General features: G+C 68.9%; 52 protein-coding genes (1 of these 52 running past the window's edge). 20 read left to right on the top strand and 32 right to left on the bottom strand.

From position 1 onward, the window contains the following. A protein-coding gene (locus ASC58_RS13040) for a heavy metal translocating P-type ATPase (RefSeq protein WP_082553331.1) crosses the window boundary here: on the top strand, positions 1-278 show its end. Its footprint begins 2,116 nt before the window's first position; only the last 278 of its 2,394 coding nucleotides appear in the window; its start codon lies off the left edge, out of view; the stop codon is at positions 276-278. 592 nt (positions 279-870) lie between these two features. Here the strand turns inward: ASC58_RS13040 and ASC58_RS13035 are convergent. Then, positions 871-1,065, bottom strand: coding sequence for a hypothetical protein (locus ASC58_RS13035; RefSeq protein WP_157598500.1), 195 nt, complete (start codon positions 1,063-1,065; stop codon positions 871-873). Between the two features lie 1,136 nt (positions 1,066-2,201). Between ASC58_RS13035 and ASC58_RS13030 the strand changes: the two genes are divergently transcribed. The 3 genes from ASC58_RS13030 to lepB are packed head-to-tail and all read left to right on the top strand — an operon-like array spanning position 2,202 to position 4,845. After that, complete coding sequence (locus ASC58_RS13030; protein WP_056919617.1) at positions 2,202-3,779, top strand: multicopper oxidase family protein; 1,578 nt, start codon at positions 2,202-2,204, stop codon at positions 3,777-3,779. An 8-nt stretch (positions 3,780-3,787) separates the two neighbouring features. Then, on the top strand, positions 3,788-4,351 hold the full coding sequence (locus tag ASC58_RS13025) for a hypothetical protein (RefSeq protein WP_157598499.1): 564 nt from the start codon (positions 3,788-3,790) through the stop codon (positions 4,349-4,351). Next, positions 4,348-4,845, top strand: a complete 498-nt coding sequence (lepB, locus tag ASC58_RS13020; RefSeq protein ID WP_056919615.1) for a signal peptidase I — start codon at positions 4,348-4,350, stop codon at positions 4,843-4,845. The genes ASC58_RS13025 and lepB overlap by 4 nt, the downstream gene beginning before the upstream one ends. 480 nt (positions 4,846-5,325) lie before the next feature. On the opposite strand, the gene ASC58_RS13015 is transcribed toward lepB, so the two are convergent. From ASC58_RS13015 to ASC58_RS13005, 3 genes are all read right to left on the bottom strand, one after another. Further along, complete coding sequence (locus tag ASC58_RS13015; RefSeq protein WP_056919614.1) at positions 5,326-6,087, bottom strand: ZIP family metal transporter; 762 nt, start codon at positions 6,085-6,087, stop codon at positions 5,326-5,328. 375 nt (positions 6,088-6,462) lie between these two features. Beyond that, positions 6,463-7,542 carry a sensor histidine kinase gene (locus tag ASC58_RS13010; protein WP_369796234.1) on the bottom strand — a complete coding sequence of 360 codons (1,080 nt, stop codon included), beginning with the start codon at positions 7,540-7,542 and terminating at the stop codon, positions 6,463-6,465. Between the two features lie 50 nt (positions 7,543-7,592). Further along, a complete protein-coding gene (locus ASC58_RS13005) occupies positions 7,593-8,282 on the bottom strand; it encodes a response regulator transcription factor (protein WP_082553275.1) in 690 nt (229 codons plus the stop codon). 279 nt (positions 8,283-8,561) lie between these two features. Between ASC58_RS13005 and ASC58_RS13000 the strand changes: the two genes are divergently transcribed. From ASC58_RS13000 to lnt, 6 genes are all read left to right on the top strand, one after another. Continuing rightward, on the top strand, positions 8,562-9,206 hold the full coding sequence (locus ASC58_RS13000) for a DUF3105 domain-containing protein (protein WP_056919611.1): 645 nt from the start codon (positions 8,562-8,564) through the stop codon (positions 9,204-9,206). A gap of 65 nt (positions 9,207-9,271) precedes the next feature. Then, positions 9,272-9,976 carry a DUF305 domain-containing protein gene (locus tag ASC58_RS12995; protein ID WP_082553274.1) on the top strand — a complete coding sequence of 235 codons (705 nt, stop codon included), beginning with the start codon at positions 9,272-9,274 and terminating at the stop codon, positions 9,974-9,976. Then, the gene (locus tag ASC58_RS12990) at positions 9,973-10,563 is read left to right on the top strand and encodes a copper resistance protein CopC (protein WP_056919610.1); all 591 of its coding nucleotides are present in this window, start codon (positions 9,973-9,975) and stop codon (positions 10,561-10,563) included. The genes ASC58_RS12995 and ASC58_RS12990 overlap by 4 nt, the downstream gene beginning before the upstream one ends. 26 nt (positions 10,564-10,589) lie before the next feature. Beyond that, on the top strand, positions 10,590-12,683 hold the full coding sequence (locus ASC58_RS12985; protein WP_162246854.1) for a cytochrome c oxidase assembly protein: 2,094 nt from the start codon (positions 10,590-10,592) through the stop codon (positions 12,681-12,683). Continuing rightward, positions 12,676-13,005 (top strand): hypothetical protein, encoded by a 330-nt coding sequence (locus ASC58_RS12980; RefSeq protein WP_056919608.1) that lies wholly within the window; start codon positions 12,676-12,678, stop codon positions 13,003-13,005. The genes ASC58_RS12985 and ASC58_RS12980 overlap by 8 nt, the downstream gene beginning before the upstream one ends. Beyond that, the gene (lnt, locus tag ASC58_RS12975) at positions 13,002-14,552 is read left to right on the top strand and encodes an apolipoprotein N-acyltransferase (protein WP_056919607.1); all 1,551 of its coding nucleotides are present in this window, start codon (positions 13,002-13,004) and stop codon (positions 14,550-14,552) included. Before ASC58_RS12980 ends, lnt begins: the two co-directional genes overlap by 4 nt. A gap of 152 nt (positions 14,553-14,704) precedes the next feature. Here lnt and ccsB read toward each other — a convergent pair whose 3' ends face one another. The 5 genes from ccsB to ASC58_RS12950 form a co-directional block, all read right to left on the bottom strand. After that, complete coding sequence (ccsB, locus tag ASC58_RS12970; protein WP_082553273.1) at positions 14,705-15,709, bottom strand: c-type cytochrome biogenesis protein CcsB; 1,005 nt, start codon at positions 15,707-15,709, stop codon at positions 14,705-14,707. Then, entirely contained in the window at positions 15,706-17,301 is a 1,596-nt protein-coding gene (locus ASC58_RS12965) for a cytochrome c biogenesis protein ResB (RefSeq protein ID WP_235529223.1), read from the bottom strand. Before ASC58_RS12965 ends, ccsB begins: the two co-directional genes overlap by 4 nt. A 127-nt stretch (positions 17,302-17,428) precedes the next feature. Continuing rightward, positions 17,429-18,142 carry a cytochrome c biogenesis CcdA family protein gene (locus tag ASC58_RS12960; protein WP_082553329.1) on the bottom strand — a complete coding sequence of 238 codons (714 nt, stop codon included), beginning with the start codon at positions 18,140-18,142 and terminating at the stop codon, positions 17,429-17,431. Positions 18,143-18,192: 50 nt separating this feature from the next. Continuing rightward, complete coding sequence (locus ASC58_RS12955) at positions 18,193-18,663, bottom strand: TlpA disulfide reductase family protein (RefSeq protein ID WP_235529222.1); 471 nt, start codon at positions 18,661-18,663, stop codon at positions 18,193-18,195. Positions 18,664-18,793: 130 nt separating this feature from the next. Beyond that, positions 18,794-19,255 (bottom strand): M23 family metallopeptidase, encoded by a 462-nt coding sequence (locus tag ASC58_RS12950; RefSeq protein ID WP_056919604.1) that lies wholly within the window; start codon positions 19,253-19,255, stop codon positions 18,794-18,796. A gap of 559 nt (positions 19,256-19,814) precedes the next feature. Between ASC58_RS12950 and ASC58_RS12945 the strand changes: the two genes are divergently transcribed. The 5 genes from ASC58_RS12945 (at position 19,815) to ASC58_RS12925 (ending at position 23,356) form a co-directional block, all read left to right on the top strand. After that, the gene (locus tag ASC58_RS12945) at positions 19,815-20,171 is read left to right on the top strand and encodes a helix-turn-helix transcriptional regulator (protein WP_235529251.1); all 357 of its coding nucleotides are present in this window, start codon (positions 19,815-19,817) and stop codon (positions 20,169-20,171) included. After that, positions 20,168-21,073, top strand: a complete 906-nt coding sequence (locus tag ASC58_RS12940) for a cation diffusion facilitator family transporter (RefSeq protein WP_056919603.1) — start codon at positions 20,168-20,170, stop codon at positions 21,071-21,073. The genes ASC58_RS12945 and ASC58_RS12940 overlap by 4 nt, the downstream gene beginning before the upstream one ends. After that, positions 21,070-21,855 (top strand): cation diffusion facilitator family transporter, encoded by a 786-nt coding sequence (locus ASC58_RS12935; RefSeq protein WP_369796233.1) that lies wholly within the window; start codon positions 21,070-21,072, stop codon positions 21,853-21,855. The genes ASC58_RS12940 and ASC58_RS12935 overlap by 4 nt, the downstream gene beginning before the upstream one ends. Positions 21,856-22,051: 196 nt before the next feature. Further along, positions 22,052-22,708, top strand: coding sequence for a thioredoxin domain-containing protein (locus tag ASC58_RS12930; RefSeq protein ID WP_056919602.1), 657 nt, complete (start codon positions 22,052-22,054; stop codon positions 22,706-22,708). A 3-nt stretch (positions 22,709-22,711) separates the two neighbouring features. Beyond that, positions 22,712-23,356 carry a vitamin K epoxide reductase family protein gene (locus ASC58_RS12925; RefSeq protein ID WP_082553270.1) on the top strand — a complete coding sequence of 215 codons (645 nt, stop codon included), beginning with the start codon at positions 22,712-22,714 and terminating at the stop codon, positions 23,354-23,356. A 307-nt stretch (positions 23,357-23,663) separates the two neighbouring features. Here ASC58_RS12925 and ASC58_RS12920 read toward each other — a convergent pair whose 3' ends face one another. From ASC58_RS12920 to ASC58_RS12890, 7 genes are all read right to left on the bottom strand, one after another. Further along, on the bottom strand, positions 23,664-24,488 hold the full coding sequence (locus ASC58_RS12920; protein WP_056919601.1) for an undecaprenyl-diphosphate phosphatase: 825 nt from the start codon (positions 24,486-24,488) through the stop codon (positions 23,664-23,666). Between the two features lie 52 nt (positions 24,489-24,540). After that, on the bottom strand, positions 24,541-25,059 hold the full coding sequence (locus tag ASC58_RS12915) for a signal peptidase II (RefSeq protein ID WP_056919600.1): 519 nt from the start codon (positions 25,057-25,059) through the stop codon (positions 24,541-24,543). Next, the gene (locus tag ASC58_RS12910) at positions 25,056-27,020 is read right to left on the bottom strand and encodes a cation-translocating P-type ATPase (protein ID WP_056919820.1); all 1,965 of its coding nucleotides are present in this window, start codon (positions 27,018-27,020) and stop codon (positions 25,056-25,058) included. The genes ASC58_RS12915 and ASC58_RS12910 overlap by 4 nt, the downstream gene beginning before the upstream one ends. Continuing rightward, a complete protein-coding gene (locus tag ASC58_RS12905) occupies positions 27,013-27,402 on the bottom strand; it encodes an ArsR/SmtB family transcription factor (RefSeq protein WP_369796232.1) in 390 nt (129 codons plus the stop codon). The genes ASC58_RS12910 and ASC58_RS12905 overlap by 8 nt, the downstream gene beginning before the upstream one ends. Before the next feature lie 261 nt (positions 27,403-27,663). Beyond that, a complete protein-coding gene (locus ASC58_RS12900) occupies positions 27,664-29,211 on the bottom strand; it encodes a twin-arginine translocation signal domain-containing protein (RefSeq protein ID WP_200947826.1) in 1,548 nt (515 codons plus the stop codon). A gap of 291 nt (positions 29,212-29,502) precedes the next feature. Continuing rightward, complete coding sequence (locus ASC58_RS12895) at positions 29,503-30,999, bottom strand: hypothetical protein (RefSeq protein ID WP_056919598.1); 1,497 nt, start codon at positions 30,997-30,999, stop codon at positions 29,503-29,505. Then, positions 30,996-31,346, bottom strand: coding sequence for a hypothetical protein (locus ASC58_RS12890; protein WP_157598498.1), 351 nt, complete (start codon positions 31,344-31,346; stop codon positions 30,996-30,998). Before ASC58_RS12890 ends, ASC58_RS12895 begins: the two co-directional genes overlap by 4 nt. A 235-nt stretch (positions 31,347-31,581) precedes the next feature. Here ASC58_RS12890 and ASC58_RS12885 point away from each other — a divergent pair, with 235 nt between their 5' ends. Further along, the gene (locus tag ASC58_RS12885) at positions 31,582-32,439 is read left to right on the top strand and encodes a hypothetical protein (RefSeq protein WP_157598497.1); all 858 of its coding nucleotides are present in this window, start codon (positions 31,582-31,584) and stop codon (positions 32,437-32,439) included. 83 nt (positions 32,440-32,522) lie between these two features. On the opposite strand, the gene ASC58_RS12880 is transcribed toward ASC58_RS12885, so the two are convergent. Then, positions 32,523-32,906 (bottom strand): hypothetical protein, encoded by a 384-nt coding sequence (locus tag ASC58_RS12880; RefSeq protein ID WP_056919595.1) that lies wholly within the window; start codon positions 32,904-32,906, stop codon positions 32,523-32,525. A 336-nt stretch (positions 32,907-33,242) separates the two neighbouring features. Between ASC58_RS12880 and ASC58_RS12875 the strand changes: the two genes are divergently transcribed. Further along, the gene (locus ASC58_RS12875; RefSeq protein WP_162246852.1) at positions 33,243-34,091 is read left to right on the top strand and encodes a helix-turn-helix domain-containing protein; all 849 of its coding nucleotides are present in this window, start codon (positions 33,243-33,245) and stop codon (positions 34,089-34,091) included. Positions 34,092-34,315: 224 nt separating this feature from the next. Here the strand turns inward: ASC58_RS12875 and ASC58_RS12870 are convergent, their stop codons facing one another. Next, positions 34,316-34,753, bottom strand: coding sequence for a hypothetical protein (locus ASC58_RS12870; RefSeq protein ID WP_056919593.1), 438 nt, complete (start codon positions 34,751-34,753; stop codon positions 34,316-34,318). A 267-nt stretch (positions 34,754-35,020) separates the two neighbouring features. Here ASC58_RS12870 and ASC58_RS12865 point away from each other — a divergent pair, with 267 nt between their 5' ends. Beyond that, on the top strand, positions 35,021-36,616 hold the full coding sequence (locus ASC58_RS12865) for a ParB N-terminal domain-containing protein (protein ID WP_056919592.1): 1,596 nt from the start codon (positions 35,021-35,023) through the stop codon (positions 36,614-36,616). Between the two features lie 186 nt (positions 36,617-36,802). Here the strand turns inward: ASC58_RS12865 and ASC58_RS12860 are convergent, their stop codons facing one another. Both ASC58_RS12860 and ASC58_RS12855 read right to left on the bottom strand, forming a co-directional pair. Beyond that, the gene (locus tag ASC58_RS12860) at positions 36,803-37,303 is read right to left on the bottom strand and encodes a hypothetical protein (RefSeq protein WP_056919591.1); all 501 of its coding nucleotides are present in this window, start codon (positions 37,301-37,303) and stop codon (positions 36,803-36,805) included. A gap of 9 nt (positions 37,304-37,312) precedes the next feature. Then, a complete protein-coding gene (locus ASC58_RS12855; protein ID WP_157598495.1) occupies positions 37,313-37,672 on the bottom strand; it encodes a hypothetical protein in 360 nt (119 codons plus the stop codon). A 234-nt stretch (positions 37,673-37,906) separates the two neighbouring features. On the opposite strand from ASC58_RS12855, the gene mobF reads away from it, so the two are divergent. Continuing rightward, positions 37,907-43,756 carry a MobF family relaxase gene (mobF, locus tag ASC58_RS12850; protein WP_056919589.1) on the top strand — a complete coding sequence of 1,950 codons (5,850 nt, stop codon included), beginning with the start codon at positions 37,907-37,909 and terminating at the stop codon, positions 43,754-43,756. A gap of 163 nt (positions 43,757-43,919) precedes the next feature. Further along, entirely contained in the window at positions 43,920-44,270 is a 351-nt protein-coding gene (locus tag ASC58_RS12845) for a hypothetical protein (RefSeq protein ID WP_157598494.1), read from the top strand. A 179-nt stretch (positions 44,271-44,449) separates the two neighbouring features. On the opposite strand, the gene ASC58_RS12840 is transcribed toward ASC58_RS12845, so the two are convergent. The 12 genes from ASC58_RS12840 to ASC58_RS12785 form a co-directional block, all read right to left on the bottom strand. Next, the gene (locus tag ASC58_RS12840) at positions 44,450-45,097 is read right to left on the bottom strand and encodes a hypothetical protein (RefSeq protein WP_235529221.1); all 648 of its coding nucleotides are present in this window, start codon (positions 45,095-45,097) and stop codon (positions 44,450-44,452) included. A gap of 23 nt (positions 45,098-45,120) precedes the next feature. Next, positions 45,121-46,608, bottom strand: coding sequence for a type IV secretory system conjugative DNA transfer family protein (locus tag ASC58_RS12835; protein ID WP_235529220.1), 1,488 nt, complete (start codon positions 46,606-46,608; stop codon positions 45,121-45,123). A 1-nt stretch (position 46,609) separates the two neighbouring features. After that, positions 46,610-47,008 (bottom strand): hypothetical protein, encoded by a 399-nt coding sequence (locus ASC58_RS12830; protein ID WP_157598493.1) that lies wholly within the window; start codon positions 47,006-47,008, stop codon positions 46,610-46,612. A gap of 152 nt (positions 47,009-47,160) precedes the next feature. Continuing rightward, positions 47,161-48,729 (bottom strand): peptidoglycan DD-metalloendopeptidase family protein, encoded by a 1,569-nt coding sequence (locus ASC58_RS12825; protein ID WP_056919585.1) that lies wholly within the window; start codon positions 48,727-48,729, stop codon positions 47,161-47,163. A gap of 24 nt (positions 48,730-48,753) precedes the next feature. After that, positions 48,754-50,283, bottom strand: coding sequence for an ATP-binding protein (locus ASC58_RS12820; protein WP_056919584.1), 1,530 nt, complete (start codon positions 50,281-50,283; stop codon positions 48,754-48,756). A 3-nt stretch (positions 50,284-50,286) separates the two neighbouring features. Further along, positions 50,287-51,792 carry an SCO6880 family protein gene (locus ASC58_RS12815; protein WP_056919583.1) on the bottom strand — a complete coding sequence of 502 codons (1,506 nt, stop codon included), beginning with the start codon at positions 51,790-51,792 and terminating at the stop codon, positions 50,287-50,289. A gap of 45 nt (positions 51,793-51,837) precedes the next feature. Further along, the gene (locus ASC58_RS12810; RefSeq protein ID WP_056919582.1) at positions 51,838-53,337 is read right to left on the bottom strand and encodes a type IV secretion system protein; all 1,500 of its coding nucleotides are present in this window, start codon (positions 53,335-53,337) and stop codon (positions 51,838-51,840) included. Positions 53,338-53,341: 4 nt separating this feature from the next. Continuing rightward, entirely contained in the window at positions 53,342-54,259 is a 918-nt protein-coding gene (locus ASC58_RS12805) for a hypothetical protein (protein WP_056919581.1), read from the bottom strand. Continuing rightward, on the bottom strand, positions 54,259-54,552 hold the full coding sequence (locus tag ASC58_RS12800) for a hypothetical protein (protein WP_056919580.1): 294 nt from the start codon (positions 54,550-54,552) through the stop codon (positions 54,259-54,261). Before ASC58_RS12800 ends, ASC58_RS12805 begins: the two co-directional genes overlap by 1 nt. Beyond that, positions 54,549-55,424, bottom strand: a complete 876-nt coding sequence (locus tag ASC58_RS12795) for a hypothetical protein (RefSeq protein ID WP_056919579.1) — start codon at positions 55,422-55,424, stop codon at positions 54,549-54,551. Before ASC58_RS12795 ends, ASC58_RS12800 begins: the two co-directional genes overlap by 4 nt. After that, positions 55,421-55,621 (bottom strand): hypothetical protein, encoded by a 201-nt coding sequence (locus ASC58_RS12790; protein WP_157598492.1) that lies wholly within the window; start codon positions 55,619-55,621, stop codon positions 55,421-55,423. Before ASC58_RS12790 ends, ASC58_RS12795 begins: the two co-directional genes overlap by 4 nt. 49 nt (positions 55,622-55,670) lie before the next feature. Further along, positions 55,671-56,465 (bottom strand): hypothetical protein, encoded by a 795-nt coding sequence (locus ASC58_RS12785; RefSeq protein WP_157598491.1) that lies wholly within the window; start codon positions 56,463-56,465, stop codon positions 55,671-55,673. Positions 56,466-57,671 lie beyond the last annotated feature (1,206 nt).

Raw genomic sequence — 57,671 nt, 5'->3', positions numbered from 1 at the left:
CCGACGTAGCCATCGAGAGCGCCGGCGTCACCCTCCTGCGCGGTGACCTCAACGGCATCATCGCCGCGCGCGCCCTGTCCAAGGCCACCATGGGCAACATCCGCCAGAACCTCGTGTTCGCGTTCGTCTACAACGCCGCCGGAATCCCGCTGGCCGCAGGCTTGCTCTACCCGGCATTCGGACTGCTGCTATCACCGATGATCGCCGCGGCGGCAATGGCCCTGTCATCGGTCAGCGTCATCAGCAACGCGCTTCGGCTGCGGAGTCGTCGCCTGTAGGCGGGTATCCGCGTTGTCGTAGGGACTGGTGAGGCCGTGAGCCCTGGCCCGGTCAGCGTCAACGCGTCTGGCAGGAGGAGCAGCTGACCTCATCCGAAGGTGAACGACCGGCGCCTCGCGCTGCGGTGAGAGCGGCGACGGCCGGGTTCTGAATGTGTCAGCGAGTACGACGAACTCGTCCTGGTACTGCCCCTTGGACTCCTCATCGGCCTGGCACTCGGCGCGCTGGGCGGTGACGGATCCATCCTGACCGTCCCCGCCCTGGTGTACCTACTGGATCAGGACCTCAGGGCGCCCGCGACCACCTCGTTGCTCCTCTGAACGTGAACAAATTGCGGCGCAGGCTGCCCGGCGCGGGAGTGGGACATCACCGTCGTCGACCGCGACGACGAGCACCGGCACCAGCCCGGTGACCAGGTCTGACGGTCGGACTTGCCGCCCCGCCGACGCGAAGCCGGCCGAACCGGAGGGCGACAATGACGACGCGTTCGCGCCTCCTGGATGCAGGCTTGAGAGGTGAGATGTTGCACGAGTTGGTGCACGGATGATCGGGAATGGCCGCTAACACCAGTCTGCGCAACCAGTGGCGCGCTTAAGGCACCGTTACGGAGACGCGACGGGTCAGGGTCGTCGGGCCCGCGACCAGCGGACGGTCGGGTCCGGGGTACTCGTAGCGCCCGACGACACCAGCGTCGATGTGCATCGTCACCCAGTAGATTCCGGTCCCGATGGTCCGCGACAGCGGCACGATGACCGTGTCATCGTGCTGCTCGTTGGCTCGAGCCACCAAGCCGATGAGGCTGTCCGGTGTTCCGTTCTTGTCCGTGCGTACAGCCAGCCAACCAGGTGCACCGTCGATCTCAGCGGCACCCACCACGAGTTGCCTGCCGTCACTGACCTGAGGCAGGACCCCAAGGTTTCCTGAGAGATAACCGTTAGGCACTTCGGCCCGGTGTGTCTGGCTGGCCGCCTGGGGCCCCACGACCCCGCCCGCTGTTGCCGGAGGGGTCGAGGCGGGGGTCTTAGATGGCGGGGAGCTCAAGCGCATGGAGGTGGTCGGGCTGGGAGTCGAAGAGCCACCCGTGCTCTTCCGGCCATCCTGAGGTTCATTCACCGGCGAGACTGACAGGCCAAAAGCGACCAAGCCCAAGGCAAGGGTGCCAATAACTGCCACGACGATCTGGCGACTCCGTCGCACGGCCGACGGCGAGAGCGCGCGAGTCGGGTTTGCCGCCGACCGGGTTTCACGCCGGCTCGAACGTCGCTGTTGCCAGACTCGTTTTGACACTTCCCACCGTACTATCAGTCGGCTTGCCTGCGTCGGTCTGACTTCGTGACCTTGCCTGAACGGGAGGAGATTTCGCGCGGCTTGCCGCCAAGGCGTCATTCTTGGGCGTACCGACTCCTCCGAGATGCCCGAGTCGACTCCGACCTCGAGGACTGTCGGGTCAGCAACCGGCGACCGCGACAACGCCCCACTCGAACCCCGGGGGGACTCCTCTGACAGATCGACGACTTCCTAAGTCGCTCGTCCCGTCTGAAGTCAACCGAACTCATGGCAGGCTCCGCGGTGTAACGTCAGAGACGTGCTTGGAGGAGTGCGGAGAGGGCCTGCGATTCGACGTTCTGCGCTGATTTGTTCGTTGTTCGCGCTCGTCTGGATATCCTTGTGGGCGGCATGGTCTGTGACCAGTCACCCTGTTTTACCTCTGATCGCGAGCCTGACGGTCTTCGCCTTCATCGGGTTAATATCCACCGTTCACCTCCAAGACGATCCGGGCGAGTCGGAGTCCGAGGACGAGTGGTCGCCGCGCCCCTAGCCCGGACGACGGCGCGAAGGCGCCGACTGGGCATCAGCAAGGATTTTGCCCGAAGTTTTTCCAAAGGTGGCGACTGGATCCTTGAGCTGTCGAGAGGACAGCCGTGGAACTTTCTCGCAAGGACCTGCTGAAGATGTCGGTGTTGGGTGCGGCTGCCGTTGCCTTGCCCCTGGAACGGTCCGTCGGTGCTGCAACGGTGCTGGCATCCCGCATCGCAGAGAGCAGGCTGCCCCCTCCGTTCACCACTCCCTTCAGCATTCCGCCGGTGATCCAACCGGTCCGGTCGGATGCGACGACCGACTATTACCGGGTCTCGATGGAGCCCACCACCGTTGAGGTGATCCCGGGCCTGCAAACGCAGATGTGGGGCTACAACGGGGTGGTCCCCGGGCCGACGTTTCAGGTTGCTCAGGGGCGTCGGACAGTCGTCAGGCAGATCAACAACCTCCCTTCGGTTCACCCCGTGCTGAACTACACCCCCTGGACCTCCGTGCACCTGCACGGGTCGGCGTCGCTGCCGGAGTTCGACGGCTACGCGAGTGACATCACCAACCCTGGCCAATACAAGGACTACCAGTACCCGAACTATCAACCGGCCAGGACCCTGTGGTACCACGACCACGGTGTCCACCACACGGCGGAGAACGTGTTCATGGGGCTGGCGGGGCAGTACCAGTTGTCGGATGCACTCGATCGCAGCCTGCCAATCCCGCACGGGGAGTTCGACGTGCCCCTGATCGTCAGCGACAAGATGTTCAACAGCGACGGTTCGCTGCTGTTCAGCACCAACGACAACTCGGGCTTCTACGGGGACGTGATCCTCGTGAACGGCAGGCCGTGGCCCGTCATGAAGGTGAAGCGACGCAAGTACCGTTTCAGGATCCTGAACGCGTCCCCCTCCCGGTCCTACAACTGGTCGCTCGACAGCGGCGACTCGATGGCAGTGATCGCGACTGACGCCGGCCTCATGCCGACGCCCCAGTATGTGAAGAGCTTCCGACACGGCGTAGCTGAACGCTACGAGGTCGTGATCGACTTCGCGAAGTACCAACCCGGCCGCCGCGTCGTGCTACGCAACACGAGTCCGAAGAACAACATCAACTTCACGAACACCAACAAGATCATGGCATTCGAGGTCGTGGATGACTCCTTCAGCGAGGCGGACAACTCCGTGCCGTCGAGCCTGAACCCGAACCAGGCCACGATGTTGCTGAAGGAGAGCGACGCCGTCCAGACCCGAACCATGAACTTCGTTCGCGCAAATGGCCAATGGACCATCAACGGCACGACCTGGGAAGACGTTGTCCGAAGTCGCTTCATGAAGGTGTTGGCGAACCCCAGGATCGACGATGTGGAGATCTGGGAACTGCGCAACCCTTCCGGTGGCTGGCACCACCCGGCGCACATCCACTTCATCGACTTCAGAATCCTCAGCCGCAACGGACGCCCACCGCTGCCGCACGAGCTCGGCGCCAAGGACGTGGTGTTCCTAGGCGAGAACGAATCGGTGCGCCTCCTCATCAAGTTCGACGGAGGCCGCGGCAAGTACATGATCCACTGCCACAACCTCGTGCATGAGGATCACGACATGATGTCCCAGTTCGAGATCCGTGACGACGTGACACCAGCACATGACCCCCTGAGCAACCTGGCCAAGTGGCTGCCTGAAGGGGACCTCTAGGAGTCGCCATGACCAACACCGCGGCTCACCTCCGAGCGCCCGAGTTGGCTACGCCACGAACCGACCGGTCCCACCGGGCGGTCGCGTCCGGGTGCGCAGTGCTGGCCGGCACGATCCACGCGCTCGTTGCTCCCGAGCACCTGGAGGCGGCCTGGTACGTCGGCGGATTCTTCGTCAGCGTGGCCGCGGGGCAGCTCGCGTTGGCTCTCGTCCTGGCTCGAGGATGGCCACCGGCACCCCGTACGACATTGTGGGCTGTTGCGGCCAACCTCGTGGTCGTGGCGGTTTATGTCGCAACCCGCACGATCGACCTCACGTTCTTGCCGACGGAAGGTCACGCGAGGGAGCACCTGGCAGTGGTAGGCGGGGTAGGCAACGGAATTCCGATCCTGCCGGGGGCGCACATTGAGCCAGTTGGCCTCTTGGACTTCGTGTGCCTCATGGCTGAGTTGATCTTGGTCGCTGCGTTGGTGGCCACGTTGCCCGGACCGACCCGCCGCGCCGTGACGAATGTGATGCTCGCCCTGGGGGTCATGGCCTTGGTTGCCCGGGGTGCTGGCCTGCTCACGTGACAACCACCGAGGCCTACCCGAGACGGCGCCGGTGGACATCCGCCTTTCCGGTCCTCCTGCTGGTCTCAGTGTGTCTCGCCTTTCTTGTCGCCGAGCCCATGCGCGTGACTTCGCAATCCATGTCTCCCTCATACGAGCGCGGGGACGAGGTGCTCATCGTGAAGATTGGTTTGAGGGCCCGAGCGTTGGAGCACGGCGACGTCGTCGCGTTCCGTGCACCCGGGTCCGGGTCCCTGATGATCAAGCGGGTAGCAGGTGTCGGTGGCGACCAGGTCGGTATTGAAGACGGGGTGCTCACTCTTAACGGCGACCCGGTGAGCGAGGCGTATCTCACGCAGGAGTCCGTCGACGGAACCTACTTCGGGCCGGTGAGGGTGCCGCCAGGTCGCGTATTCGTTCTTGGGGATGCCCGGGCCGGATCGATTGACTCGCGCGCGTTCGGAGCCATCTCCCGGCAAGCCATCGTCGGCCGGGTGCTGTGGAAGCTCTGGTAGGTCGCGCCGAGTCCGAACATGGTGAGGAGTCTCAAGCCTTCGACCGAACCGCCTAGGGTTGATGCAGGCTGCCAACCCGCGAAACGGGTGAAGTCATGGCAGCACCGAGGAAGTATCCGGACGAGTCGTAAGCGTTCAATCCAGTTGGTGATGGACCTAGTCGAGGCCCCTGGTGGGCCAGCATCAATGGCCCACCTCGACGCGTGGGTTGAGCAGCTCGGGATTAACGGAAACATGCTTCGGAGGGGGCCAAGCGGCTCGGGTCTACGCCAGGAAGCAGCCCGGTGTCACGACCGAGGACAAGGCGCGAATCGCTCAGCTGAAACGGATAGTTCGCGAGCTATGGCGGGCGAACGTGAACCTCAAAGTGAGTCCAAGTGAAATCCATCGGTCGAGTACTAACCCCCGCTCTACCGTCAGAACACCGACCACGGAAGTCACCGAGCCGACAGGAGCAAGCCCCCACTAAACCGGAGGAGTTCACTGAGCGATTTCGCCAAGGACATAGATGATGAGGAAGCCGAGGAAGAACATGGCGGCGAGCAGACTCGTCTCCTCCTCCTCGTGCGCCTCGACGAGTAGTTCCTCGACGGCGAGATACAGCAACGCGGCTGCGCCGAATGCCAAAACGGCCGCCAACACCGGCCTGCTGGCGCCGCTGAGCAGCGCAGCCCCGCCAACGGCCCCGACTGCTGTCGACAGCCCCACTGCCGAGCAGGTGACCGCGGCCCGGGTCCGGGTCAGACCGGAATCCACGAGTTCAGCGGCCAAGGACAGGCCCAGGAACAAGATCTCGATGGTCAACGCGATCGTAAGGATGAGGCCCTGTGTCGCGCCCAGGGTTGCTCCCAGCCCGACCAGTACCCCGTCCAGCAGCAGGTCGATAGCCACCGTTGCCAGCAGTGCCATAGGCACCGTCATTGCGGCGGAACGCGCGGCTGCCCCCAACGCAGCTTGGTGAGAAGCCCGGGCCTTCTCGCGGTTTCGACTGTATGCACTCAGGGCGAGCAGGACTGCGACACCCGAGGCGAACCCGACCACGGCCCAGGGCAGGTTCCCCTCTTCCCGGAGCCCTGGGAGTACCTCTCCGACGAGAGCCGCCATGACGACCCCCGCCGCGAAGTGTTGGATGCCGCTGGACAGGCGCGGCCCGGGGCGGCGCAGCACCGCAGTAACGGAGCCTGCGACGGCCGCAGTGACCGGGAACGCAACAAGTACGGCGGCCTGGGCGACGGGGTTCATGAGCCTCTCCTTGGCTGGTATGGCGACGCCCGTGGCTGCCGTGCTTTGGCCGGCCTAGGCGGGGGCACGTTGGTATGCACGACCGGTTGGCTTTCGTCGTCTGACAAGAACGTGCGTATGCCGTCGGCTGCGATCACTGCCGCTCCCGGCTCAGAAAGTGTGCCACCCATGCCGCCGCAGCGACGAGCACCTCGGGAAAGAGCAGAATGCTCGCGCTCAGAGCTCCCCGAAACGCCAGGACGATCACTAGACCAAGGCTGGAGAGCGCCAGTGCTGGCAAGGCCGCCCATCGCCCACGGCGGGACCGGCGGAGCAATCGGGCAGGCCTTGTGAAGGTGCCTGCCACACGCCGGGATGGACCCTTGTTGGGGTCGCTCAATCCCTGCGTCCTTTGGGTCTGGCAGGCAGGACCACCGCAAACTCGGCCCCCATGTTGGGACCGTCGCTGTACGCGGCGAGCCGTCCCCCGTGTGCTTCGGTGATGGCCCTGCTGATGGTGAGTCCGATGCCGGCGCCGCCGTGGTCACGGTCTCGAGCTGTGTCGCCACGGTAAAAGCGCTCGAATAAGTGGGGCAGCGCATCTGCGGGGATGCCCTCGCCGGTGTCATGGACCGTCAGGGTGACCGAGTCCGTAGCGACCTGCGCGCTCAGTTGGACGGTGCCACCGGGCGCGGTGTGTCGCAGTGCGTTCGCCAGCAGGTTCGACAGGACCTGAGCCATTCGCTGTGCGTCTACGCTCACGACATACCCAGCGCCCCTGCGTGGGTCGGCGAGCAGGTTCACCCCCTTGCGGGCGTAACGGTCCCGGAATGCAGCCCCCGCGTTCCAGATGAGGTCGGACACGGCAGAGTCGTGCAGCTCCAACGGCATTCGACCCTCTTCGGCGCGAGATACGTCATCGATGTCTTCGATGAGCCGGATCAGGCGACTCGCCTGTTCGCGCATCACCGACGCGGTGTCCTCATCCCATTCCACGACACCGTCCTCCAGACCCTCCAGGTACCCCTCGATGGTGGTGACGGGGGTGCGCATCTCGTGCGCAAGATCGGACAGGAGCCGGCGGCGGGTGTCCTCCACGCTGTCGAGCCGGTCGGCCATCTGATTGAAAGCGATCGCCAGCTGGTCGAACTCGGCACCGATCCCGGAAGCCGGCACGTGTACGTGTCGGCCCTGGGCCACCTCGCCTGCCGCCTGAGCCAACGCAGTCAGGGGGCCCTGGATTCGTCGCGTGAGGTAGACGCTGACAGCCAGTGCGATGAGGAGCGCTGTAGCGAGGGCTACGGCGAGGGCGATGAAGTTCGCGGATGCGAACGCGTCCTCGATGTGGTCAAGTTCCGGCGATTGGGTCGTGTGCCCCGCCTGTTGTAGATGCTGGTGGAACAGGGGTGGGCCGACCAGAATGGCGACCCCCCAGCAGATGACCAGCCCGGCCACGAGCACGATCGCCTGGGTCACCAGGAGCCGTGTGACCAGTCCGCGGCGAGTCAGGATGGGTAGTGGCGACCTCATTCTCCATTGCCCATCCGGTACCCGACGCCGCGCACGGTGCGCACGTACCGTGGTGATGTCGGGTCGTCGCCGAGCTTGCGACGAAGGTGTCCAACATGCACGTCGACGAGCCGTTCGTCCCCACTCCAAGCGGATCCCCAGACGTCCTCGATGAGCTGGGCCCTGCTGAACGCTAGCCTGGGCCGTGCGGAAAGGACACCGAGGATGTCGAACTCGGTTGGTGTGAGCTCGACCTGCGCCCCAGCGACGTGCACCTCGCGGCCTACGGCGTCGATGACCAGGTCGCCATACACACGGGGTGGTTCATCCGCTCCGGCATGTGCGACCATCCCGGCTCGTGGTCGGCGCAGCATGGCCTGGACGCGAGCTACCAGCTCCCGAGGGCTGAATGGTTTGGTGACGTAGTCGTCAGCTCCAACCGAGAGGCCCACGAGCTTGTCGATCTCATCGTCACGCGCGGTCAGCATGACGATGTAGCAGTCAGAGAAGGTGCGCACGCGCCGGCACACTTCGACGCCGTCCATGCCAGGCAGGCCAAGGTCGAGGACAATCAGGTCCGGCTCTGCCGCTCGGGCGGCCTCGACTGCCTCCGGACCCGAGTGGCAAACCTGGGCGGCCATGCCCGCCCTCGTCAGATACCCAACGATGAGTCTTGCGAGGGCGCGCTCGTCGTCGACAACGAGCACCCTTGCGGCGGGTTCTGGACCGGTTCGGCCCTCATCAGGTGGCACATTCACGCCCCAAGTGTGACTCCCACGCGCTTGGTGATTGCCTTCGTGTTCCTTCCCACGGCGGATCTTCGTTAGATCTTCATCGTTTCTCGGTCATTTCACGGCACTCATGTCGGACTGTTGCACCCAGGACCGCCACGTGGCCCCTTCAGCCAGTCGGTTCTAGGCGCGGCCGAGCCACCCACAACGTCCGGCCGCGCCGTCCAACCCCCTCCCGACCCGCAAGGAGTCCACGTGTCGCCGTCCGGCAGCGCGAGCAAGCAGGCCCGTGATTCCGCCCGTGACAAGGTGACTCAACTGCGCAAGGCGCAAATGCGTGCCGAGCGGCGCCGGAGTATTGCCGTCTGGAGTGCTACTGCCACCGTTGCAGTCCTGGTGGCAGGCATCATCACGTTCTCCATCGTCCGGGAGCAGCAGAACAAGCCGAGCCTGAAGCAGGTCGCGACATACACGGTGGAGCAGGGCCACACGGACAAGCCAGTTACCTACCCCCAAACCCCACCGGCTGGCGGGGAGCATGCCCCGGCATGGCTGAACTGCGCGACGTACGACAAACCGGTCCCGAATGAGAACGCCGTTCACTCCATGGAGCACGGCGCCGTGTGGATCACCTACCGGTCCGACCTACCGGCGGCGCAGGTGACGCAGCTGCGCAAGGCGATGCCGGACACCTATGCGGTCCTGTCGCCGTTCGAGGGTTTGAAGGCACCCGTCGTTGCCTCCGCATGGGGTCGCCAACTGCCGCTCACCGGAGTCAACGACCCTCGGCTGGCCGAGTTCATCCGCGAGTTCCGTCAAGGCCCGCAGGCCCCCGAGCCGGGAGCCGCCTGCTCCGGCGGGACCGACGGGACGAGCGCCGCGCCGGGCATGGGCTCGTGACCCGCCCACCCCGCCACGTCGCAACTCCTGCCTCCCAAGTCGTCGCAGCATCCCGGACCACGGCTATGGCGACCAGTCCGGGCAAGGTCGACAATCCTCAGCGCGGTCGCAGCGCACGCCTGGAGGTCGTCCTCATCGCTGTTGTCCTCGCCATGGCGGCGCTTTTCACTGCGGGCCTGCTCGGCTACGGCCTCGCTGGCCGCAACGCCCACCCCGGTGAGACCAGCCCAGAGGCCGGCTTCGCCCGCGACATGCAGACCCACCACGGGCAGGCCGTGCAGATGGCGCTAACCATCCGCGACAAGACCACCGATCCCACCCTGCGCACGGTCGCGTACGACATCATCACCAGCCAGCAGCAGCAGTCCGGGCAGATGTTCGGCTGGCTAACCCTGTGGGACCTGCCCCAGACCGGGTCGGAGCCTGCCATGGCGTGGATGTCCTCAGCCGGACACGACATGAGCGCCATGCAACCCACAGGCACCGCCGGAGCATCGGGTACCAACTCGGCAAGCCCACCAGCGACCATGCCTGGCATGGCCAGACCGGCCGACCTCAAGCGTCTGGACGCGGCCTCCGGGGTGGCCGCCGAGCGCCAATTCCTCCAGCTGATGATCGCGCACCATCGGGGCGGCGTGCAGATGGCGCAGGCAATACTTGAGCGCACCAACCGCCCCGAGGTTGTCGCGCTGGCGAAGGCGATCAAGTCTGCGCAGGCCGCCGAAATTGAGCAGATGGAGTCCCTGCTGGCGTCCAGGATGTCCAAGTGAGCCGGCTCCGGACACTGCTCATGGTTGTCTCGGTGGCGGCTGGAGCTCTGCTCAGCGTCCCTGCGCCGGTGGCCGCGCACTCCGAACTCACCTCGTCCACACCCCCCGCAAATGCGGTGCTCGCCAGCGCGCCGCCAACCGTGCGGGCTATGTTCTCGGACCGCATCGAGCCCAAGTTTTCCAAGGCCACCCTGACCGTGGCCGGCGGCGACCCTAGGCCGGTACCGGTCACGGTCGACGGCAAGACGCTCAAGGCCACTGTCCCAGACAGCCTCAAGGCAGCCGGGGCGTGGAAGTTCTCGTTCCGGGTTGTCTCCGTCGATGGTCACCCGATCTCCGGAACGATCCCCTTCACCGTCCGTCCGGCTACTACCTCGACCAGCGCGCCAACGGGAACCCCGACCGCCTCCGGCGGCAGCACATCCGTGGCAGCGGCGAAGACCTCCACGACACCGCCTCCGGCATCGGGTCACCAGGACTCTGATCCACTCCAGCCTCGACGCCGCCTCATCTACTGGGTCGCAGGCATTGTCGGGGCCATGCTGCTGCTGGCCGCCGGCCTGTTCTGGGCCAGGGACCGAGGCTGATGTCACCCGCGACTCCTGCTCCGGACTTGTCGTCCACCACGCCGGCTCAGGAGGTTCAGCGGCCGTCGCGCGTCGGCCTGCTAGGGCTCCTCATCCCCTGCTTCGTCAGCGTGGCCGCGTTGGTCGTGGTCGGCGCAATCCCGCAAAGCTTTCCCGGCCTGCCGGACCCGGGTGTGGCGACCCGTTTTGGGCTGCCGGTCGTCCGTGGCTTGCGCGATTCGAGTGCCGCCATCACCATCGGCATGCTCGTGATGGCCGCGATTGTCCTGCCACCAGCGAAGCCTGACGGCAAGGACCGCATCGAAGGAATCCGCGCGCTAGCACTGCGGTTCGCGGGAGTATTCGGGTCGGTGTGGGCGGTCGCCAGCGTGCTGATGCTGGCGTTGACGTACTCCGACCTCGCCGGTGTCCCGGTCGCGACAAGCAGCACCTGGCTGGGCATTCACTCCTTCGTGACAGACTTCGACCTGGGGAAGTCGTTGGCCGTCAGCGCGGCGCTCGTCATCGTCGCGGCTGGCCTGGCCGCCAGCGCCCAACGAATCGTGACGGCTGGCTGGGCACTGGTCGTCGGCATCGGGGCCCTGCTTCCACTCGCCTTGACCGGGCACGCTGCCGGAGCGGCCAACCACAGCCTTGCAGTCGACGCCCAAGCGGCGCATCTGGTGGGAGTGACCATCTGGGTCGGTGGGCTCACGGCCCTACTGCTCCTGCGCAAGCACCTCGGGTCCGCCCTGACCACTAGTGTCAAGCGTTTCTCAGCCCTAGCGGGCTGGGCGTACCTGATGGTGGCGGTGTCCGGCGTCGGAGCTGCCCTGGCGCGGCTGGACAGCCTCGATGCTGTGCGCAGCCCCTACGGGGCCTTGCTGGCCGCGAAGGCGCTGCTGTTCACCGGGCTGGGTGCCGCGGGCTGGGCACACCGTCGCTGGCTTCTGCCCCAGTTGTCGGGCGTTGACGGTGCCCGGAGGTTCACTCGGCTGGTGCTGGGCGAGGCAATCGTGATGTCGATGGCCATCGGACTCGCTGCGGCACTGTCTGCGACGTCGCCTCCAGCCGTCGGCTCCTCGGGCCAGGAGAGCACCGCCGAGTCCCTCCTTGGCTACCCCATGCCCCCTGCGCTGGGCACGGGCCTTCACTGGCTGACCCAGTGGCGGCTCGACAGCATCTGGGTTCCGGTGTCCGTCGCGGGCCTCGGCTGGTACCTGCTGGCGGTGCGGAGGCTGAAGGCTCGCGGCGACACGTGGCCCGTGGGGCGGACCGTGGCATGGGCCGCCGGATGCATCGTCATGATCGTTGCGACCAGCGCCAGCCCCGGGGTATATGGGCGGGTCCTGTTCAGCGTGCACATGGTCCAGCACATGACGATCGCGATGACCGTTCCCGTCCTGCTGGTGTTCGGTGCCCCGGTGACCCTGGCGGTGCGTACTCTGTCATCGCGAGCCGACGGCAGCCGCGGACCGCGCGAATGGTTGCTGGCTATCGTCCACTCCCGCCCGTTGGCGGTGCTGGGCCACCCGCTGGTTGCCGCCGGCAACTTCGTCGCGTCGATGGTCGCCTTCTATTACAGCCCGTTGCTCGACCTTGCGTTGCGGACCCACACCGGACACGTGCTGATGACGCTGCACTTCCTGCTGTCTGGATACCTGCTCGCCTCAGCCCTCGTCGGTGTCGACCCCGGCCCGGCACGGCCACCATACGTGTTTCGCCTACTCCTGCTCATGGCCACGTTCGGGTTTCATGCACTGTTTGCGGTCGCCTTGATGAGTAGCAGCACCATCTTGGCGCAGGACTGGTTCGGCACCTTGGGACGACCATGGGGGAACTCCTTGGCCAAGGAGCAGTACCTCGGCGGCGCGCTCGGGTGGGCAATCGGCGACTACCCCGTCGCGATGATGGCAGTCGCCATGGCAGTCGGTTGGATCCGCTCCGACAAGCGCGAGGCACGCAGGTACGACAGGCAAGCAACCCGCGACGGCGACGCTGCGCTGGCTGCCTACAACGAGCACCTGCGCCAGCTCCACGCCAGGCATGCGGGGCCCCTCACCACACGGACTGCCAAAAGAGAACGGGCCAATCAGGGCGCCGACACCGTCCCCAGGGAAGAGCCGCAGAGCGATGCCTGACTTCTTCAAGTACGTCGCCGCTCTGATCCCCTCCACGGGAGTCGGGTTCCTCTTCTACCTGGTGATCCGGGCGATGCTCGAAGGTGACCGCCGCGAACGCCTCGCGCTGTCGCAATGGGAGGCCAGCCGTGACCAGCCAACCACCGCACAGGTGGACCAGAGCGAGTCCTCCACGCGCGCTGACCTCGAGGCCGACCCAGAGTTGAGGCAAGCTGACCAAACTGGGACGCTGTCCCCCGAGGCCGAGTCCGCAACAGGCGACAAGCGCGTCGAGGCGAAGCCGGACGGGACGGGTCGCTCGCAGGCTGGCCGCGACGCATGAGGCTGCTGTTGCGGGCCGTCGCGGCTGTGGCTGCCGGCGTCGCACTCGACGTTGCGTTTCCGAGCGTCGGTTGGTGGCCCGTGGCGCCGCTGGCACTGGCCGGTCTCTTCTTGCTGCTGCGCGGCGTTAGGCCCGTCGTCGGCGCCCTGGTCGGCGCCCTGTTCGGTCTCGGCTTCTTCGTCCCGCACCTGGGCTGGTCGGGGATATATGTCGGACCGGGACCTTGGCTCGCCTTGGCCGTCCTGCAGGCGGCGTACGTCGCCCTGTTCGGGGTCGCGGTCGCCTTGACCGGTCGCGCCACCCAAAGCCGCACGGGCCAACTGTTGCTGATGGCGCCCCTTTGGGTGGCCCAGGAGGCGGTACGGGGCCGGACCCCGTTCGGCGGATTCCCGTGGGGCCGAGTCGCGTTCTCGCAGGCGGACAGCCCGGCCTTGGGGTGGGCGTGGGCCGGTGGTGCACCAGCTGTGTCGTTAGTAGTCGCATTGGCAGGGGCGCTGCTGGCACTGGCCGCCTCCCAGTTGAAGTGGGACCGGAGTGTGCGGGCTCGTAAAACCAGGAACCTGACGCAACCGTTCGCTGCTGTCGTCGGCTCCGCCGGGCTGATGGCTGGCGGCGCCCTGCTTCCGCTGGGCGCCGGAGGCGATGGTCAATCTGGCCCCAAGGTTTCCGTGGCGGCGATCCAGGGCAATGTGGCGCGTCCAGGCCTGGACTTCAACGCTGAGCGCCGTCAGGTCCTGACCAACCACGTCGCCGGGACGCTGGCACTGGCCGCGGACGTGCGAGCCGGTCGAGTGCAGAGGCCCGACGTGGTGCTGTGGCCGGAGAATTCCAGCGACATCGACCCAACCACGGACGGCCAGGCCTCCCGAGACATCACGGCGGCGGCTGAGGCCGTCGGCGTTCCCGTGGTCGTAGGAGCCGTGCTCGCCCGGCCGACCCCCAGAGTGTCCAACGCAACCTTGGTCTGGTCACCGCTGGGAAAGGTGACGGACTCATATGTGAAGCGGCGTCCAGTCCCTTTCGCCGAGTACGTGCCGTACCGGTCCTTCTTCCGCACCGTGACGACCAAGGTGGACCTGGTCCGGACCGACTTCGCCGCCGGAAAGGGCACGCCCGTCATCGACGCCGGACCGGTCCGGTTTGGCGTCGCCATCTGCTTCGAGGTCGCCTTCGACGACCAGCTGCGGGATGCGGTTCGGCAGGGAGCGGGAGTACTGCTCGTGCCGACGAACAACGCCACCTTCGGCCGGACCGACGAGAGTGTCCAGCAGTTGGCCATGTCACGCCTGCGAGCCGTCGAGCTGGGCCGGCCCGTCGTACACATCTCGACCGTCGGAGTCAGCGCCCTCATCCGACCGGATGGGTCAGTCGCCTCGCGCGGCGGTCACTTCACCGCCGAGGTTCTGTCGGCCGCCCTGCCGGTCGAGACCGCCCTGACCCCTGCAGCTCGCCTAGGCGCTTGGCCCGAGGCGCTCATCGCGGCAGCAGGCTTCGCCGTGCCTGGGCTCATGACCGTCCGGAGTCGAGCGGCCCGACGACGACGATGAAGTCCGCTGCGCGGGACGAGGGCGACCACGACGACCTACGAACAAGGATGGGCGGATCCGAGGGTCACCGGACCAAGCGCGCTCACTGATCACTTGGGACAGCGTGGCACCCGCCGCCTTCGCTCTGTGCGACCCAGTGTCGTGGGGAAAAGTCACATGCCGGAGTAGGAGTGCATGCCGACCAAGTACATGTTGACGATGGTGTAGTTGATGATGATGCAGCCGTATCCGACGAGGGCGATGATGTTGGACGAGCGGGTGGACCAGCCGGACGTGGCTCGTGCGTGCAGGTACGCCGCGTAGACGACCCAGATCACGAACGTCCACACCTCTTTGGGGTCCCACTGCCAGTAGGCGCCCCACGCCTTTTGCGCCCAGATGGCGCCCGCGATCAGGGTGAAGGTCCACAGCGGGAACGCAGCCACGTGCAGCCCGTGGCCCAACCGGTCCAGGGCGGCGGCGTTGGGTAGGGCGCGCATGAACGAGCGACCCGGCGAGGCCGCCTCCTCGCGCCGGTCCTGGATCATCTGCAGGACGGTGACCGCGGCGGCGAGGGTGAACAGCGCCACCGCCAGGATGGCGATGCTGACGTGGACGACCAGCCAGAACGAACGCAGCGACGGCAGCAGGGGGCTGGCCTCGGTGTAGAACACTGTGACCGCCAGCCCAAGCGTCAGGACGACCGGCCCGACCACGAAGGTCCCGAGCCACCGCACGTCCCGGCGAAGGCTCAGGACCAGGTAGGTGACGGTGACAGCGGCGGACCCGGTGAGGGAGAACTCGAACATGTTTCCCCACGGCACCCGTGACACCGCGGCTCCGCGCATGACCGCAGCCGCAACGAGTAAGCCCGCTCCCAACCAGGTCAGCGATGTACCGATTCCGGCGGCCTGACGCGGTGCCGACGGCGCGGTGGTCGGCGCGGGCACGACCGCGACTGAGCCCGGGGCCGCCGTGCGTATGGCCTGAGCGGTGGGGCCTGCGTTGGCCGTGGACGGCACGGGCACCGGCGCGCCATCGCGGATCGTTGCGGGCCCTTGTCGTGATGTGCTCCGGGCCAGGTCGACGACGAACGCGATCATGGCGGCCGCGAGCACCACGATGGCGGAGTACGCGGCAATGTTGGCGTACTGGGCCAGCATCGGGTGAACGGTCATCGTGGATCTCCGTCGAGGTTGTGGGAGGGGTGTCCGTGGTTGGTGTCGGGGCTGTCCGCGTCAGGGCCGTCCATGTTGCGGGGGGTGTCCACGATGGCCGGGCCGAGGTGCTTTTCCAGGCCTGCGACGATCCGGTTCAACTCTTCGGATAGGGCAGGGTCGTCGTTCTTGCTGATGCCTGCGATCAGAACTTTGGTACGCGGGGGCCTAGTGGCGTCTGTCTCGAGCGGCTCCACCCGGGCGAACACGCGACGTCGGCGGATCGTCAGGGACAGAACCAGACCGCCGAGGGCGGCTAGGGCTCCAGCCAGCGCGTATCCCTTGCCGGGGTCGTACCGCACGGACAGCCCTGCGAAACGATCCACCCGCTCGAGGGTGATGGTGCCGCGCCCCCCCGGCAGGATGACGGCGTTGCCGGGGGTGAGCCACAGCCGGAGCGGTTGACCATCCGGCTGCCGCACTTGCGACATACCATCTGTGTTGAGGGTGTACACCGACTGGGATCGGCCGGAGGCGAACACGTCACCCTCGTACATCGTCAGGGCGAGGGCAGGGGCTCTGGAGTCCGGAAACACCGACACCGGCCCAGCGGTCGGGTCGATGGTCGCGGTGGGCAGGAACAGGCCAGTGAACCCGAACTGCTTCGGGCTGGCGGCGGGCACCTTGACTGCACCGACGGAGCGGTAGTTGTTGTCCTGGGGCAGGAAGGGGGTCGCCTCCCGGTACAAGACGTTTCCCTTGCTGTCGCGGACGGTGACGACGGGGGCGTAGCCGTTGCCCAGGAGGAACACCGACGTACCTGACAATGACAGGGGGTTGTTCACGCTCAACCGCTGCTGCTGTTGGGGCGCCCCGGGGGCGGTAGTGGTGGTGGTGTTGGCGATGAAGTCGCGGGGGGCACCGAACTGGGCGCCGGATGCACGGTCCTCGAAGGTGACGTCCATCGTATTGACGCGGACGGTGAAGGGAGGCAGCTTGGCCGGGTCGACGAAGGGTCCGGGACTGAGGGTGCCGTACCCCGAGGCTGTGCTGGCGAAGGTCTGTCCGGCGGGGACGATGACGTCGCCGCGCCACCCCCAGAGGTAGCGGGCGCCGACGGCGGCGATCACGACAATCAGGGCGGTGTGGAAGAGCAGGTTCCCGGTCTCCCGGGCTTGGCCGCGCTGCGCACTGAGGGCGCCTGGGTTGTCTGGGTCCGGTTTGCGAAGCCGGTACCGGCGCCGGCGAAGGACCGTGCGCAGCGCCTGCTGTGCCTGGTCAGGCGTTGACGCAACCACTAGCTCGGTGTGCGCTGGCAGCCTTGTCAGGCGAGCTGGGGTGAGAGGGGGCGGGGTACGGAGCGCCTGCCAGTGTGCTCGGGTTCGGGGTAGCACGCACCCGACGAGCGAGACCAGGAGCAGCAGGTAGATGGAGGCGAACCATGGTGAGGCGTACACGTCGAACAGGGACAGACGGTCCAGCCATGGGCCGGTGGTGCGGTGTCGGTCGAGATAGTCGGTCACCAGGGCGGAGTCGATGTTGCGTTGCGGCAGGATAGAGCCCGGGATGGCGGCTACGGCCAGAAGCAGCAGCAGCAGCAGCGCGGTCCGCATGCTGGTCAGCTGCCGCCATGCCCACCTTGCCCACCCGGCCGCGCCAAGGCGTGGCTGGGTGATGCGCCCTTCGTCCGGCGGTGTCGGCGTTGGGCGCGTGTCGGTAGTTGCGGTTGTCATGGTGAGCTCACAGTGCGGTCGTGAAGGAGCTCACGAGCCGAGTCTGAAGGGTGGCAACGAGCGTGTCCCACAGGCCGGTGGCCATCAGCATCCCGGTAACGAGTAGCACTACGCCGCCGATACGATGCATGGCGAGACGGCGCCGGCGCAGCGCCGTGGCGAGCCGGTTTGCGCCGGTTGCCCCAGCAGCCAACGCGAGCAGGGGCAGGCCCAATCCGGCGCAGTACGCGATGGCTAGGATGACGCCTCGGCTGGTCGCGGCGGTATCGGCAGTCGCGGTTGCCAACGCCATGACTGCTCCCAGAGTCGGTCCGCTGCATGGCGCCCACCCGAGCCCGAAAACGAGCCCCAGGAGTGGTGAGGAGGCCAGCCCTGGCCGCGGCTTCCATCGCGGCCGCCATCCTGTCTGCGGCCCGACGCCGAGAAAGACCAGGGCGAGGACGATGACCATGACTCCGCCAGTTCGCAGTAGCACTGAACGGTGCTCGAGCAGGAGAGCTCCGACGGAGGAGAACAGAACGGCCCCGGCGATGTAGACAGCACTGAATCCGACCGTGAACAGGGCTGCGCCGATGACTGCTGTACGCCGACGGATCGCGGGCCGGGAGGTGGAGTTCGCGTCGGTCAGGTGGGCCAGGATTCCCGGGACCAGAGGAAGCATGCACGGGGAGGCGAAGGCGATCAGGCCAGCCAAGCCGCTGATGGCGATGGCGGCCGGCATGGCGCCGCCCAAGATCGTTGGGACGGGTTCGAGTAGGGGGAAGCGCACGGTCACTGGCCGTTTGACTGTGCGTGCTCGAGCAACGCGTCGTGGATCAGACCGGTCAGGGTGGACTCGTTGACCGGGCCAAGCACCCGGGAGGCCAACCGTCCACGGGAGTCGAGCACGAGGGTGGCGGGCACTGTCGGCGCTTTGCCGTTCAGTCCGAGCAACGGCTTGCCGCCGTCGAACGCCAAGGATGGGTACGTGATGGCGCGTGAGCGTACGAATGCTGCGGCCGACTCGGGACCTTCTTTCATGTCCATCCCCATGAAGGTCACCGGCTGCTTGTCCCGTTGGGTTTGGGCGTAGACCTTCTGCAGCACGGGCGCCTCCTTCACGCACGGGGCGCACCAGGACCCCCACACGTTCAGTACAAGGACCTTGCCACGCTCGGTGCTGGAGGACCATGGTTTGCCGTCCAGCGTCGTTCCCGAAATGAGCAGCGGCTGATCACGCTGGCTCAGCGCGATCTGCTGCACGGTCCCATCCCCGGACACGTACCCCTTGCGGTCCCCGGCACGGGCCTGCGACGCGACCGAGTTCGGGTCGCTGCTGCAGCCTGCCAGCAGCGCAGCGACAGCAGCGGCACCGGCCCACGCCCGTAGTGCCTTAAAGGCGAACACCGCGCTCCTCCAGCCAGGTGTACCCGTCGACTGCGGATCCTGCGGGCAGGACCTGGAGGTGCAGGTGGGGTCCAGTGGAGCGACCGGTATTGCCCACCTCGCCAACCTTGTCGCCCGGACCAACCTGCTCCCCGACGGTCACGGCGATGGAGGACATGTGTGCGTAGTAGGAAACGGTGCCGTCCCAGTGACGTACCTCGACCTTGTTGCCGTAACCGCTCTGCGAGCCCGCGAATATGACCGCGCCGGAACTGAGCGACCCGATCCGGGTGCCTGAGGGGGCAGCGAGATCCAGTCCCTGGTGCTGGCGACCCCAACGGGGTCCGAAGCCGGACGTGAGCGTGTACCCCTCCAGCGGGGAGACCCAGACCCGGGCACGGCGCGCCTGCGCAGCCGCCTGCTTCTTCTGCTTGGCCTTGACTGCGGCTCGAGCCCGAGTGCGGGACACCCGTTGCGCTTCCGCGGCTCGAACGGTCGCCATTTCAGCACGTATGCCAGCAGCCTTCTCCAGCTGGGCCTCGCGCGACGTCTCAGCCGCAGTGAGCATCGCCGGCGATGCCGAAGCCGCCGGAGGTGCAGCGGCCGCGGTCACGAGGTCGCTGGATCCCCCAGCCGCCGTGACCGCGACAACGACTACCCCGATGGCACAACTGGCTGCCCCGCCGAGGACGGCTCGGCCGCGCCGCGGGGCGCGGTGGCGGCCGCCGCGGTGTCGGCCGGCGTACTGGTGTCCAGGCACAGACTGATCTCCTCGCGCCGCAGTCCCGGCGTCCGGACGGACGCCTGTCGGCGGGCGGTAGGTCGGGTCTTTCCGATCTCCCGCTCGTGCGGCTGGCGTCAGCCTCCCGCAGCGATGTCGGGAACCTGCTGGCGTTCCGTGAAGGTTTGATGAAGGTCCTCGACGCAGACCGGTGCACGTGCCCTAACATCTGAGCATGCGCTCAGATGACATGGTCATTGGTCTGGATGGCTGCTCCGTCCAATGTATCCACCCGGAAAAGGTTCAGATGGTGCTCGACGCCACTCTGCCGACAAACGACCTGGCCCGGGCAGCTGGCATGTTCAAGCTACTAGGCGACCAGACCCGTTCCCGCCTGCTGTATGCATTGCTCGAGGCCGGTGAACTGTGCGTGTGCGATCTCGCCGCAGCGACGGGAACGCAAGAGGCCACGGTCTCGCAGTCGCTGCGCATGCTGCGCGCCTCTGGTGTGGTGAGCGGGCGCCGGCAGGGACGGCTGGTCTTCTACCGGCTCGCGGACGGGCATGTACGGATGCTGCTTGATCTGACGCGGGAACACATCGCCCATGAGGCCCTCAGCGCTGGTGACGGTGCAGCTCGGTCCACGGCAAAGGCAACTCGATGAGTGGCGGGCACGGCCACAGTCACGGACATGCAGGTGGTGCGCACCGGTGGCGTCTGCAGTTGGCGTTCGCCTTGGTAGCAGGCTATTTCGTCGTCGAGCTGGTCGCGGGCCTGCTATCCGGTTCCCTTGCCCTGCTGTCCGACGCTGGGCACATGGCTGCAGATGTCGTTGCCCTGGGTGCGGCGTTGGTCGCCACTCGCATTGCGACACGGGCGGACACGACCGGGCGGCGCACGTTTGGTTCCTACCGGGCCGAGGTGTTCGCTTCGGGTCTCGCTGTCCTGCTGATGCTCGGCGTGTCGGTCTACATCGCGGTTGAGGCCATCGGCCGCATCGGCGGGACCGCCGAGGTTGCCTCCGGTCCAATGCTGGTGGTTGGGGGTATCGGCCTGGTCATCAACCTCATCGCCCTGTTGCTCCTGCGCGGCGGCGCTAGCGAGAGCCTGAACGTCAAGGGCGCCTACATGGAGGTCGTCGCGGACACCGTGGGATCTGTGGGTGTCATCGTCGCCGGGGTGATGGTCGGAGCGACCGGCAACGTGTGGTGGGACACCGGCATCGCCCTGGCCATCGCTGTCTTCGTGGCTGTCCGCGCCGTCATCCTGGGCCGCGAGGTTCTTACCGTCTTGGGTCAGCACGCTCCGAACGGCATGGCTCCGGATGAGGTGGAGAACGCTCTCTCGGGCGTTCCGGGCGTCACCGATGTGCACGACCTGCACCTGTGGACGCTGACCTCTGGGATGAACGTGGCCACGGCGCACCTGATGACAAGCGACGACACGGATCCACACGCGGTGCTCGATGAAGCCCGCCGGGTCATGCGCGCGAACTTCGGCGTCGAGCACGCCACCCTCCAGGTCGAACCCGACACCCACACCGGATGCAAGGAGGTCACCTGGTGACCACGTGGACCACCCTGACCAGCCCGACCCGTCGGGCTACCCTGATGCGTCGCGCGCAGCTGCTGGCTGCGGCCTCCGTCACGTACAACACCGTTGAAGCGATCATCGCGATCACAGCGGGGAACGTTGCAGGTTCCTCTGCTCTCGTCGGATTCGGCCTGGACTCCCTTGTCGAGGTGTCCTCCGGCCTCGTCATCCTGTGGCAGTTCCGGCACCGCATGCCCGAGAGTCGCGAGCGGACCGCGCAACGCCTCATCGCGGTCTCGTTCTTCGCGCTCGCCGCATATCTGACCGTGGACGCCGGACACGCCCTGCTCACCGGGGCGCGACCCGAGGACAGCCCCGTGGGCATCGGCCTGGCCCTCGCCTCGTTGGCGATCATGCCGTTCCTGAGCTTGTGGCAGCGACGCACCGGCCGCGAGCTCGGCTCCGGCGCCGTCGAAGGTGACGGCACGCAGACCCTGTTGTGCACGTACTTGTCCGCGGTCCTGCTTGTTGGCCTGGTTCTCAACGCGACGCTTGGTTGGTTCTGGGCCGACCCGGTAGCCGCACTGGTCATAGCCGCCGTGGCCGCACGCGAGGGCTGGCAGAACTGGCAGGGCGATGACTGCTGCCCGCCAGCCGCGTTCTCCACCCTTGGAGAGGGGACTGACATCGCGACCGCGGCCTCAGACAGCTGCGGCGACGCCTGCTGCGCTCCAGTTGCAACCGAAGAGCCTGAGGAGACCGGGCAGATGGCGCCGATAGCGCTCCAGCTCACTCGACGAGAGGACCACTCCTGAGCCACCGCATCCTCATCACCATCTAGGCCTCATTCGAGGCGTCCCGCTGCCACGGCCAAATCCAGTCCCGGATCTGGCACAGCTGCCCACGACCGGCTGACACTGTGGCAGGCAGTGGAACCTGAACGTGCCTGCGCCCGTTGCCCCAAGCGAAACCCGTCACCCGACTCCCCACCCCTGCTCTGGAGCTGACCCTGTGAAGCGCAACGCCGTCATCTCGGCAGTCGTTGTGGCCGTGTTCGCGGCCATCGTCACCACCGCCCTGACCTTCGGACCCGACACCTCCGACCCTGCTGAGGCCAGCGAGCCCGGCACGTCGGCCGGCCGACTCATTCGCGACGACAGTCACAGACTCGGTGCGCCCGGCACCGGCAAGGTCGTCCTGGTCGAGTTCCTCGACTTCGAATGCGAGTCCTGCCGCGCCGCCTACCCGATTGTGGAGGACCTGCGGACCAAGTACACGGGCAGGGTCGACTTCGTCGTGCGGTACTTTCCGATCCCGAGTCACACGAACGCGGTCAACGCCGCGGTCGCGGTCCAAGCCGCTGCAGAGCAGGGCAAGTTCGAGGACATGTACAAGCGGATGTACGACACCCAGACCGAGTGGGGCGAGCAGCAGGACTCCAAGGCCGACGTGTTCCGGGGGTTCGCCGCCGAAATGGGACTGGACATGGCCGTATACGACAAGGCCGTCGCCGACAAGGCAACCGCGGAGCGGGTCGAGCGCGACCGCAAGGACGGCCTCGCCCTCGGCGTCAAGGGAACCCCCACGTTCTTCCTCAACGGCAAGCAGATCGAGCCAGCCTCGGTCGAGGACTTCCACGCCCAGATCGACGCTGCGCTCAAGGGCTGACACGTGAACGCGACCCACACGACGACCGGCCCCTTGGAGACCAACAACACTAAGCCGGACGGCGCCGTCGCCGAGGTCGGGCGCAGGACAGCGTGGACCTTGGCGATCGCCGGGCTGGCCGGGCTGGCCGCCGCGTTCACGCTGCTCGTGGAGAAGGTCGCCCTGCTGGCCAACCCTGCCTATGTGCCCTCGTGCAGCATCAACCCGGTCCTGTCGTGTGGGTCCGTCATGAACACACCGCAGGCCTCCGCCTTCGGATTCCCCAACCCCATCCTCGGTGTTGTCGGGTTCACCGCGCTGTTGACCCTGGGCGTCGTTCTGCTCGCCGGTGTCGCCCTGCCCGACTGGTTCTGGTGGGGCGTGCAGGCCGGGACCACCTTCGGGGTGGCATTCGTGCATTGGCTCATCTTTGCCAGCCTGTACCGCATCGGGGCCTTGTGCCCGTACTGCATCGTCGTGTGGGTAGCCACCATCACGGCCTTCGCCACCGCCACCGCCCACAACATCAGGACTGGCCGACTACCGGTGCCAACCCGGTGGCGAGGTGCCGCGGCATACACCCCTAGCGTCATCACCCTCTGGCTGGTCGCTATCGCGTCCTTGGCCCTCGTCCGGTTCTGGGACTACTGGTCCACCTTGGCCGGCTGAGTGGCACGACATCTTGGGCTTTCGCAGGCGTGACGACGACCCTTGCGCGAGTGAAACCCCGGCCGCCTCCCGACGAGAACTTCGCCACGACAGGGATATAGGGCGCGGTGGCCTGGCTCCGAACGACACCTCCGCAGCCTGGCCACCAGCACTCGACTGGCTCGCGAGTTTGCCCCGGTTGACCACCGGCGAGTCCAGGGGTAGCGGCTGCCGAGACGGGTCGGCGACGGCGTGGTGGCAGTGACGCGCGGCGCGGTGGTGACGGGGCTCGGTCTCCGGTGGTCGCGGTGGGATCAGCATGAGCCGGTCAGCTGGTGGGCGTGAGGACACCGGCGCCGATGAGGGCAAACAGTCCCACCCCGGCGACAATGCGGTACGCCACGAACGGGGTGAACCGGTGGGTGGCGATGTAGCGCAGGAACCAGGCAATGACCGCGTACCCCACACCGAACGCGACGAGGGTGGCCAACAGGGTCGGGCCCCACTGCGGGGTAGGGCCTTGACCGATCTTCGTCAGCTCCAGCCCGCCCGAGGCCAGCACGGCAGGAATGGCGAGCAGAAACGCATACCTAGCCGCTGCTTGCCGGGTGTAGCCGAGCATGAGCCCGACGCTGATGGTGCCACCGGAGCGGGACACCCCGGGCACCAGGGCCATCGCCTGAGCGAACCCGAAGGCGACCGCGTGCCCCGCCGTGAGAGCCTCAAGAGGGCGCCGGTTGGCTGCCATCCGGTCCGCGACGCCGAGCACGACACCGAACACGATGAGGGTGGCCGCGACCAGACGCAGGTCCCGCAGCGCGGTCTCAATCTGGTCCTGGAACACGAACCCGAGCACCGCAATGGGCACCGTTCCCACAATGACGTACCACCCGAGCCGGGCCTGAGGGTCCGCGCGCAGCTGGGGGGTCCGCAGCGACCGCGTCCAAGCGCGCAGGACGCCGGCGATGTCGCGGCGGAAGTACAGCAACACCGCGGACTCGGTGCCGAGCTGGGTAACGGCGGTGAACGCGGCCCCGGGGTCGGGCCACCCGGCCAGTGCCGCCACAACGCGCAGGTGCGCCGTGGAGGAGATGGGCAAGAACTCTGTGAGCCCCTGCACCACCCCCAAGACGAAGGCCGCCAGCCATGTCATCGGCCACCGCCAGGCCGGATATCGACGCGGTCGCGGGGCGTGATGGCCGAGTTCACCGGCGTGCCTCGTGTTTGCCTGCCGCGCGGGAAGGACCGATGGAAGACAGGACTAGCAGGATGGCACCGGTGACGATGGCCGTGTCGGCAAGGTTGAACGTGGGCCACCACCCGCTGTGCAGGTAGTCGGTCACGACCCCGTCGCCCGCCCGGTCGGTCAGGTTCGCGACCGCGCCGCCGAGCACCGCCGCGAACGCGGCCAGTCGTAGCCGAGTGGCCGTCGGGGCGCCCATCCACACCAGTGCGGCCACGCCAGCCGTCACGAGGCCGGTGCCGGCAATGACGACGGAGGGTGGGGCCTCCGCAGCGACGGAGAACGCAACGCCCGGGTTATACGCCAGCCGCAGGTCCACCGGTCCTGCCTCGAAACCACCCGCGGGTAGGCCGCCGCGCGCCCACGCCTTCAGGCTCAGGTCCACAGCCGCGACCGCGGTCGCAATGGCCAGCACCGCAGCCCGGCGGGCGGCGGGGCGACGCCCCTGCTGTTGGACGGCGCCGGCCTCAGTGGCGCTCACCGGGCGCCGACGACAGCGGGCGCCGGCACCGCGGCGGGAGCAGTTGTCAGCGGCAGAGCCTTGGCTCGGCCGGCTCGGACGCCGTTGGCGATGATGACGACTTCCGCGAGCTCATGGACCAGGACGACCGCGGCCAGACCGAGCACGCCGAACAGGGCAAGGGGCATCAGCGCCGTGATGATGACCAAGGACAGACCGATGTTCTGCAACATGATCCGCCTGGCCCGACGTGCGTGGTCCAGGGCCTGCGGCAGGTGGCGCAGGTCCTCACCCATCAGGGCGACATCCGCGGTTTCGATGGCCACGTCCGTGCCCATCGCGCCCATGGCGATGCCCAGATCCGCGGTTGCCAGGGCGGGCGCGTCGTTGACGCCATCGCCGACCATCGCGGTCGGCCGCTGCTGTCGCAGCTGGGCGACGATGGCCGCCTTGTCCTCAGGGCGCAGTTCGGAATGCACCTGCTCGATACCGGCCTGCGCAGCTAGGGCGGCCGCGGTGGCGTGGTTGTCACCGGTCAACATGGCGACCTCGTACCCGGAGCGGCGCAGCCCGGCGACCACCTCGGCGGCCTCCGGGCGCAGCTCGTCGCGTACCGCGACGGCGCCGATGACGACGCCATCGTGCTCGACCAGGACGGCGGTCGCCCCGCCGGCCTGCATCCGGGCGATGTCGCCGGCCAGCAGGCCAGGCTCCAGCCAGCCGGGTCGACCCAGCCGGGCCGGACGCCCATCCACGATGCCGGTCAGACCGGCGCCGGTGACAGCCTGCACGTCCTGGGCGTCACCGATGCTGTCGACCGCGGCCAGGATGGCCCGGGCGAGCGGGTGCTCGCTGCGCGCCTCGAGCGCCGCCGCGACCGCCAGCACCTCGTGACGGGTGGCGTCCCCAGTCGTCGCAACCTCGACGACCTGAGGCCGGTTCGCGGTCAGCGTGCCGGTCTTGTCCAGGGCGATGCCGCGAATCCTCCCGAGCGCCTCCAAGGCGGCACCGCCCTTGACCAGGACGCCCAAACGACTGGCGGCACCGACCGCGGCGACGACCGTCACCGGCACCGAGATGGCCAGCGCGCAGGGGGATGCTGCAACCAGAACGACTAAGGCCCGCTCGATCCAGGTGGCCGGGTCGCCCAGCAGGCTGCCGACGACCGCGATGAGCGCCGCCACCACCAGCACACCGGGCACCAGCGGTTTGGCGATGCGGTCCGCGAGCCGTTGGCTCGTCCCCTTGCGGGACTGCTCGGCCTCAACGATGCGCACGATCCGGGCCAGGGAGTTGTCGGCCGCCGTCGTGGTGACTTCGACCTCCAGGACCCCCGTGCCGTTGATGGACCCAGCGAACACGTCCCGCCCGGGACCCGCCTCCACGGGCACGGACTCACCAGTGATCGCTGAGACGTCCAACGCGGTGTGTCCGGCCCGGATGACGCCGTCCGTCGCGACCCGCTCACCAGGCCGGACCAGCATCAGGTCACCGACCCGGAGGTCACGCGGCGACACGGTGACCTGTGCCCCGTCGCGCAGCACGGTCGCCTCGTCCGGCACCAAGGACAGCAGCGCGCGCAGCCCACGGCGGGTGCGAGCCAGGGAGTACTCCTCCAGCCCTTCGCTGATCGAGTAAAGGAACGCCAACATTGCGGCCTCGCCGACCTCGCCGAGCAGGACAGCGCCCACCGCAGCGATCGTCATCAGGGTGCCAACCCCGATCTTCCGCTTCGCCAGTCGCCGCAGGGTCGAGGGCACGAAAGTGGACGCGCCCACCAGCAGCGCCGCCCACAGCAGAACCTGCCCCAGCATGTCCGGTCCGCCGACCCAGCCAGAGCCGTACCCGGCCAGCAGCAATACGCCGGCTACCGCGGCGGCGCGCAGCTCGCTGACGTCGACGAGCCGTTCGGCCTCCTGCTCGTTCTCCTCGGCGCCCTCCGTGGTCGGCTCATCGGGGCCGCAGCCGCATGCGTCACTCACCGGCCGGCCCCCTGCCTGCGTCACCGATCGTGGCCGTGCCGTAGTTCGGGCACAGGCTCACCTTCGAACCGGTTGCGGCGAGCAGCGCCTCGCCTGCCAGCAGCAGGTCGAGCAACTCTGGGCGGGTCAGAGAGTAGAACACCTGCCGCGCCTCCGGACGGCCCTGCACGAGGCCGCAGTCGCGCAGGCAAGCCACGTGGGCCGACACGGTCGACTGGGCCAGCCCGAGCTGCGTGGTGAGGTCCAGGATGCGCGCTTCCCCGTCCGCGAGACGGCGAACCACCGCCAGGCGGGTCGGGTCGGCCAAGCCGTGGAACAGGGCAGCCGCGCCGCCTAGCTCTGCCCGGTGGTCGGGTTCAGCAGATTTCGTTGTCATCGCCATATCCCGATGATAGCGCCCACAGAGCCCGGTCCGTCAAACGCGCCCCACTGGCGTGCTGCGGGACGGCCAGGCGCCCGCCGCATCCCGCCGATCGACCTCAAGCCCCCCGATGTCGCCGGCGCAGCAACCACTGGAACCGCGCCACCGGCAAGCGGCTCTGATGTTGAGGGCGACTCGGGGCCTCCGACATCGCCGTCGGCCGGTCGTCCCGGCGAGGGACGACCGGCCGTTCCTGCAGGGGGAAGTCCGGAATGGTCGCGGTCAGGCGACGTCGATGAACACCGGGTTGGAGTAGAACCACAGGTCTTCCCATGGCGACTCGAGGCCGTCGGCTGCAGGCTCCATCTCGTCGGTGCTCGTGCCCCGCACACGGATGTATCCCTTCGAGGTCACATCCCGCAACGTGTGCCGGATGACGTACTCGTCACCCCGGCGGCGGAAGTCACTGGTGCCGTACCGGGCCACAACCTTCGTGGTCGGGTTGGCGGCCGCGTCCCGGTTGGCTACCGGGCCTGTGACATCACCCGCGATGATGTCGACGCGGTTGACTCGGGGCCGGTCCCCGTTGCCATTCGTGCCTGTTGGCGGCTTGAACCGGATCTCGATCTCCACGTCGTTGTCCCGGCCGCGCTTGACTGTCAGCGTCTGCCCAACCCCGGCTGCACGTCCGGCGTGGGAGGCGGTGACGTCCAGTCCGGCGATCAGGTCACCCGTGGTGACGAAGATTCGGCCGGTGCGCAGACCGTCCATGATGTCCGCGTAGTCCTGGCGGGCATCGACGTAGGTCTTGGAGTACTCCCCCGGCCAGAAGTCGGACCCGCCACGGGTCCAGTGGACGTGGGAGTCCGATGTCGCGGTGATCCACCACTTGCGGCCTTCGCCGAGTAGCGAATCCCAGAGACCGCCGACCATTGCGGTCATCTGGTCATAGCCGCCATGCGTCGGATAGTTGCCATACGCCCCGCGGGCGCCGCCGTTGAGCGGCCCCGCCTGGTGACCCGGCGCGCCCTCGAAGCCGACGTACACCGTCGGGGCGGCGTCTTGGTTGTTGCGGAACTCGCGTGGGGTGTCCTGGCCCCAGACGCCGAGCCCGGTCGCAGAGCGGGACGCGTGGTGCGCGATGACCAGCGGTTTGCTGGCCATGTTGTTCGCATAGTTGAGGAACTCGACCATCTTGGCTTCGGTGTCCCGCGAGGGGTCGCTGGGAAACGCGTCGAGCTTGGCGTACCGCGACTCCAGGTCGTACAGCAGCTGTGCCTCGTTGTTGCGCCGCGGAATCATTAGCGTGTGGTGGTCCATCTGGGGTGCGTCGAACTCCATGCCCCAGAACTGCAACACCTCGGGTACCAGGTCGCGAGACTTGAGCAGGTCCGGGTAGGCGAGCTCCAGATTGACCTTGGAGTGGGTGGGGCCACCGTGGTCGGTGCACATCACCCACGAGAGCCCGAAGCTCTTGGCCATGATCGCGTTCGCAACGATCGGGTAGACGGCGTCCGCGCCCTTGGTGAAGGTCGGCGGATTCTTGGTGGTGTCGAAGCGGCCTGAGTACTCGGAGTGAATGTGGTGGTCGCCGGCACGCCAGGCTCGACCGCCGCTTCTACGCAAGGAGGTCTCGGAACCGGCAGCAAATGCTGGGCTGGGCAGTGCTGCCGAGGCGGCGGCGAGGGTGGCGCCAATGCCGCCGTACTTCAACAGCTGGCGGCGCGAGGGGGGCCCAGCCTTCGGGTCTGCCTCGTCCATCGCCTCCCAGCCGTCGTGCGATGCATGACCGTGCTGGTGGCTGTGACCATCTTCGTGCGCGTGGCTCATGGAAATGCATCTCCTGGCGAAAGGTAGAAGTGGTGATGACATCCGACTCCCACCCGATGAACTCCGTGCAAACGGCGGACATGCAGAGGCAGAACTTGAGCAAGCCGATACGGACGAGGTTCGGAGCCGCGATAGCGATATGCAAGTTCCCGCCTCGCCGTGCGGTCTGTCGGCTTGGCCAGCGGGCGGTTAGGGGCCGGGCCTTTCGTCTGCGCTGGGCGAGCATTCTCCGAAGTGCACGACGGGACCACGAAAGCTGGACCAGTAAGTCCCTGCGAATGGCCGCCCCAATTACCTCTCGCAGCGCGGCCCTGGCCGAGCCGCGGACAGGCTGAGGGTGCTTAGGTCGTGAAGGGCCCTGCGCCCTTTGGCGCTTCGCTCAGTGTTCCGGCGGGTCTGGTGGGCCTGCGGGCTGGCGGCGTCGAGGAGTGCCGCGGCGCTCATGGCTGTCCCGTTGGCGTCGATGAGGCCGTCGGCGGTGGCCGCGATTCCGGCGCGGACGTGGTCGGGCAGGGAGACGGCTCGGTTGGCAAGAAGGTCGCGGGGCGCGACCCACGCGGCGAGGGGGCTGTCATCGATGGTCTGGGCGTCTCGCTGGTCGTGGCGCCGGGTGGTGATCGCCAGCATGTTCACGGTTCGTGCGGCTCCGCTCAATTCGGGGTTGGTGGTGGCGTCATGAGTGACGTGCGCCAGGTCGAGGTTGGTGACCAGTACCTGCTTGGCGAGTCGGCCGACCCGGCGCAAGTTGGTCCTTTGGCCGATGAGTGAGGCGTGGGCGATGGTTGCGCCGTCGTGAAGGAGTTCGTACAGCGCGGCCCGGGTCTCGAGGGCCGCGCGGGCGAGGTCGGGGTCGACGCGGCGTGAGGTCGGCGGTGTCAGGTCTTTCCAGAGGCCGGCCATGATCTCCCAGCCTTGGTGGCTTGCCTCGATCGCGGGCAACAGGCGGGTCATGTACTGCTGCCGGTCGACATGTCCGTAGTCGGCGGCGGCGCGTGTGAGCGTGCTGGTCGCGGTGAGAACCATTGCCTGCGTGCGGGCGGTGAGCATGAGATCCGCGGTGCTAACCCGGTCGCTCAGGGTGCGGTGGGTCTGGACGTCCCAGATGGCCAGGGCTTGGGCCAGCCGTCCTGCGGCTGGGGGTTCGCGGTGTTCCCCCGTCAGGCGGCCGGGGTAGGTGCCGGCGATGACGGCGCCGGCCTGCTGCTCGAACGCGGTTAGCCGCGCGTGTGCGGCGCGGGCTTGCCGAAGTGAGTCCCCGGTGGTTAGTGCGCCCCGTGTGGCCATCTTCATCTCCAGCTCGCGCACCCGTCGGCCGACGGCGACGGCGACCCCGTGGGAGCCGATGTAGAGGGTGTGCATGATCCGGGTCCTGGCGGCCTGGAGGTCGCGCCGTTCTGGCTCGCTGAGTGGCGGCCGAGGAATAGCGTGACGGCTGATCAGATCGGTTGCTCCGGTGAAGCTCTCGGCTATGCCGAGGAGGCGGTCGTCGGCGGGCCCGTCTCCTGGCCAGACTCGCCCGCGTCCGGTGCGATGCATGGCTTCGCTCATCGCGCGAAGCTGTCGGATCGCGAGGTCTGCGGAGTCGGGAAGGTGCTCCCCGGTGCCCGGTTGGGGAAGGGTCACCGGTGGTAGGGCCTGCCAGAGTTCGCCGGCCGCCTGGACGACTTCACCCCAGGTGCGCAGCATCGTGGCGGCGTCCATCTCGTCGACGTCCATCAGGATCGCTCTGGCGGCGTGGTCGGACTCGAGGAGGAGTTCGCCGACGCTGCGTTTGTCCCGGCCGGTCATGGCGCGTGCTCGTTGAGCAGGTCGCAGATCGCGGCGATCACCTGTGACGTTCCGGGCGGGAAGTCCTCGATGGGGCGCAGCCGGGTGAGCTCTTCGGCGGCGCGCAGCAGCTTCAGCGGGTCGGTCTCGACGGGCGCGGGGTCGTCGACGTCGTGGCCTGCGGGCAGCAGCTCGAGTGCCAGGGACGTGGCCAGATCCAGACCGATCCCCAGGAAGCGCAGGGCCGGGCCGGGATTGGTGGCGGCCTGGTCCCAGGTCATGTCCGAGGCGCGCGCCAGCAGTCGGGCTACGGTGCTCAGGCTGTGGACGGCGTGCATATCGATAGGGCTGGGGTCGGCGCTCATCATGGCTGTTCTCCTTGGTTCGTGAGAGGTGTACAGCCCGATCCACTCAGACCCCGCCGGGGCGCGGTCAGCCCTGCTTCCGAGCCTGTGCATGACGCCGCCGGGGTGTCGTAGGTGGGGACGACGCTGCTCTCGTAGGCCTAATGGCCACCGGTGCCCCTCTGGAGGTCAGCACCGCCCGCCGTCGAGGTTTTCGCACTAGTGCCCATCTCGACTCGAGGAGGAGGAGACGGTGGTGATGACGACGATGAGGAAGGTGGGCGCGTACGGGCCTGCGGTCGTGGTCAGCATGCTGCTGGCGTTCGTGGTGGGCGCGGTGCTGCCCGCGACGGTGGGCCTAGCGGTGTTCGTTTGCGGTCTGGCCACCATGCTGGTGCTGCTGGTCGGAGCCGGGGAGTCAGCGGCGGTCCGGGTCCTGTTCCGTGCCCGTGAACTCAGCTCGGCCGAGGCTGCGGCGCTGGCACCCGCCGTGGCCCTGCTGTGCCAGCACGGAGTCCCCATGGGCACGCTTCGGCTCCAAGTGCGGGACGGCGCAGTACCTATCACGGCTGTCGGAGCGGGCCGCAGCACCGTCGTGGTATCGGCCGGCCTGGTGGCCGCGGTCCGGGACCGCCAACTGCCCCTCGACCAGGAGGCTGCGGTCCTCGGCCATGGTGCGGGCGTCGTCCTCAGTGGCGCCGTGCGTTCCGATTTGGCGCTGGAGTTCTGGACGCTGCCGTGGCAGGCCCTACGTGGACTGGCCGACGGCCTCTTGCTGGCCTTCCGGTGGTTGCCGCCAGTGCGGTGGGCGTGGACGGGCCGGTTCATCGTTGCGGCGATTGCCGCAGCGCAGGCCGGAGCGGTGCAAAAGTGGCTTGTGGCCGCCATCATCACCCTCGTGGGCGCCCTGTCCTACCTCGTGAGCCCCTGGGAGCGGGCCTGGGCCACGACGATCCGCGAGCTCGGCGACGAGCAGGTCCGCCAAGCCGGCCTCGCTGAGGCTCTGTCCCGGTTCTTACTGCGCTGCTCGAGCTCACCGGAGGTACACGAACGCGTCCATGCGCTGACCGGCCCCGCGCAGCGGCCTCAGCTGGCCGTCGTGGCCCCCCGGGCGTAGCTCCGTCAGAGCCGCGGGTCGCGCAGTCGGCGTGGCAGCGGTCGCGGCTGGGACCGCTGTCCCCATGGCCGGCCCGCATTTCCTCACAGCCCCGCCTCGTCCGGGTCCAGGACGGACCTCAGGTCACTGGCACAGCCTGCCGGTGGGTTCCTGGGATCCACCACCGCCGCGCACCGGCTGCACAGGTCGACCCCCGTCGGAGCGCCCACCCAGACACACCCGCCGAGGCAGGCACGCTTCTGCGTACAGCCGCACACCAGACAGGCACGCCGCCGCGGATCGCCGCCCGCCTCAACGGATTCGATCTCTACAGCGAGATCCTCGGCGGCGGCCAGCAGCTGCTGCGCCGCCCGGGGGTGCCGTGTTCGTCGGAGCACCTCGGCCGAAGCAAGCATCGCCACCCGCTGGTGTCGCAGTCGCGCCAAGACCATCGGCTCCAGCACCACTTCGCTCGTCAACGCGTGCATCGTGCCCTTCCTCTCCTTGCACCCCGGGAACAGTGGTCCCGCACCGTCAGCCTGTACAGGAGTAGGGAAGCCAGCGGTTCGTCCCGGGCGCCTTGTCACTGCCCAAAGACGTCGTCCAGTGCCTTGGTGGACAGACCCGCCGGCCGCCCTGGCCGTCCACCCGGACCCGCCTCCACGGCTTTGGTTGCGGAACCCGGGATAGCCCGCTGCCCACCGCGTCAGGACGGATCGATGAGCTACACCAAGGCCTGGGAAGTCGGGTACGCCCGCGACCGGGCCCATGGCCGCCGACGCTACGTCCCCGCAACCGACACACGAGCCAGGCTCCAAGAGCTCGTGGACGCGCAGGTCCCCATCCGGGCGATCGCGCGGGCCAGCGGTCTGAGCGGCACCGCCGTCGCTCACATCATGGGCGGCCGCCACGAACAGGTACAGCGGCAGACCGCGGCACGGATCGCGTCGTTGACGCTGAACGACGTGTATGCCCGGGCCTCCGGGAGCGTGCCCAGCGTCGGCGCCGTGCGCCGCGTGCAGGCGTTGATGGCCCTCGGGTGGCGCAAGGCGGACCTCGAGGCCGAGGGTGTCCCCTCCGGTCAGCTCGTCACGCGATCGCGCGACCTGATCAGCATCCAGGGCTGGCGGCAGGTGCGGGACGTCTACGACCGCCTGAGCATGACCCTCGGCCCGTCCCAGGCTGCACGCGACCGAGCTGCGGCCCGCGGCTACCCCCCGCCACTGGCGTGGGACGACGAGACGATCGACGACCCGCGAGCGACGCCCCAGCACGGCGACCCGGTGCAAGCCTCCTTGGACTCGGTCGTGGTCGATCGACTGGTGGCCGGCGTATCCGCCGGCACACGGTGCGATACCGATCTGCAACTAACTCAGGATGAGCGGGTGGCAGCGGTCCGCGGGCTCTCGACGGCAGGGTATTCCGACCGCGAGATCGCGGAGGCGATCGGGGTCTCGCCCCGAACTGTGTTGCGACTTCGTCACCGGCAGGAGATCTCAGCTGGTCGCCCCGGCACCCGACCAGGTTCCTCCGAGCGTGAGGAATTGATACCAGTCGACCCCACCGGTTCGCAGCGTCTGCGCCGATCCACCGGGCTTGAGAAGGTCGCCGGGTACGGGACGGTGCAGCCTCGGGGCGCAAACGTCGGGCTCTCGGCGCGCCGGCTCTCGTGAGCAAGGAGCTGGCCGGACTCGATGGCCGCTGAACGGTCGCGGAGCGCCGTGCTCAGGGGTGCCCGCCAGGACATCGTTGACGTAGTGGACAGGCGCCCCTTGGGTGAGATGCCATGGCGGCCACGTGGACTACCCGCCCGTGAAGGTCATCGTCCACGACGGCGGCGTCGACATCTCCTCGGCCGGCTGACCGCCAGTCGGTCTCGGTCGCCGAGTGAGCGTCATCAGCTGCGAACCGGGTGGTTGGGCAGCCGACCGGCCACCATCGTCAGCTCGCCATCCGCCCGGCGTCTCGAGGCGTCGACTGCGACCACGACGGCTTCCCGCAGGAAGCCCGACCGGCTCAGCACCACGCCACCGGTCCGGCGGTCCTCGACGATCGCCTGCTCGAGCGCGGCCCTGGTGCTAGCGCGAAGCGGGTGGTGCCTGTTGAACCCGCGCCGGCCGTCGCCGGCCGGCGAGTGCTCAGCTCGCAGGCGTGCGCGGCCACGGACCCCGCGCGCGGCGTGCTGCTCGATGGCCCGGTGGAGCCAGCCGATGAACGCATCCGGGCCGTTCGGGTCGTTATCCAGGTCGGCCACGTATGCCGCCCGCGCCAACTGCCAAGTGTCCGGGTCCCAGTAGGCACCAGTCGAGATCGTGTCCTCGACGGTCTCCGCCATGGTGCTCCTCCTTCGCGTCCTAACACCCACCCGGTCGTCATTCCCGGTCGCCCGCGCCGTTCTCCTCGTCGGCTGGCGCGACAGCGCACCGGCCCTGCCAGGACGCGGTGGGGCGGCCAGGGAGGCCGGCCCTAGGCGCCCGTTTTGCACAGTCGAACCCGTTGCCGGTGCCTGTCCACAGGCTCGACGCACGCTCTACGACCGGCCCTTGGCTAGGACGAGGATAACGCATGTCAGTTCGTTCTATTCGACAGGAGAGCAGCACCGATGAACACCAACACCTCGCCGCAGGCAGCAGCCGCCACACCCGCCGAGCAGATCACACTCGTCCAGATCGACCCCGCCACCGCCGTCGTGGGCCTCAACGTGCGCAGCGAGGCCAACCTGACCGCCGACTTCGTGTCCAGCATCCGCGAACTCGGCGTGCTTGAGCCGGTGATCGGTCACTACGACGAGCAGGGCCAGTTCGTAGTCCTGCGCGGCCAGCGGCGCACCCTTGCCGCCGTCGAGGCCAAGCGCCCCAGCATCCCGGCCGTCATTGTCGGGCGGCCAGAGGACGCCGATCGGATCGTGCACCAGATGGCCGAGAACGACCACCGCAGCGCCATGGCCACCGCCGACCGGATAGCGGGCGTCAAGCAGCTGGCCGCGATCGGCCTGACCGCAGCGCAGATCAAGCGGCGCACGGCTCGGCCCCGCACCGAGGTCGACGCCGCACTGGCTGTCGCAGGTAGCGAGTTGGCCCAGAAGGCCGCGCGGCGCTGGGACTTCCTCACCCTGGACCAGGCCGTCGCGCTGGCCGAGTTCGAGGACGACCCCGAGGCGGTGAAGGCCCTGATGGTCGCCGCCAAGGACGGCCACGGGTTCGACCACACGGCCCAGCGCCTGCGCGACGCCCGGCTGGACGCCACCGCGATCGCCGCCATGACCGAGACCCTGACGGCCAAGGGAGTGCGCGTCGTCGAGCGGCCTGCCTACGACGACCACAGCACCCGGACTCTGGACCGGCTCGCCGCCACGGAGGGGGGCCGCGCTTACAACAAGGCCACCCACGCCACGTGCGAGGGCCACGTGGCCTACCTCAGTGTCACCACCGCGTGGGAGAAGGACGAGAAGGGCAAGGAGGTCCGCCTTCGGAAGGCCGAACCCCACTACGTGTGCACGACGTGGCGCGCCGCAGGGCACGTGGACTTGTGGAACCACGGTGGCGCATCGTCCAAGCCCAAGGCGGGCGACATGAGCCCCGAGCAGCGCGAGGCGGCCCGCGCCGAGCGGCGCGACGTGGTCGACTCCAACAAGGCGTGGGACAGCGCCGAGCCGGTGCGGCGCGACTGGCTGGCCGCCTTCGCCAGCCGCAAGACCGCGCCCAAGGGGTCGTCGGCCTTCCTCGCCCGTGTCCTCACCGAGCACCCCGAGGTCGTCGCGAGCGTCGCCGGATCGCAGTTGGCCGCCGAGTGGTTCGGGCTGAAGCACACCGGTTACGGCTACGGCAGCGGGTGGACCGCGTTGATCGAAAAGGCCACCGAAGGTCGAGCCCAGGTCATCGCCCTGTGCCGACTGCTCGCAAGCCTGGAGACGGGCACCGACCGGCAGTCGTGGCGGCGGGTCATGCCCGCCACCGCCGACTACCTGACCTTCATCACCGCGAACGGCTACGACCTGTCCGACGTCGAGAAACGGGCGGCAGGTCTGACCAAGCCCAAGCCCGCGCCGCGCGCCCGCACCAAGCAGGCCGCCCCAGCCGCGCCTGCCACCCACGCCCCCGAGGCAAGTATCGACACCCCGGACCCGGAGCCCACGCCCGGGAGCGAGGACGCCAGCGACGCCCCGACCGACGCCGGCGCGGCGACCCCGGCCGCATGACCCGGCTACTCCGGTGCGCGGGTTGTCGAGGGGACCACCCGCGCACGCGCCCAGCAGCTGCTGACGACCGATGAGCCAAGCCGCATCAAGCGTGCGGCGTCGGACGCGCACACCAACGCCTGACCCCCACGGCACAGAGCCCGGAGCGCTCGACCAGGAGCCGCGCTCCGGGCTCTGCCCACGAGATCACCAAAGGGGCAGCTGCTCGCCGAAGATCCGCGTGAGTCGCCGCAGGTCGTCGGCGACCAGCTGCGGATCCTTCCGCGCCAGGTCCCGCAGTTCCCGCGCTCGACGGCGCGCGCCCCGAGGGTCACCCAGCGGGGAGCCAGTCAGCGCCCGGCGGATGGCCCACTCGCGCCGGTTCTCGACATAGGTCGAGGCGACCACGTGCTCGGGGTGCACCCGCTGGCACAGGGGGTTGTCGCACCGGTGCCCGAGCACCTCGGTTGCGGCTAGTGCCTCGACGCCGTGCACCTGGGCGAAGCCGAAACGATGCGCGATGATCACCCGCTTCGGCGCGAACCAGAACCGGCCGTGCCCCTTGCCGCTGATGGCCCCGGTCCACCACCAGCAGTCGCTCCCTGCGACCCGCACAATCTTGCGATCACGCCGGGCCACCGTGTCGGCATCCGCGACCGCCGCATGCAGCAGCGCTGACCCTTCCTCGTCCAGCCGCCGAGCACCCACCGGCGCGCCTTAGTCGGCAGAGGCGTCGCTCGCCGCCCGGGACGACGACACCTCGTCCCGGGCCAGCGCGCACAACCGCGCCGCCTCCCGACGGCTCAGGCCCTGCCCGCACCACTGGATCGCCTCGTCCAAGCCGAGGCCCTCGACGGCCGTCATCTGGTGCAGCGCCTCCCCCGCTCGCTGCTCGCACCGCCGCACCATCTCATCGCGCGCCCCCAACGCCATCATGACCTCGACCCCACGGGCACTGAGCCGCTTCTCCCGCTGCACCCGCTGCTCGCGCATCTTGGACTGTGCGTCCAGCGCAGCCCGTCGGGCCAACTGTCGAGCGCTCTGCTTGCTGACCGGCCTGTCCTGGGTCTGACTCATCGCCTCGTCCTCTCTGATCACGGAAACCTGCCACCCACGAACGCCCCGGACCGCTCCGCCAGTGGACAACCATCACAGCCCACGCCCACACCCGAACTCCCTTCCGTGCCTCCGACGTACCCCCAGCCGAAACCGCCCACCGCCATGTCCCACACACCTCATGCATTCCCGGCCGTTGAACGCGCAACCACCGTCCACCAGCGTCGACGCGTAAGGCTTTCTACGGGTGTGACCATGTCGATCCACAAGCTGACGGCCGGCAGCGGGTACGACTACCTGACTCGCCAGGTCGCCGCTCAGGACGTGACCGAGAAAGGGCACACCGGCCTGGCCAGCTACTACGCCGCCAAAGGTGAAGCGCCGGGCCAGTGGGTCGGCTCCGGGATGGCCGGCATCGACGGCCTGTCGGCCGGAGACGTGGTCACTGCCGAACAGATGCAGGCGCTATTCGGCTCCGGTCACCACCCGCTCGCGCAGCAGCGCCGTGATCGGCTGCAGGGCCCCGACCTGACGGATCGGGACTACCAGGCCGTCACCCGGCTGGGCGTCCCGTACAAGGTCTACGCCCGCGATGTGTCCACGTTCCGACTCGAGGTCGCGCAGCGCATCGCCGAGCTCAACATCAGCCGAGGCGCGGTGGGCAGCGCCGCCCGGGAGGGTGCCGTCTCCGTCGAGGACCGGGCCCGGATCCGCACCGAAGTCGCGGTCGAGTTCTTCCGCACCGAGCACGGCCGGGACCCCGCCGACGCACGCGAGATCGCCGCCACCATCGCCAAGCACTCGCGCCCCCGCACCACGGCGGTCGCCGGGTACGACCTGACCTTCTCCCCCGTCAAGAGCGTCAGCGCCCTGTGGGCCGTCGCCGATCCCGCCACGGCGGCACGCATCGAACGGGCCCACCACGCGGCGGTGCAGGACGCGCTGTCGTTTCTGGAAGAGCACGCCTTGTACACAAGGTTGGGCACCAACGGGGTCCGTCAGGTCAACGTCCAGGGCCTCGTGGCCACCGCCTTCACGCACCGCGATTCCCGCGCCGGCGACCCGGACCTGCACACCCACGTCGCGATGGCGAACAAGGTACAGAACATCGATCCAGGAGGCGCCGGCCGGTGGCTCAGCATCGACGGCCGGGTGCTGTACAAGGCCAACGTGTCCGCGTCCGAGCAGTACAACACCTCCCTGGAGAAGCACCTGCGCGCCGACCTCGGCCTGCGGTTCGAGGAGCGACCCAACTCCGATGCCCGCAAGCGTGCCGTGCGCGAAGTCGTCGGGGTCGACGCTCGCTTGACCGAGCGCTGGTCGGCCCGCCGGGCCAGCATCCAGGCGCGCCGGGCCGTGCTCGCCCAGCAGTTCCAGGCCGCCCACGGGCGCCCGCCCACCGAGGTCGAGTCGATCCAGCTGGCCCAGCAGGCAACGTTGGAGACCCGCGAGGCGAAGCACGAAGCGCGCAGCCTCGCCGAACAGCGGCGAGCGTGGCACCAGCAGGCCGTCGAGGTCCTCGGCGACGAGGCCGCCGTCGGCTCGATGGTGCAGACGGCGACGGCGCCGCCCATCCCAGCGACCACCCGGGTCGACGCCGCCTGGATAAGGGAGACCGCCGAACGGATGGTGGCCACGACCGAGACCCGCCGCAGCACGTGGCAGGTGTGGCACGTACGGGCCGAGGCGCTGCGCCAAGCCCGGGCCGCCGACCTGGCGGTCAGTGACGTCGACCGGGTGGTGGACCTGCTGGTCGACGAGGCGCTCAGCCAGCACTCCGTGCGCCTTTCGCCCGATGGCGATGGGGTCGCTGAGCCGGCGCAGCTACGCCGGCGCGACGACGAAAGCGTGTACACCGTGCACGGCGCCGAGCACTACACCTCCGCCCGGGTACTCGCCGCCGAGCAACGCCTGATCACCACGGCGGCACGGGTCGATGGGCGCACGGTCGGCATCGAGGCAGTCGACCTAGCGCTGCTGGAGACGGCAGCCAACGGGGTCACCCTCAACGCCGGGCAGGTCGCCCTGGTGCGCGGCATGGCCACCTCCGGAGCTCGGCTGCAGCTGGCGATCGCCCCCGCCGGAGCAGGCAAGACCACGGCGATGAGGGCGCTTGCCAGGGCGTGGGAGAACGGCGGTGGGACCCTCATCGGCCTGGCCCCGTCGGCCGCCGCGGCCGCTGCCTTGCGCGACCAGATCGACACCAACGGCGCCGTGCGCACCGACACCCTCGCCAAGCTCACCCACCACCTCGCCAACGGTGACCTGCCCCACTGGGCAACCCAGATCGGCCCGGACACGCTGGTGGTGATCGACGAGGCCGGCATGGCCGACACCCTCTCCCTGGATGCAGCCGTGGACTGGATCACCGCCCGAGGAGCCAGCGTCCGCCTCATCGGCGACGACCAGCAGCTGGCCGCGATCGGCGCTGGCGGCGTTCTGCGCGACCTCGACGCCACCCACGGTGCGCTGCGGCTCACCGAGCTCATGCGGTTCGCCGACCCGGCCGAAGGGGCTGCCTCACTGGCGCTGCGCGACGGTTTGACCGACGCACTCGGGTTCTACCTCGACCACCACCGGGTCCACGTCGGCGACCTGGCCACCATGACCGAGGACGTCTTCGACGCGTGGCAGGCCGACCGCGCCGCCGGCCTCGACGCGATCATGCTGGCACCCACCCGCGACCTTGTCTCCGACCTGAACCAGCGGGCCCGCGAGCACCGGCTCCAGCAGACAGCCGGCCCCACCGGAGCTGCACGAAGCGTGCGGCTCGCCGATGGCAACCAGGCCTCCGCCGGGGACCTGGTCATCACCCGCGCCAACGACCGACGGCTCCGAATCAGCGGGTCAGACTGGGTCAAGAACGGCGACCGTTGGACCGTGCTGGACGTCGACCCCGAGGCCACTGGTTCGGGGTCTCTCACCGTCCAGCACACCCGCAGCGCCCGGGTGATCGAGCTCCCCGCCGACTACGTGGCCACCTCGACCGAGCTCGGATTCGCCACCACCGTGCACACTGCGCAAGGCGTGTCGGTCGACACCGTCCATGGTCTGGCCACCGGGAACGAGTCCCGCCAGCAGTTGTACACGATGCTGACCCGCGGCCGCCTGGCCAACCACGTGTACCTGGAGGTCGTCAGCGACGGCGACCCGCACAACGCCATCCGCCCCGACAGCATCGCTCCCCCTACCGCGACCGACCTGCTCGAGCGTGTCCTGGCTCGGGACGATTCCCCCGTCTCCGCAACCACGATGGCCCGGCAAGCCGCGGACCCCGCTGTGCAGCTCGGGCAAGCCGCCACCAGGTACGCCGACGCGCTGTACGTCGCCGCCGAGGACCTGCTCGACCGCGGCACCCTGGAGGGCCTCGAGCGGGCCGCGGAGACGGTCGCCCCTCGCCTGACCGCCGAGGCCGCCTGGCCCACGCTGCGCGCCCACCTCATTCTGCTCGCCGCCACCGGACCGGACCCTGCGCAAGGTTTGGCCCAGGCCGCCGACGGTCGTGAGCTGGACAGCGCCGCAGACCGCGCCGCCGTGCTGGACTGGCGCCTAGATGACACCGGCCTCCGCAACGCCGAACCCGGCCCCCTGCCATGCATTCCCGCCATCCCCCACCGCCTGGCCCAGCACCCCGTATGGGGCCCCTACCTGCGTCAACGCGCCGACCTGGTGACCGACCTCGCCACCCAAGTCAGAGACGACGCCCAGTCCGCGCCGACCCCGGCATGGGCACAGCAAGGGGCAGCCCGCCCGAACCCGGCCACCCTCGGCGACGTCGCCGTATGGCGCGCCGCCATGCAGGTGAGTGACGAAGACCGCCGACCGACCGGCCCACCCCAGCTGCAAAAAGCCCCGGCGCGGTGGCAGCAGCGCCTGAACACCGCCGTCGTCGGCGACCGCACCCCAGCCCTGCAGGAATGGGGCGAGCTCCTGCGCCGCACCGCACCGGCAGCCTCCCGCGACGACTTCACCCCGCTCCTGGCCGAACGACTGGCCGCCATGTCCCGCGCCGGCCTGCCCACCCGACAGATCTTGGCCGGGGCCCTGCACCACGCCCCGCTCCCCGACGACCACGCAGCCGCCGCACTCTGGTGGCGGCTCAGCCGCCACGTCGCCCCCGCAGTCGCCCAAGAAATCGACCGCGGCCACACCCTCCACTCCGACTGGGCACCCGACCTGGCCACCAAGATCGGCCCGGCCCGTGTCAACCAGATGCAGACCAGCAGCTGGTGGCCGGCGCTGGTCAGCACCGTCGACCACGCCCTTCAGCGCGGATGGCCCCTGAAGGACCTGATGGACGTGGCGGTCGTCGACGACAGCGACGTCGACCCCGCTCAGGCCATGGTCTGGCGTCTGTCCGTGCTGACCGACCCGCCACCCTCGGCCGAAGACCTCGACCTTTCCCACCCCGACGACCAGGCCCCACCAGACATGTGGGATCTCGACCCGGATGCCGACGTAGCGGTGGTGCACGCGCCGACGCCCGACCAGTGGGACCACGAGTGGGCCGCAGCAGATGCTTCCCGCGAATCTGGTCACCACCCACCAACGCCCCTGGTGGTCTTCGACGTCGATCAGGACCCCGATCTCGTCGGTCAGGCCGAGCCCGACGCCGATGCGCAGTTGCAGCTGGCTGCCCTTGAGCGATCGGTGATGGGACCACTGGAGCCCAGCGACGTTGATATCGAACTGCAAGTGGCCCGTGCTGCCGAGATCGACTTCGCGCCCGTGTCGGCAGCACGCATGCTCGAGATCAACCAGTTGACCCTGGCGTACTACCGCGACCGATACGAGAGCAGCTGGGCGCAGACGTACCTGTCCGCGCGCTTGGGCCAAGACCCAGCCAGCACCCCTGGCCTGCACCCAGGGTACGCACCCGCCGGGTGGACCAACCTGGTCACGCACCTGAGGCGCCTCGGTGTCAATGACGAGGAAATGACCGAGGTGGGCGTCGCTACCCCGGCGCGCACGGGCCGGCTCATCGACCGGTTCCGCGACCGCGCCGTCATGCCGATCGTGCACGAAGGCCAAGTGCTCGGATTCGTGGGTCGCCGCAACCCGACCCTGGGCGACGACGACAACGCGGGTCCCAAGTACCTGAACACCGCCGACACTCCCCTGTTCCACAAGGGTGCCCAGGTGTTCGGACTCCTGCCCGAGCTGAACCACGGTGGCGCGACGCTGGTGCTCGTCGAAGGTCCCTTGGACGCGTGGGCGATCACGCTCGCTACCGGCGGAAGCCATGTCGGCATCTCCCCACTGGGGACTGCCCTCACCCACGAGCAGGCCACCCAGATCGCCCACCTCGGCCGGCGAGTCATCGTCGCCAACGACGCGGACCTGCCTGGACGTATCGCCGCGGAGCGTGACTACTGGCTACTCACCCAGCACGGCCTCGACCCGGGCGCCGCCACCTTCCCCGACGGTCTGGACCCGGCCGACGTGCTCGCCGACCATGGCGCCCACGCCCTCCAGAAGGCGCTGGCAACCGCACGCCCCCTCGGCGAGCTCGTCCTCGAGGAACGACTCACTCACCTCACCGGCGCGGCTGCTCTGAAGGAGGCCGTGCAGGTCCTCGCGGCCAGGCCCCCAGACCACTGGACTGCCCTCATCGACACGGTCGCCGCGCAGCTGCGGCGCTCCCCAAGCCAAGCCCGAGCCCGCCTAGCAGCCAGCGTCCAAACGTGGAACCGCGACCCGCGCGCCGCGACACAGGCGCGGCTCGACGAGGTCTCCGACGTAAAGGCTCGAATGTCGGCCGCCATCCCGGCGACGCCAGTCGACCGCTGGCCCGCGCTGGCATTGGAAATCGATCCTCGACTTAGCTCCCAGGCAGACTGGCCCGCACTTGCCGCCATGATGCAGCTGGCCCACCAGGACGGCCACGACGTGGCGGCCACCGTCCGACGACTCGTCGAGAACGAGCCGCTATCGGACCTGCCCGCCCAAGACCTGCGATACCGACTCGTCGCCGCCCTGCCGCTCGACATCGCGGCAGCCCCACGGAGCCCAATGACGGACGAACCTTCCAGGGCCGCGCGTGCGCAAGAGCGCCGCACGCCCGGAACAGGGACTCCGCGTCCACCGCAGACGCAGCGCCGTTGATGCGGCAGCGCGGTCGCAGTTGCCGGGCTGCTCCTGCTGTCCGGCGAAGCGCCCCACACCGCCGCGTTTGGGGCTCACCTAGGTCATCAGGTCTTCCCGACTGGGACGTTGCGCAGCATCCGGAGCCTTGTCGGTTTCGGGCGTCCACTGGGACACTCAGGAAATGAGGGGACGGCCGGGGCGTGGCGCGATGTTCGGACTTGGAGCGGGTTCGGCGCTCGCATGCCTGCTGATCCTGCTGCCGCGAGCGATCGAAGGCGACGATTACGAGGTCACCGATCCACTGGTGTTCATGGGCGTGCCGCTCGTGGTCATTGGCGCCTCGATCGGCGCCCTGATCGGCACCCCTGGCGCGGCGGAACGGTTAGCGGGCCAATCGGAACGAGTTCACCGTCCTTTGGGAATAGGTCGCGCCCTGGTTCCGTCGGTGGCAGGTATCGCTGCCGGACTCGCCTTCTGGCTCTTTCTCTGGGCCATCGGGGCGGTTGACGCGACGCCACTGGGGCTCTGGTAGCTGATCAGTTCAAACTCCCTAGGTGCGCGCCACCAAGAGGCTGCTGTCACATCGCCGCCATAACTCGCCCACTGACATCTGACTGACCCGGACGTTCTCCAACTGATGGCCAGTTGCGAATCCAGTCGAGGAAGGGCCGCAGCCGTCCTCTCCATTTCCAGAGCCCGAGCAGGATGCTGCTAACAGTCGACGATCTCGCCAGTGCCGCTGTCGATGGTCTGGCCGTCCACGACCCGAAGCCATGGTCCGGCGCTCTCCTGGCTCGCCGCAGGCCGGGTTTGGTGAGCGGCGACGTCCTGGGCGAATGCTTGGGCGCGGGCCGTCGTGGCGGGTTCGCTCAGGTGGTGCGAGTGTCGTCCCTTGACGGGCCACTGTTGGTGGCCGTCGTCGCAGTGGTTCTTGACTCGTTGACGCATTCGATCGATGAAGGCTGGGAGGGCGTAGCGGTGCCACTCCTCGAGGGCGTCGCTGCCCAACGCCAGCGCGGCTCGTCGACGTTGGTCGGCCAGCACGGCTAGTTCACGCACCAGGTGCGGGTGTTGCGGCCAGCAGTAGGGGACGACACCGACGACGTCCCATACGTACTCGGTGTTGAGCCAGATGGTGAAGGCCTCAAGCCAGTCCCACAGTTCCCGGCGCAGCTGCACGCGGGCGAGGCTGTCGGGGTCCCAGGGCCGAGGAAGCGTTCTGAGGGTGCCCAACGCTTTGCGCTGCTCGTCGGTCCCGTTGAGTGCGAGGTCGAGCTCCCGGTAGGCCTGCTCGAGCTGGCGTCCCGGGTGCGGGAACGTGGCCACCATCGGGACCGGCATCGGATCCGGGCTGCTCATCGGCTTCATGCTCGTCTCCCTCTTCAAGTCAGGTCTTTGGACAGGCCCCGTCGGCGGGCCTCGACGAGTGCCGCGGTGCGGCGGGCCTCGGTCGAGACCGTCGAGGAGTGCCGGGTCTGTCCGACGAGAGCTCGTGCCCGTTCCTTCCCCGCGAGTAGTACTTGCCCGGCGTGCCCGTCGATGCATCGGGTGAGCCGGACGATCATCGGTTTGCCGTTATCGGACACGACCAGGGCGTGGCGTTCCTTCAGTTGCCGGACCTCGGCGGCGGTGAGGATGGGGATGTCTTCCGCGGAGGTGGTACGGCCGCCCATCTGGCCGGTCTGCCAGCTGGTCCGCGAGATCCGCACCGGACCCAGCAGGTCGGAGATTTCCTGGTTGAACGCAACGTCCTTGGAGCCGCCGAACAGGATCAGGTTGTTCGTCAGGCCGAGCAGCGTGCGGGCCTCCTGGTCCCCGAAGATCGCGGTCAGCTGCGGGCGGGTCTGCGCGGCCCAAATGAACGAGATGCCTAGGGCGCGCTCGTTGGCCATCCGGGTGCGCAGCGTCGGCAGCGGCGCCGTGGAGGGCAGCTCGTCCAGGCAGGCCAGCATGGGCGGGCACAGTCGACCCCACCGCGACGTATGTGCCTCGACAAGTGCGGTGTCCAGGACATGCTCCGCGACGGCGGTCATCAATGGTGAAGCGCTGGCGTACGGGTCTTCCCGGCCGAGCAGGTAGATGGTGCCGCCGCGGCGGATCACGTCGGCGATATCGGTGGCGGGGCGCCCCGGACCCGGCACACACCGTCGCCTGATCGGTTCTTGGAAGAACAGGCTCAGCGCCTGCTGCACCGTGGTGACCGTGTTACCGGCGGTCCGGTCATCCCCGTGCAGCGCCCCGTGGAGAAGGCCGTGCCAGAACGGGGCGGCGTGCGGGTGTTCGCGCAGGATCTCGGTGGGGGCGGTGGCGCTGAGCGGGTTGGCCACCCACCGGAGCACGTCCTCCAGGTCACGCCCGGTCAGTGCCGCGGCGTGGAAGTAGGCCTGGATCACCTTGGCCGCCTCTGCGGCGTAGAACCGGGCAGCGTCGTCTCCGTGCCCGCCGGCAACGGCCCCCTTCACTGTGCCCGCGGTGAAAGCCTTGGCTCGGCGCTCGGCGACCATGGGGTCGACACAACCGTCGATTGGGTCCCACACCAGCTCCGGGAGCCCGAGGACCAGCCCGAACGGGTCGAGCACCACGCACGGGCGCCGCTCATCCTCCCCCGGCCGCGGCGCCTGCCTGGAGGTGAAGCTGAGCAGTAGGTCGTCGACCTTGGTGAGCGTCACCAGGGCGGCTCCGGGAGCGCGCAGCAGCGCGGGGATGAGCAGGTCGAGTGTTTTGCCGCTGCCCTGCGGCCCGATCACCCCGGCGGTGCGGTCCCACGGCACCCACAGCTGCCCGCCGCGCGGCTGCTGCCCCTTGCCCAGGCGCCAACCGACCTGTTCGGGTCGGAAGGGGGCCTGCCGGTGGTCGCCTCGCAGTGCCACCTCAGCGTCCCTTTCCGAACAGGTCCGGTCGGACGACGGCGGCGACCTTGCGCAGCCGGCTCCGGCCGAGCAGCCGCTCGGCTTCCTCTCGGGTGGCCGTGCCGTGGATCCGTCCGGGCCCCCAGCGGCCGAGGACGACCGTCGCCGCCCAGACCGTCAGGGCGAGGACCAGCGCCTCGACGACAGCGACACACACCCGGAGCGCCGTCGGCCCGGCCAGGTGGGCGGCCGTGCCGGTCAGGCCTGCGCCGGCGTCGCCACCGATCACTCTGGGCACGCTGGTGAATAGCGTCTCCCGGGAGGGCAGGGTGAGGCCTCCTCCGGTGACGAGGTTGGCGCACGCTCGTCCGGTGTGGATCCCGAGGACCAGCAGGAGAACCGTCGCGACGATTGCCGCCACGGGGATCTCCCAGGTGAACGGGTAAGGGTTGGTTCGTCGTGCTCGCTGCATGGGCTGCTCCCTTCCTGCCTCCCCAATGCCCGGTGGTGGTGCCGGGTGGTCAGGTCTGCGCTATGGCGGCGCAAGCGTCCGCGCACGGGAATGCTCGGGTCTCAGGGGGCCCCCTGGGTCGGATGGTCGGAGACGTTGCCGACCCGCCAGATCTGGAAGATGTTCGTGGTGGTCGCCTTGCCTGCGTAGTTGCCGTGGGTGACACCGTGTCGGGCGTCCATCGCCTCCACGGTGGACTGCTTGCTGGGGTCGAAGACCATGGCGACGTGGCCGATGGTGTTGGGCCCGAGGTAGGCGTCGTAGAAGATCAGGTCGCCGGGTCTGGCCTGCTGGGGGTCGACGCGGAAGCCGTTCCCGGCGGCGAGCCAGTCGCGTTGCGCTTGGGCTGTTCTGGGCGTGGTGACGCCGATCTGGGCGTAGGCGGTCTGGGTGAACGAGGAGCAGTCCCACGCGTGGGGTCCGTGGGCGCCCATGACGTACCGGTCTCCGATGCGGCTGGTCGCCCAGGTGAGGACGACTCGGAGGCGGTCGCTGGTCAGCGGTGGCAGGTCCGGGTTTCCGTGTCCTGGCGTGCATTCGGTGGTGCTTCCCCGCACGGTGCCGGTGCCGTATGCCGCGGCGTAGTACAGGACGTCGTTGACGTACCAGTCGGCGTGGTTGTAGGCGAAGATCGCTGCCCGGACACCGCCGGGCCCGTTGGTGACGCCGGACTGGGTGAGGTAGTTCGCAGCCGACATAGCGCTGTCGGCGTCGTTGGTGATGTCCGCGCGGCCGTCGCCGTCGCCGTCGACACCCATGGTGGCCCAGGTGGAGGGCATGAACTGCATGAGACCTAGCGCGCCGGCGGAGCTGGTGCCGGCGTTGCGGCCGTGGGCGGTCTCCTCCATGCCGATCCCGGCGAGCAGGATCCACGGGATCTTGTACCGAGCCGCGCCCGCGAGGTAGGCCACCTTGACCTGGGTGGGGATCGGTTGGGCCGGGGTGCGCAGCGACGCCTGCCGAGGCGCGCCGGGTGGGGGCAAGGGGAAGCCGACCCCACCCTCCTGGACCGGCTGCCCGGGCTGTGGTGTCCAACCGGTCACTGCTTGGCCGTTGAGTGGCGCGCCGTGGGCCACCATCCACGGCACGGGGTCGGTCGGCGTGCCGCTGAGGCGGATCTCGAAGTGCAGGTGGTTGCCGGTGCTGGTGCCGGTTGAGCCCTCGACACCTAGCTGCTGGCCGCCGGTGACGGTGGCGCCGACGGTCACGTTCACGGAGGCGAGGTGGGCGTAGCGGCTGACCACCACCGCCCCGGTGGTGTCGTCGACGTGCTGGACGTCGACGACGTTGCCGTACCCGCCCATGATGCCGGCGAAGGTGACTCGCCCGGCCCCGATAGCCACGACTGGTCCGGGTCCCGGTTGTGACACCAGGTCCTGCCCGGTGTGCGCGCGCCACTGGTGGTAGATCGGGTGGAACTCTTGGCCGAAGCCGCGCTGGCCGACTGTGTAGGCCTGCCCGAACGGAGGCCGCCAGGTGCCGGTGACCGGCGTGAAGCCACCGCAGGCGATCGTGCGCAGTTCCTGCGCGGCGGCCGGGGCGCTCACCGTCATCACGATCAGGGCGACGGCCACCGGCAGCCCGAGCGCCAGGACGAGTGTCGGGATGAGGAACAGCGCGATCTTCTTCATGGGTTCGGCTCCGGTCCGCCGTGGTCAGGCTGCGCCAGCGATGGCCTGGTTGGTGAACGTGAGTTCGCGTTCGACCGGGTGCAGCACGGTCTGCACCTTGTAGTGCTGCTCCCCCACGCACCACAGGGCCCGGCCCTTGCCCTGCATCGCCCACCCGGTCACCAGGTCGCGCGCCATCGGGCCCAGGCCGAGCATGTTTTCCAACTCGCGGGCCACCCCCAGGTCCTGGCCGTGCAGGATCTTCACGTCGGCCAGGTGCAGCAGGTCCTTGGCGATGGCGACGGCCTGCGAGCCGGTGTCACCGGCTGACAGCAGGTCGGAGGGCTTGTGCGCGATGGCGAACTGGACGTCGCCGTCGCGTCGGGACAGGCGCAGGTCGGCGTCGAAAGACTTGACCGCCTCCGGCCCCAATCTCAGCTGCTTCCATGACTCGTCGCGCACGACCACCCGCAGGTCCCCCGGGGCTGCCATCTCGCGCATGCCTCGACCCCAAGAGTTGAGGCAGGTCAGCGCGATCCCGATCGCCTCGTCCCCCAAGGGCTCGAGGCGGGACAGGCTCAGGGACTGGATCGGGGCCGACCAGTCGACGTCGATGGTGGTGTGGTCATCGAACAGGCCGGCCAGGGCGCCGCCGACGAGCTGGCCCAGGGCGTCACGCAGGAGCCTGGTGTCGTCGAGGAAGTGCCGCTCGTCGGCGTACCGGCAGGCCTCGATCAGGTCGCCGGTGGGGTTGTCCAGCAGGTGCCACAGCTGGGGGATGGTGGTCTCGGTCAGGTGGGACTGGCCGTGGGTGTGCCCAGTGAGGGTTTGCAGTGCCGCCTTGACGACGACCTCGTCGGTGGGTCCGAACGGGACCCGCTGCTCCCCGATCCGTTGGCTTCCGACGAGGCCGCGGACCAGGGTCAGCCAGCGGCCGAAGACGACGGCCGCGCGGCCTTGCGCCTGCGCGGCGTCCAGCTGCTCCCAGCCCTGCAGCAGGGGCCCGAACGCCAAGGGGTTGATCCGGGTGGGTAGGCCGTGCCCGATCGCGAAGGGTTCGACCCCGAAGAACCGGCACAGCCCCTCGTACTCGTCCTTGGGGTCGCCGAGCACCAGGATGCGGTAGCCGAAGTCGGTCATCCTCAGGCAGAACGCCTTGGTGGTTGCGGACTTGCCGCGGCCGGGTTTGCCGAAGCTGAAGATGTTGGGGTTGGTGACCGGGACGTCGTCGTCGAGGACCCACCCGTTGGGGTCGGCGTAGAACGCGCCACCGGAGAGCATGTCGATTCCCATCTGGGCGCCGGTCGGTGGCAGCCCGGGGGTGGAGATGAAGGGCCAGAGCACCGGCGCCTGGTCCGACGTCATGCGCCAGCTGCAGACGGGCGCGGCCGCCGGCGCCCAGCCGCTGCCGGGACGGCGAGGCCCGCGGCGTGAGGCGTGCCGGAACAGTCGCGCCTCCTGGGTGGCTTCCTGCACCGTTGGGACGGAGGGCAGGTCGTGGCCGAAGTCGGCCAGCAGCCGTGAAACGGTGCGCCCCGCTTCCTTGCGGCGCGGCGTGCGGGCTGGTCTGCTCATCGTTCAGTCCGCCTTCCGGGTGAGGCTGACGCCCAGCGGGACGGTCGACGCGGCGAACGCGACGTCCTGGGCCAGGTCCAGGCGCAGCGGCGCGAACCCGGCTCGGCGCACGGACGCATCGAGGCGCCGCCCGAACTCGGACACCATGGCGGTTTTGGGGACGGTGACCGTGCAGACGGCGTACGGGCGGGTCAGGGAGTTGCCGCGGGCGAGTTTGGTGTCCAGCCGGCGCACCTTCTCGGCCTCGTCCCTGGCCTTGGCGTTCTGCTTCACCTTCGCCTTGGCGCGCAGCTCCTCGCCGATGTCGGCGGCCCACTCGCTGGTAGCGCTCTGCCGGCCGGCCGCCGACTGGCTCAGGATCGGGTAGGCCACCAGGAAGGAGCGACGCTCCCCGGGCTCGGTCGGGGTCAGCACCGGCAGCAACGCACCCATTGCGGCGCCCTTGACTGGGAGCTTGATGGTGGAGCTGACGCTGTTCCACGCGTCGTGGCTGTAGTGCCGGGCCACCGGGTCGGCCCCGGACGGTCCGGCCATCGCCCACGGGACGTCGGCGTTGACGGCCGGGTCGGCGTGGCGGGCGCTGAGGGCGTCGATGATCCCGGCCCGGTCGCCTGGGGCGAACCCGGTCCGGGAGGCCAGCGCGAGTTCGGGGCTGGTCAGCCACGTGACGCTGGTCATGCCCAGCCCGCCGCGCAGCTGGGCCTCGATCTCGCCCAGCACGCCGTAGATGACGCGGGCGCGTCCTTCGAGGCCGCCGCCGGACTCCTTGGCCGCCTTGCCCAGCCGTCCTTCGGAGATGACGACTGTCACGAAGGACTCGGTGCGCACGCTGGCCCGCGTGAGGGTCTGCTGCAGCTCGTCGTTGACCTGACGGGCCCCCGGGGAACCGCCGGGCCGGCGGTGGCGGGCCAGCCACTGGTCTCGTTCGGCGCCGTCCTCGGGGACGCTGCGCACCAGCAGCAGGATCTCGTCGATGAGCCCGGTCTGGGAGGCCATGTCCAGCAGCTCGCTTAGGGCCTGGCCCTGCCGCTGCCGTTCCTCGATCTCGCGCAGCCCGATGCCCGGGTGGACGACGGCCGCGGTCACCGCCCACGTTCGGGTGCTGTGGTTCTGGATGATCGCCACCCGTGAGAACGAGGCCCCGTGTGGTGGGCCGTCGTGGATCTGCACGGCGTGCAACGCTCCGGGCAGGTCGGCCTCCTCAAGGGCGTCCACCTGCCCTCGGCTTGCCTTGGAACGAAAGCGGGTCCACCCGGCTAGGCCGCCGGTGGCGAAGGCCAGACAGGCGGCCACCCAGCCGAAGGTGGACCGGCCCCGGACTGGGGTCACGGTGACCACGGTGATCGTGACCCACAGCGCCAGGAACAGCCCCGCCGAGATCCACGCGCCGGCCTGGATGGACCAGAACACCGGCGTCGTCGAGCTGGCGACGACGGCCAGCTGCCACCCGGACAGCCCGAAGAACCACCCGATCCGGGCCCGGCTGTAGTCGCTGTAGATGACCGCCATGAGGGCCTCCTCTGCTTTCGAACAAGGCGTTTCGGGTTTGGGTGCTCACACCGGGACGATCGGGACGGCCGCGGCGGCACCCGCGGCCTCGCCCCCGGCGCCCGCGCCACCCGCGCCACCGGCACCACCACCGGCACCACCACCGGCACCACCACCGGCACCGCCACCGGGACCGGGACCGGGACCGGCAACTGCGCCCAGGGAGGGTGGTGGCGCGGGCGGCGCCCCGAAGCCGGGCGGTACGGGGGAGGTGATGCCGGCCTCCGGCGTGGTGTGGGGGCTGGAGCCGTTGATCTCGGGGTTGTCATCGTCTGCCGTGCCGCCGCCGCGGCTGTGGCTCGACCGCTGCGTGGTGTTGCTGAAGTCCGGGACGTAGTTGTTGTGGCCGACACCCATCTGGTTGGTCACGTCGGCGGCCACGGCCGCCCCGCGCGGCCCGATGCCCTCCAAGGCCGCCATGCCTGCGCCGACGGCTTGCCCGAGCCCGCCCCCGACCTGGCCCATCAGCCCCCGCGCACCGGAGCTGAAGCGCGCGCTGGTGGAGTCTTGCCCGGAGCTCTCACCCTGGGAGCGGCCGTTTGCGTCGGTCGTTGACGCGGCCGCGGACCCGCCCTGGGCCTGACCCTGGCCAGCCAGGACACCGCTGAGGCCGCCCTGGGCGGCCAGACCTGCCCGCAGCGCGGACCCGGAGCTGGTGCCGGGGTCGACGAACGCCAGGAGCTTGAACAGCGCGAGGGGGCTGAAGCAACCGATGCAGATCAGGACCACGCCGGGCACGGCAGTCCCGATGGCCTTCTGCAGGTTGTCGCTCATTCCGGTGGCGACCCCTGAGGTCATCTGCAGCCCGATGCCCAGCACCAGGACCATCACCACGGGTGTGAACGCGGCGGCGATGAACCAGCGCAAGCTCTTCCAGAACCAGCTCTGCCCGGCGTCGCTGACCAGGCCCCCCGCGGCGATGGGCGTGGTCGCGGCCAGCACCATCAGGGCGCCCGCCCGGGTGAGCATGACCAGCAGGTGTCCGATCGCGGCAAACGCCATGAAGATCCCCATGAATCCCAAGACGGTGGCCACGGTGCCGTCACTGATGTCGTGGGTCGAGATCTGGGTGCCGAGCGGGTCGAACTGGGCCCACTTGTCGATGTGCAGCAGGGCGGACATCAGGGCGCGGGTGAGTCCTCCGCAGGCGGCGACGACCAGCACCGCCAGTGCGATCCAGCCGGCCCACACCATCACGAACTGGCCCGTCCCGACCAGGACCCGCGCCATGGACTTGCCGTCGCGCCGCGCGGCGGTCAGACCCAGCTGGACCATGGCCAGCAGGAGCATGAGGGCTCCGGCGATCCAAAAGGTCATCTGGTACACCTGCGCGCCGGGGCCGCCCTCGCCCAAGTCGGGGACGGTGAACGCGTCGACGATGGTCAGGACGAGCTTCAGCAGCCAGAGCCCGGCGTTCCAGAGGCCGAGCATTGCCGCGGTCCACCCGTCGGCGACGACCTTGCCGGCGGCTGAACCGAGGTAGGTGAAGGGGTTGAGGAAGTCCATGGCGCTACTCCGTGATGGTCGGGTTGCTGGTCGAGGTGGCGGCCGCGCCCGACTCGTCGCTGCTGGCCAGGTCATTGGAAACCCAGGTCCGCCACCCAGCCTTGAACGCGATGTCGGTTCCCGGCCACGTCGATGGTGCGGCCGCGGCGGGAGCGCCGGGCGCGATCATCCAGCGCCCGCCGTCCCCGCCCGGCCCCGTAGGCGGCGTGGCGTGCCATTGCATGCGTTCGCAAAATCCGTACGCGATGCGGGCCTGCACGGTGATGGTCGCCCGCACGTCCAGCAGGACGCAGGCCAGCACCCAGTCGGGCCCGTCCGTGCCTTTGACCTGCCCGGCTGCGGGGGTCGCGGTCACCGCGACCGTGGGGTCCTTGGTCTGCCCCTGCCCTGCGCTGGCGAGGAAGTTCTGGACGTTCTTGGTCAGTGCCCAGTCGGCCACGCCTGCCTCGCCGGGTAGCGCCCACTGTTCGTAGACCTGGTTCGCCTGCGGGATGGACATCCCCTGCAGGACCGTCGTCTCGATGGCGGCCAGCTGGCCGACCGCTCCGCCGGGTGTGGGAGGGAAGCCGGTCGGCACCTGTCCCGGTCCCACGCCGGTGGCCGGCGGCACGTCGATGACCGGTCCGGTGACCGCGGAAGGGACGCCGCGCCTGGCGTCGTCCGGGGCCACCGGAAGCATCGGGGCTGCGGCCACCTGGTCGCGGTAGGCGGGGCCGCTGCCGGGGGCCACGGGCTTGGGCGACGTCGACCATGCCGCCGAATGGGGCGTCGACGTCGCGTCTGCGCTGCGCAGGCCGTAGTAGAGGGCCAGGGCGAGGCCGGCGACGAACAGCAGGGCTGCGCCGACCCCGGCCGCGAGGGTGGCCAGCAGGCGCGGTCGTCCCCACCCGCCGCTGGCGCTGTTCTGGCCGGGGCGGCTCATCAGATGCACCCGGCGCCGGTCATGGCGCGCACGATTCCCGGTAGTACCAGGTAGCCGATCACCGCCAGGAAGACGACGACCACGCCGACGATCCCGGCCTTGGACGCGTGCGGCATGCCGAAGATGCGGCCCGCGACGATCGCGCCGATGCCGACGACGACGCCGAGCACGAACAGGATGATCGTGCCCCACAGGACGTAGCCCATGAGCTGGTCTGCGTAGCGCTGTGCTCCGGGCGGGGCGACGGGGCAGACCTGCGCGAGGGTGGCGAGCTGGCGGGTGAGTGCCGTCATGACAGGTTTCCCTTCGTCGTGGCTCCGGCGACGCTGGCGCGGAGCAGGTGGCCTGCTGCGGTGAGCAGTCGGGTGGGCAGGGCTTGCGAGTCCAGGCCCCGCACGGCGAGGCCGCGGTCTAGCGGGATTGGGTGCATGGCCCCGTGCTGGTCGAGCCGCCGGGACAAGGCGCCCAGGCTGTGCTCCAGGCCCCGGGGCCACTTGCGCCGCGGTGGACCGAGGACGGCGCCGATGACCGGTGTTCCCTCCAGCAGTGCCAGCGCCCCCTCCAGGCGCCTCAGGCCGGGGATGGTGGCGGTCGTGACGGCCACGACGTGATCGGCGTGGAGCACCCGGTCGGACAGCCAGCTCGGGCTGGCCATCAGCTGTCCCAGCTCCCATCCGACGTCCAGAACGGTCAGCCCGAGCCCCGGTGCCGCGTCGGTCGGGGGTAGCACTTCGTCGGGGCTGACGTACATGTCCGTGCTGCGCTCGAGGAGGACCTCGCCTCGGGTCCCCTGGAGCCAACCTGCGGGGTGCTGGCCCAGCTCTGCGGTGGATGCTGGCGCCAGGCCGGACGCCGTCACCGTGCAGCACTCCACCACGCGGGCGCCTCCCACTGCGTCCGCCGTGGCCGCGACTGCAGCGGTGGCGAGACTCAACGCCAGGGTGGTTGCCCCGACCGATCCGGCGCACCCGATGACGGGGAGCACGGCCTCATGGGGCTCCCACGGCTGCCCGCCGGTTTCATGGCTGCTGGATGCGTCCGGTCGGGGGCTGGCGCCCGGGTGACGGCGGAAGTCCCCGGCCTGTACGGCCTGCCACGCGCGCTGCAGCTCCTCAACGCTCACCGCGGACCGCGGGGGTGCCGGGTAGGTGGTCAGTGAGGTCACTGGGCACTCCCCTGCCTCAGCGCCGACCTTGTGGCCTCGGGGGAGGCGCGCAGGCGGGGGTCGTCCAATCGGGCCAGCGGGGCGCGCGCAGTCTGCACCTGATACAGCCGGTCCACGCACCCCGCCAGCTCGGCACGTGGCTCGCCCGCGCCGTTGGCCACGGCGATCAGGCGTTGGAGCTCGGTCTCGTCGGTCATCCTCATCACCTCCTGGCCCAAAGCCGGCCAGCTCCGTGGTGGTGGCCATTCACGCCGAGACCCGCTGGTGGGTGCCGCACACGGTCCGCAGCGCGCAGACCGACCGGGCTGCGCGCCGGCGGATAGTCCGGGCGGAGACGCCGCGGTCTGCGGCCACGGCTTCGGAGGCTGCCGGGGCCATCAGGCCGGCATGGCCGCGACCCGAGCGGGCGGGGCTGGCCAGGTCCGCGGCGTGGGCCAGGCTCAACAGAAGCTCGCTGTCGGACTCGGACAGGGCACCCTTGCTCGTTGCGAACTCGAGAATGTCCAGCAGCTCCTCTTCAGCCGTGGGACCGGCCGGGTGGACCCAGTGGAAGGCCTCGGTCCACACCTGCGCGGAGGGCGGGAACGGGATCGTGCGGTCGCCCAGGTCGCCGATCCCGAGGTCGCGCATCACGCCCTTGCGCGTGTTCATCAGGATGTTGGCGGCCACCTTGTGGCCGCGCTGCCACGGGAAGGTCCGGGCCTCGACCCACAGCTGGGCGGCGAGGATCTCGTCGATTCGACGGCTGAGTCGCCCGAGACGGAACGCCAGCAGGCTGGCTCCGGGCAGGAGTACCCAGGCCAGCGCTGCGGTCGCGGCGACGTCGTCGCCGCCGTCCGGCGCCGACAGCTGGGCCAAGGCCAGTAGGACACGGTCCGCTGCAGCCCAGTCGGCGGCCCGCAGCCAGGTCGGGAGATCAGCCAGCTCGTCGACGACGAGCAACTCTTCGTGGGAGAACTGCCATCGCGACCAGCGCTGCCGGGCCACGGCCAGGACCTCACTGTCGGGGTCGGCCAAGCCGAGGTGTGTTGCGACACTCATCTCGAATTCCTTCCGCCGTGGGGACACGGCAGGAAGGTCTCGGTCAGGCGTCCCCGGACTCGTCCCCGTCCTTGGGCAATCAGGAGGGGGTACGTGTCCCGTGATCGGGGGTACGATCCGCGTGACCTGCAACGATGCGTCGTACCCCAAGTCGCCGACATTCTCGTGCGACAGGCCTTGCGCTCCGCTTGGCGGCGGCCAAATGAGGGTGCAGCGTTGCCGATCGCGAAGGGCACACCCGGGGGGTGTGCAGCCGCACCCCCCGCCCTGATGTTTCCCTTGAGAGAGGCGACCTGTAGCCGGGAGCCGGTCGGCTTCGGCACTCCCGAGTACCTCGTGACGGTGCGCGTCGCTCCGGCAGCCAAACCACGACTCGCACTCTTGGAGAGCAGGGAACCCAGGCTGTCCCTGCCATCCGCGGTCGAGCGCGACGAGCGCGGCTGGGCACGGCTCGGCCGGCGCTTCGAGCGCACCGCAACCAACACAGCAAAGGAACCGCTGCCCCTCGGCCCCGAGACCGAGGTCCTCGACGCACGCACCTGAACTCATGGCCGAGACCGTCACCGGAACTTGCCGACGACCCGCTACAGCTCTGACTGCGCGGTTCTAGTGAGCGGCCCCCTCGGTCACTAGGTGGAGCTCACCCAACGGTGAGCGGATCAGCCCAAGATCGATTTGATGGGCAATGGCGGCGGATTGACGCACTTCGGCGACTAGATCCGCACCGGCGATGCAAAGGCGGAGGCCCGGAACCGTCTCGCTTCAGCCGTACGATGCACCGCCGGGTCCGCACCGTGAGTTAGCGCATCGCAAACTTGCAAGCAGGCGCCTATGTCGGTGCCTACTCCTAGGTTGCCTTCATGCAGATGCCGCAGCCGAACCAGCGCAACGGGCCTATGGCCGGACATGTTCACCGGCGCCGGGTTTTCACGCCGCAACTCGCGGCGACCGGCGTCCTTGTCATCGGAGACTGGTTCAAGGACGACCTCCCCGACTTGCTGTGGCCGGCCCTCGTGTGTCCCGTACCGGGTCTGATGGAGGCTCTCATTCCACGGAAGGATGAGAGTCATGGCAGCACCGAGGAAGTATCCCGAGGAGCTTCGGGAGCGAGCGATCAGGATGGCCGTGGATCTGCGGCGTGACCCGGAGACAAGGTCCGGGGCGTTGAAGCGGGTTGGTGATCAGCTCGGGATCAATCCAGAGACC

The organism is Phycicoccus sp. Root101 (assembly GCF_001426245.1).
GTDB lineage: Bacteria > Actinomycetota > Actinomycetes > Actinomycetales > Dermatophilaceae > Pedococcus.
The sequence above is the reverse complement of the archived record's forward strand: the minus strand, read 5'-3'. Positions and strand labels throughout refer to the sequence as shown.

Coding starts and splice junctions, on each gene's coding strand:
- ASC58_RS13025 (WP_157598499.1), top strand. CDS start 3,788: ATGACCAACACCGCGGCTCACCTCCGAGCGCCCGAGTTGGCTACGCCA.
- ASC58_RS13015 (WP_056919614.1), bottom strand. CDS start 6,087: ATGAACCCCGTCGCCCAGGCCGCCGTACTTGTTGCGTTCCCGGTCACT.
- ASC58_RS12995 (WP_082553274.1), top strand. CDS start 9,272: ATGGCGACCAGTCCGGGCAAGGTCGACAATCCTCAGCGCGGTCGCAGC.
- ASC58_RS12980 (WP_056919608.1), top strand. CDS start 12,676: ATGCCTGACTTCTTCAAGTACGTCGCCGCTCTGATCCCCTCCACGGGA.
- lnt (WP_056919607.1), top strand. CDS start 13,002: ATGAGGCTGCTGTTGCGGGCCGTCGCGGCTGTGGCTGCCGGCGTCGCA.
- ccsB (WP_082553273.1), bottom strand. CDS start 15,709: ATGACCGTTCACCCGATGCTGGCCCAGTACGCCAACATTGCCGCGTAC.
- ASC58_RS12965 (WP_235529223.1), bottom strand. CDS start 17,301: ATGCGGACCGCGCTGCTGCTGCTGCTGCTTCTGGCCGTAGCCGCCATC.
- ASC58_RS12960 (WP_082553329.1), bottom strand. CDS start 18,142: ATGCCGGCCGCCATCGCCATCAGCGGCTTGGCTGGCCTGATCGCCTTC.
- ASC58_RS12945 (WP_235529251.1), top strand. CDS start 19,815: ATGGTGCTCGACGCCACTCTGCCGACAAACGACCTGGCCCGGGCAGCT.
- ASC58_RS12940 (WP_056919603.1), top strand. CDS start 20,168: ATGAGTGGCGGGCACGGCCACAGTCACGGACATGCAGGTGGTGCGCAC.
- ASC58_RS12920 (WP_056919601.1), bottom strand. CDS start 24,488: ATGACATGGCTGGCGGCCTTCGTCTTGGGGGTGGTGCAGGGGCTCACA.
- ASC58_RS12905 (WP_369796232.1), bottom strand. CDS start 27,402: ATGGCGATGACAACGAAATCTGCTGAACCCGACCACCGGGCAGAGCTA.
- ASC58_RS12900 (WP_200947826.1), bottom strand. CDS start 29,211: ATGAGCCACGCGCACGAAGATGGTCACAGCCACCAGCACGGTCATGCA.
- ASC58_RS12895 (WP_056919598.1), bottom strand. CDS start 30,999: ATGACCGGCCGGGACAAACGCAGCGTCGGCGAACTCCTCCTCGAGTCC.
- ASC58_RS12890 (WP_157598498.1), bottom strand. CDS start 31,346: ATGATGAGCGCCGACCCCAGCCCTATCGATATGCACGCCGTCCACAGC.
- ASC58_RS12885 (WP_157598497.1), top strand. CDS start 31,582: ATGACGACGATGAGGAAGGTGGGCGCGTACGGGCCTGCGGTCGTGGTC.
- ASC58_RS12880 (WP_056919595.1), bottom strand. CDS start 32,906: ATGCACGCGTTGACGAGCGAAGTGGTGCTGGAGCCGATGGTCTTGGCG.
- ASC58_RS12870 (WP_056919593.1), bottom strand. CDS start 34,753: ATGGCGGAGACCGTCGAGGACACGATCTCGACTGGTGCCTACTGGGAC.
- ASC58_RS12865 (WP_056919592.1), top strand. CDS start 35,021: ATGAACACCAACACCTCGCCGCAGGCAGCAGCCGCCACACCCGCCGAG.
- ASC58_RS12855 (WP_157598495.1), bottom strand. CDS start 37,672: ATGAGTCAGACCCAGGACAGGCCGGTCAGCAAGCAGAGCGCTCGACAG.
- mobF (WP_056919589.1), top strand. CDS start 37,907: ATGTCGATCCACAAGCTGACGGCCGGCAGCGGGTACGACTACCTGACT.
- ASC58_RS12845 (WP_157598494.1), top strand. CDS start 43,920: ATGAGGGGACGGCCGGGGCGTGGCGCGATGTTCGGACTTGGAGCGGGT.
- ASC58_RS12840 (WP_235529221.1), bottom strand. CDS start 45,097: ATGAGCAGCCCGGATCCGATGCCGGTCCCGATGGTGGCCACGTTCCCG.
- ASC58_RS12825 (WP_056919585.1), bottom strand. CDS start 48,729: ATGAAGAAGATCGCGCTGTTCCTCATCCCGACACTCGTCCTGGCGCTC.
- ASC58_RS12820 (WP_056919584.1), bottom strand. CDS start 50,283: ATGAGCAGACCAGCCCGCACGCCGCGCCGCAAGGAAGCGGGGCGCACC.
- ASC58_RS12815 (WP_056919583.1), bottom strand. CDS start 51,792: ATGGCGGTCATCTACAGCGACTACAGCCGGGCCCGGATCGGGTGGTTC.
- ASC58_RS12810 (WP_056919582.1), bottom strand. CDS start 53,337: ATGGACTTCCTCAACCCCTTCACCTACCTCGGTTCAGCCGCCGGCAAG.
- ASC58_RS12805 (WP_056919581.1), bottom strand. CDS start 54,259: ATGAGCCGCCCCGGCCAGAACAGCGCCAGCGGCGGGTGGGGACGACCG.
- ASC58_RS12800 (WP_056919580.1), bottom strand. CDS start 54,552: ATGACGGCACTCACCCGCCAGCTCGCCACCCTCGCGCAGGTCTGCCCC.
- ASC58_RS12790 (WP_157598492.1), bottom strand. CDS start 55,621: ATGACCGACGAGACCGAGCTCCAACGCCTGATCGCCGTGGCCAACGGC.
- ASC58_RS12785 (WP_157598491.1), bottom strand. CDS start 56,465: ATGAGTGTCGCAACACACCTCGGCTTGGCCGACCCCGACAGTGAGGTC.